Origin of the sequence: Lysinibacillus sp. RS10 (genome assembly GCF_041956855.1) — a bacterium.
Lineage (GTDB): Bacteria > Bacillota > Bacilli > Bacillales_A > Planococcaceae > Lysinibacillus > Lysinibacillus xylanilyticus_A.
Genome location: NZ_CP167122.1, coordinates 922,741 through 980,411, shown reverse-complemented (window position 1 = coordinate 980,411; position 57,671 = coordinate 922,741). Strand labels below are relative to the sequence as shown.

The 57,671-nt window shown below is 38.1% G+C and carries 61 protein-coding genes and 2 pseudogenes (2 of these 63 only partly in view); 18 read left to right on the top strand and 45 right to left on the bottom strand.

Annotated features, from left to right (window positions below; all coding sequences use genetic code 11):
* A protein-coding gene (locus ACB089_RS04995) for a DMT family transporter (RefSeq protein ID WP_374965545.1) crosses the window boundary here: on the bottom strand, nt 1-673 show its 5' portion. It extends 227 nt beyond the left edge of the window; 673 of the gene's 900 nt are visible here — the first part of the coding sequence; its start codon is at nt 671-673; its stop codon lies beyond the left edge, outside the window.
* Nucleotides 674-952: 279 nt separating this feature from the next.
* Here ACB089_RS04995 and ACB089_RS04990 point away from each other — a divergent pair, with 279 nt between their 5' ends.
* The 3 genes from ACB089_RS04990 (at nt 953) to ACB089_RS04980 (ending at nt 4,546) form a co-directional block, all read left to right on the top strand.
* A complete protein-coding gene (locus tag ACB089_RS04990) occupies nt 953-1,672 on the top strand; it encodes an MgtC/SapB family protein (protein WP_368637765.1) in 720 nt (239 codons plus the stop codon).
* A gap of 14 nt (nt 1,673-1,686) precedes the next feature.
* A complete protein-coding gene (locus ACB089_RS04985; RefSeq protein WP_374965544.1) occupies nt 1,687-2,673 on the top strand; it encodes a cation diffusion facilitator family transporter in 987 nt (328 codons plus the stop codon).
* A gap of 1,156 nt (nt 2,674-3,829) precedes the next feature.
* Nucleotides 3,830-4,546 carry a hypothetical protein gene (locus ACB089_RS04980; protein WP_374965543.1) on the top strand — a complete coding sequence of 239 codons (717 nt, stop codon included), beginning with the start codon at nt 3,830-3,832 and terminating at the stop codon, nt 4,544-4,546.
* A gap of 268 nt (nt 4,547-4,814) precedes the next feature.
* On the opposite strand, the gene ACB089_RS04975 is transcribed toward ACB089_RS04980, so the two are convergent.
* From ACB089_RS04975 to pruA, 4 genes are all read right to left on the bottom strand, one after another.
* The gene (locus ACB089_RS04975; protein WP_374965542.1) at nt 4,815-5,978 is read right to left on the bottom strand and encodes an iron-containing alcohol dehydrogenase; all 1,164 of its coding nucleotides are present in this window, start codon (nt 5,976-5,978) and stop codon (nt 4,815-4,817) included.
* A gap of 442 nt (nt 5,979-6,420) precedes the next feature.
* A complete protein-coding gene (locus tag ACB089_RS04970; protein WP_374965541.1) occupies nt 6,421-7,665 on the bottom strand; it encodes a Glu/Leu/Phe/Val dehydrogenase in 1,245 nt (414 codons plus the stop codon).
* 83 nt (nt 7,666-7,748) lie between these two features.
* Nucleotides 7,749-8,942 carry an ornithine--oxo-acid transaminase gene (locus ACB089_RS04965; RefSeq protein ID WP_374965540.1) on the bottom strand — a complete coding sequence of 398 codons (1,194 nt, stop codon included), beginning with the start codon at nt 8,940-8,942 and terminating at the stop codon, nt 7,749-7,751.
* A 236-nt stretch (nt 8,943-9,178) separates the two neighbouring features.
* Nucleotides 9,179-10,723 (bottom strand): L-glutamate gamma-semialdehyde dehydrogenase, encoded by a 1,545-nt coding sequence (gene pruA / locus ACB089_RS04960; RefSeq protein WP_374965539.1) that lies wholly within the window; start codon nt 10,721-10,723, stop codon nt 9,179-9,181.
* A 145-nt stretch (nt 10,724-10,868) separates the two neighbouring features.
* Between pruA and ACB089_RS04955 the strand changes: the two genes are divergently transcribed.
* Nucleotides 10,869-12,176 carry a sigma 54-interacting transcriptional regulator gene (locus ACB089_RS04955; protein ID WP_374965538.1) on the top strand — a complete coding sequence of 436 codons (1,308 nt, stop codon included), beginning with the start codon at nt 10,869-10,871 and terminating at the stop codon, nt 12,174-12,176.
* Nucleotides 12,177-12,333: 157 nt separating this feature from the next.
* Here the strand turns inward: ACB089_RS04955 and yugI are convergent, their stop codons facing one another.
* The 3 genes from yugI to ACB089_RS04940 form a co-directional block, all read right to left on the bottom strand.
* Nucleotides 12,334-12,711 carry a S1 domain-containing post-transcriptional regulator GSP13 gene (yugI, locus tag ACB089_RS04950; protein WP_068985283.1) on the bottom strand — a complete coding sequence of 126 codons (378 nt, stop codon included), beginning with the start codon at nt 12,709-12,711 and terminating at the stop codon, nt 12,334-12,336.
* Nucleotides 12,712-12,797: 86 nt separating this feature from the next.
* Nucleotides 12,798-14,459 (bottom strand): hypothetical protein, encoded by a 1,662-nt coding sequence (locus ACB089_RS04945; protein ID WP_374965537.1) that lies wholly within the window; start codon nt 14,457-14,459, stop codon nt 12,798-12,800.
* Nucleotides 14,449-15,000: an RNA polymerase sigma factor gene (locus ACB089_RS04940; RefSeq protein ID WP_223555781.1), complete on the bottom strand. Its 552-nt coding sequence runs from the start codon at nt 14,998-15,000 to the stop codon at nt 14,449-14,451. Before ACB089_RS04940 ends, ACB089_RS04945 begins: the two co-directional genes overlap by 11 nt.
* Before the next feature lie 382 nt (nt 15,001-15,382).
* On the opposite strand from ACB089_RS04940, the gene ACB089_RS04935 reads away from it, so the two are divergent.
* Entirely contained in the window at nt 15,383-16,723 is a 1,341-nt protein-coding gene (locus ACB089_RS04935; RefSeq protein ID WP_068985287.1) for a sodium-dependent transporter, read from the top strand.
* A gap of 74 nt (nt 16,724-16,797) precedes the next feature.
* On the opposite strand, the gene ACB089_RS04930 is transcribed toward ACB089_RS04935, so the two are convergent.
* Entirely contained in the window at nt 16,798-17,058 is a 261-nt protein-coding gene (locus ACB089_RS04930) for a DUF1871 family protein (protein WP_083227047.1), read from the bottom strand.
* A 72-nt stretch (nt 17,059-17,130) separates the two neighbouring features.
* Here ACB089_RS04930 and ACB089_RS04925 point away from each other — a divergent pair, with 72 nt between their 5' ends.
* Nucleotides 17,131-18,303: a MalY/PatB family protein gene (locus ACB089_RS04925; RefSeq protein ID WP_374965536.1), complete on the top strand. Its 1,173-nt coding sequence runs from the start codon at nt 17,131-17,133 to the stop codon at nt 18,301-18,303.
* A 244-nt stretch (nt 18,304-18,547) separates the two neighbouring features.
* Here the strand turns inward: ACB089_RS04925 and ACB089_RS04920 are convergent, their stop codons facing one another.
* Nucleotides 18,548-18,751: a hypothetical protein gene (locus ACB089_RS04920; RefSeq protein WP_374965535.1), complete on the bottom strand. Its 204-nt coding sequence runs from the start codon at nt 18,749-18,751 to the stop codon at nt 18,548-18,550.
* Nucleotides 18,752-18,773: 22 nt separating this feature from the next.
* The gene (locus ACB089_RS04915; protein ID WP_374965534.1) at nt 18,774-19,361 is read right to left on the bottom strand and encodes a peptidylprolyl isomerase; all 588 of its coding nucleotides are present in this window, start codon (nt 19,359-19,361) and stop codon (nt 18,774-18,776) included.
* 418 nt (nt 19,362-19,779) lie between these two features.
* Here ACB089_RS04915 and ACB089_RS04910 point away from each other — a divergent pair, with 418 nt between their 5' ends.
* Complete coding sequence (locus tag ACB089_RS04910) at nt 19,780-21,630, top strand: transglycosylase domain-containing protein (RefSeq protein WP_374965533.1); 1,851 nt, start codon at nt 19,780-19,782, stop codon at nt 21,628-21,630.
* Nucleotides 21,631-21,708: 78 nt separating this feature from the next.
* Here the strand turns inward: ACB089_RS04910 and ACB089_RS04905 are convergent, their stop codons facing one another.
* Nucleotides 21,709-22,272 carry a DUF5366 family protein gene (locus ACB089_RS04905; protein ID WP_068985293.1) on the bottom strand — a complete coding sequence of 188 codons (564 nt, stop codon included), beginning with the start codon at nt 22,270-22,272 and terminating at the stop codon, nt 21,709-21,711.
* Between the two features lie 153 nt (nt 22,273-22,425).
* Here ACB089_RS04905 and ACB089_RS04900 point away from each other — a divergent pair, with 153 nt between their 5' ends.
* Genes ACB089_RS04900 through mnhG form a run of 7 tightly spaced genes read left to right on the top strand, consistent with a single transcriptional unit; the run spans nt 22,426 to nt 28,184 of the window.
* Nucleotides 22,426-24,840, top strand: a complete 2,415-nt coding sequence (locus ACB089_RS04900) for a Na+/H+ antiporter subunit A (RefSeq protein WP_374965532.1) — start codon at nt 22,426-22,428, stop codon at nt 24,838-24,840.
* Complete coding sequence (locus tag ACB089_RS04895; RefSeq protein ID WP_368637783.1) at nt 24,827-25,249, top strand: Na(+)/H(+) antiporter subunit B; 423 nt, start codon at nt 24,827-24,829, stop codon at nt 25,247-25,249. The genes ACB089_RS04900 and ACB089_RS04895 overlap by 14 nt, the downstream gene beginning before the upstream one ends.
* Nucleotides 25,249-25,590, top strand: a complete 342-nt coding sequence (locus ACB089_RS04890) for a Na(+)/H(+) antiporter subunit C (protein ID WP_053593262.1) — start codon at nt 25,249-25,251, stop codon at nt 25,588-25,590. Before ACB089_RS04895 ends, ACB089_RS04890 begins: the two co-directional genes overlap by 1 nt.
* On the top strand, nt 25,583-27,070 hold the full coding sequence (locus tag ACB089_RS04885) for a Na+/H+ antiporter subunit D (protein WP_374965531.1): 1,488 nt from the start codon (nt 25,583-25,585) through the stop codon (nt 27,068-27,070). The genes ACB089_RS04890 and ACB089_RS04885 overlap by 8 nt, the downstream gene beginning before the upstream one ends.
* A gap of 4 nt (nt 27,071-27,074) precedes the next feature.
* Entirely contained in the window at nt 27,075-27,554 is a 480-nt protein-coding gene (locus ACB089_RS04880; RefSeq protein WP_374965530.1) for a Na+/H+ antiporter subunit E, read from the top strand.
* Nucleotides 27,551-27,832: a Na(+)/H(+) antiporter subunit F1 gene (locus ACB089_RS04875; RefSeq protein WP_068985297.1), complete on the top strand. Its 282-nt coding sequence runs from the start codon at nt 27,551-27,553 to the stop codon at nt 27,830-27,832. Before ACB089_RS04880 ends, ACB089_RS04875 begins: the two co-directional genes overlap by 4 nt.
* Nucleotides 27,816-28,184 carry a monovalent cation/H(+) antiporter subunit G gene (gene mnhG / locus ACB089_RS04870; RefSeq protein WP_368637787.1) on the top strand — a complete coding sequence of 123 codons (369 nt, stop codon included), beginning with the start codon at nt 27,816-27,818 and terminating at the stop codon, nt 28,182-28,184. The genes ACB089_RS04875 and mnhG overlap by 17 nt, the downstream gene beginning before the upstream one ends.
* A 52-nt stretch (nt 28,185-28,236) precedes the next feature.
* Here mnhG and ACB089_RS04865 read toward each other — a convergent pair whose 3' ends face one another.
* The 12 genes from ACB089_RS04865 to ACB089_RS04810 form a co-directional block, all read right to left on the bottom strand.
* A complete protein-coding gene (locus tag ACB089_RS04865) occupies nt 28,237-28,707 on the bottom strand; it encodes a GNAT family N-acetyltransferase (protein ID WP_374965529.1) in 471 nt (156 codons plus the stop codon).
* Nucleotides 28,708-29,061: 354 nt separating this feature from the next.
* Nucleotides 29,062-29,655 (bottom strand): adenylyl-sulfate kinase, encoded by a 594-nt coding sequence (cysC, locus tag ACB089_RS04860; RefSeq protein ID WP_374965528.1) that lies wholly within the window; start codon nt 29,653-29,655, stop codon nt 29,062-29,064.
* Nucleotides 29,652-30,791 (bottom strand): sulfate adenylyltransferase, encoded by a 1,140-nt coding sequence (sat, locus tag ACB089_RS04855; RefSeq protein WP_374965527.1) that lies wholly within the window; start codon nt 30,789-30,791, stop codon nt 29,652-29,654. The genes cysC and sat overlap by 4 nt, the downstream gene beginning before the upstream one ends.
* 272 nt (nt 30,792-31,063) lie before the next feature.
* Nucleotides 31,064-32,128, bottom strand: coding sequence for an anion permease (locus tag ACB089_RS04850; protein ID WP_374965526.1), 1,065 nt, complete (start codon nt 32,126-32,128; stop codon nt 31,064-31,066).
* Nucleotides 32,129-32,140: 12 nt separating this feature from the next.
* Nucleotides 32,141-32,842, bottom strand: coding sequence for a phosphoadenylyl-sulfate reductase (locus ACB089_RS04845; RefSeq protein WP_374965525.1), 702 nt, complete (start codon nt 32,840-32,842; stop codon nt 32,141-32,143).
* Nucleotides 32,843-33,235: 393 nt separating this feature from the next.
* Complete coding sequence (gene cysI, locus ACB089_RS04840; RefSeq protein ID WP_374965524.1) at nt 33,236-34,954, bottom strand: assimilatory sulfite reductase (NADPH) hemoprotein subunit; 1,719 nt, start codon at nt 34,952-34,954, stop codon at nt 33,236-33,238.
* Between the two features lie 86 nt (nt 34,955-35,040).
* Nucleotides 35,041-36,828 (bottom strand): assimilatory sulfite reductase (NADPH) flavoprotein subunit, encoded by a 1,788-nt coding sequence (locus tag ACB089_RS04835; protein WP_374965523.1) that lies wholly within the window; start codon nt 36,826-36,828, stop codon nt 35,041-35,043.
* A gap of 121 nt (nt 36,829-36,949) precedes the next feature.
* Entirely contained in the window at nt 36,950-37,099 is a 150-nt protein-coding gene (locus ACB089_RS04830) for a YezD family protein (RefSeq protein ID WP_083227049.1), read from the bottom strand.
* Nucleotides 37,089-37,838: a sirohydrochlorin chelatase gene (locus ACB089_RS04825; RefSeq protein WP_374965522.1), complete on the bottom strand. Its 750-nt coding sequence runs from the start codon at nt 37,836-37,838 to the stop codon at nt 37,089-37,091. The genes ACB089_RS04830 and ACB089_RS04825 overlap by 11 nt, the downstream gene beginning before the upstream one ends.
* A gap of 12 nt (nt 37,839-37,850) precedes the next feature.
* Nucleotides 37,851-38,627, bottom strand: coding sequence for a uroporphyrinogen-III C-methyltransferase (gene cobA / locus ACB089_RS04820; RefSeq protein ID WP_374965521.1), 777 nt, complete (start codon nt 38,625-38,627; stop codon nt 37,851-37,853).
* 689 nt (nt 38,628-39,316) lie between these two features.
* Entirely contained in the window at nt 39,317-39,502 is a 186-nt protein-coding gene (locus ACB089_RS04815; RefSeq protein WP_374965520.1) for a uroporphyrin-III methyltransferase, read from the bottom strand.
* A gap of 66 nt (nt 39,503-39,568) precedes the next feature.
* On the bottom strand, nt 39,569-41,077 hold the full coding sequence (locus tag ACB089_RS04810) for a leucyl aminopeptidase (protein ID WP_374965519.1): 1,509 nt from the start codon (nt 41,075-41,077) through the stop codon (nt 39,569-39,571).
* Between the two features lie 112 nt (nt 41,078-41,189).
* On the opposite strand from ACB089_RS04810, the gene ACB089_RS04805 reads away from it, so the two are divergent.
* A complete protein-coding gene (locus tag ACB089_RS04805; protein ID WP_374965518.1) occupies nt 41,190-41,672 on the top strand; it encodes a divergent PAP2 family protein in 483 nt (160 codons plus the stop codon).
* 616 nt (nt 41,673-42,288) lie between these two features.
* On the opposite strand, the gene ACB089_RS04800 is transcribed toward ACB089_RS04805, so the two are convergent.
* Together ACB089_RS04800 and ACB089_RS04795 are read right to left on the bottom strand one after the other, a co-directional pair.
* Nucleotides 42,289-42,618, bottom strand: coding sequence for a YuiB family protein (locus ACB089_RS04800; protein WP_068985312.1), 330 nt, complete (start codon nt 42,616-42,618; stop codon nt 42,289-42,291).
* 150 nt (nt 42,619-42,768) lie between these two features.
* Complete coding sequence (locus tag ACB089_RS04795) at nt 42,769-43,266, bottom strand: NUDIX domain-containing protein (protein WP_068985313.1); 498 nt, start codon at nt 43,264-43,266, stop codon at nt 42,769-42,771.
* Between the two features lie 310 nt (nt 43,267-43,576).
* Here ACB089_RS04795 and ACB089_RS04790 point away from each other — a divergent pair, with 310 nt between their 5' ends.
* The gene (locus ACB089_RS04790) at nt 43,577-44,128 is read left to right on the top strand and encodes a hypothetical protein (protein WP_374965517.1); all 552 of its coding nucleotides are present in this window, start codon (nt 43,577-43,579) and stop codon (nt 44,126-44,128) included.
* A gap of 265 nt (nt 44,129-44,393) precedes the next feature.
* Here ACB089_RS04790 and ACB089_RS04785 read toward each other — a convergent pair whose 3' ends face one another.
* Nucleotides 44,394-44,825 (bottom strand): MarR family winged helix-turn-helix transcriptional regulator, encoded by a 432-nt coding sequence (locus ACB089_RS04785; protein WP_374965516.1) that lies wholly within the window; start codon nt 44,823-44,825, stop codon nt 44,394-44,396.
* A 157-nt stretch (nt 44,826-44,982) separates the two neighbouring features.
* On the opposite strand from ACB089_RS04785, the gene ACB089_RS04780 reads away from it, so the two are divergent.
* Complete coding sequence (locus ACB089_RS04780; RefSeq protein WP_374965515.1) at nt 44,983-45,474, top strand: CarD family transcriptional regulator; 492 nt, start codon at nt 44,983-44,985, stop codon at nt 45,472-45,474.
* A gap of 79 nt (nt 45,475-45,553) precedes the next feature.
* On the opposite strand, the gene ACB089_RS04775 is transcribed toward ACB089_RS04780, so the two are convergent.
* Together ACB089_RS04775 and ACB089_RS04770 are read right to left on the bottom strand one after the other, a co-directional pair.
* Nucleotides 45,554-45,943 (bottom strand): NUDIX hydrolase, encoded by a 390-nt coding sequence (locus ACB089_RS04775; protein ID WP_374967512.1) that lies wholly within the window; start codon nt 45,941-45,943, stop codon nt 45,554-45,556.
* Nucleotides 45,944-46,132: 189 nt separating this feature from the next.
* A pseudogene (locus tag ACB089_RS04770) lies at nt 46,133-46,249 on the bottom strand (iron-sulfur cluster assembly accessory protein); the annotation flags it as partial.
* A 229-nt stretch (nt 46,250-46,478) separates the two neighbouring features.
* Here ACB089_RS04770 and ACB089_RS04765 point away from each other — a divergent pair.
* Nucleotides 46,479-46,931, top strand: coding sequence for a GNAT family N-acetyltransferase (locus ACB089_RS04765; RefSeq protein WP_374965514.1), 453 nt, complete (start codon nt 46,479-46,481; stop codon nt 46,929-46,931).
* Nucleotides 46,932-47,165: 234 nt separating this feature from the next.
* Here ACB089_RS04765 and ACB089_RS04760 read toward each other — a convergent pair.
* The 16 genes and pseudogenes from ACB089_RS04760 to ACB089_RS04685 form a co-directional block, all read right to left on the bottom strand.
* Nucleotides 47,166-47,261 (bottom strand): annotated as a pseudogene (locus tag ACB089_RS04760) (iron-sulfur cluster assembly accessory protein); the annotation flags it as partial.
* Nucleotides 47,262-47,553: 292 nt separating this feature from the next.
* Nucleotides 47,554-47,778, bottom strand: coding sequence for a helix-turn-helix transcriptional regulator (locus ACB089_RS04755; protein ID WP_374965513.1), 225 nt, complete (start codon nt 47,776-47,778; stop codon nt 47,554-47,556).
* Nucleotides 47,779-47,936: 158 nt separating this feature from the next.
* On the bottom strand, nt 47,937-48,515 hold the full coding sequence (locus tag ACB089_RS04750; RefSeq protein ID WP_374965512.1) for a tetratricopeptide repeat protein: 579 nt from the start codon (nt 48,513-48,515) through the stop codon (nt 47,937-47,939).
* Nucleotides 48,516-48,710: 195 nt separating this feature from the next.
* Entirely contained in the window at nt 48,711-49,331 is a 621-nt protein-coding gene (locus tag ACB089_RS04745; RefSeq protein ID WP_374967511.1) for a recombinase family protein, read from the bottom strand.
* A gap of 605 nt (nt 49,332-49,936) precedes the next feature.
* On the bottom strand, nt 49,937-50,281 hold the full coding sequence (locus tag ACB089_RS04740; RefSeq protein WP_374965511.1) for a DUF2577 family protein: 345 nt from the start codon (nt 50,279-50,281) through the stop codon (nt 49,937-49,939).
* The gene (locus ACB089_RS04735) at nt 50,281-52,218 is read right to left on the bottom strand and encodes a hypothetical protein (protein ID WP_374965510.1); all 1,938 of its coding nucleotides are present in this window, start codon (nt 52,216-52,218) and stop codon (nt 50,281-50,283) included. Before ACB089_RS04735 ends, ACB089_RS04740 begins: the two co-directional genes overlap by 1 nt.
* An 81-nt stretch (nt 52,219-52,299) precedes the next feature.
* The gene (locus ACB089_RS04730) at nt 52,300-52,704 is read right to left on the bottom strand and encodes a hypothetical protein (protein WP_374965509.1); all 405 of its coding nucleotides are present in this window, start codon (nt 52,702-52,704) and stop codon (nt 52,300-52,302) included.
* Nucleotides 52,704-52,991, bottom strand: coding sequence for a hypothetical protein (locus tag ACB089_RS04725; RefSeq protein WP_374965508.1), 288 nt, complete (start codon nt 52,989-52,991; stop codon nt 52,704-52,706). Before ACB089_RS04725 ends, ACB089_RS04730 begins: the two co-directional genes overlap by 1 nt.
* Nucleotides 52,992-53,061: 70 nt before the next feature.
* Nucleotides 53,062-53,304 (bottom strand): hypothetical protein, encoded by a 243-nt coding sequence (locus ACB089_RS04720; RefSeq protein ID WP_374965507.1) that lies wholly within the window; start codon nt 53,302-53,304, stop codon nt 53,062-53,064.
* Between the two features lie 2 nt (nt 53,305-53,306).
* Nucleotides 53,307-53,984, bottom strand: a complete 678-nt coding sequence (locus ACB089_RS04715) for a hypothetical protein (RefSeq protein WP_374965506.1) — start codon at nt 53,982-53,984, stop codon at nt 53,307-53,309.
* Nucleotides 53,974-54,399: a hypothetical protein gene (locus tag ACB089_RS04710; protein WP_374965505.1), complete on the bottom strand. Its 426-nt coding sequence runs from the start codon at nt 54,397-54,399 to the stop codon at nt 53,974-53,976. Before ACB089_RS04710 ends, ACB089_RS04715 begins: the two co-directional genes overlap by 11 nt.
* Before the next feature lie 328 nt (nt 54,400-54,727).
* Complete coding sequence (locus ACB089_RS04705; protein WP_374965504.1) at nt 54,728-55,321, bottom strand: HNH endonuclease; 594 nt, start codon at nt 55,319-55,321, stop codon at nt 54,728-54,730.
* Nucleotides 55,322-55,442: 121 nt separating this feature from the next.
* On the bottom strand, nt 55,443-55,748 hold the full coding sequence (locus tag ACB089_RS04700; RefSeq protein ID WP_374965503.1) for a hypothetical protein: 306 nt from the start codon (nt 55,746-55,748) through the stop codon (nt 55,443-55,445).
* Between the two features lie 2 nt (nt 55,749-55,750).
* The gene (locus ACB089_RS04695; RefSeq protein WP_374965502.1) at nt 55,751-56,704 is read right to left on the bottom strand and encodes a hypothetical protein; all 954 of its coding nucleotides are present in this window, start codon (nt 56,702-56,704) and stop codon (nt 55,751-55,753) included.
* Between the two features lie 31 nt (nt 56,705-56,735).
* The gene (locus tag ACB089_RS04690) at nt 56,736-56,975 is read right to left on the bottom strand and encodes a helix-turn-helix transcriptional regulator (RefSeq protein WP_374965501.1); all 240 of its coding nucleotides are present in this window, start codon (nt 56,973-56,975) and stop codon (nt 56,736-56,738) included.
* A 528-nt stretch (nt 56,976-57,503) separates the two neighbouring features.
* On the bottom strand, nt 57,504-57,671 hold the end of the coding sequence (locus tag ACB089_RS04685) for a hypothetical protein (RefSeq protein WP_374965500.1). Its footprint extends 804 nt past the window's final position; 168 of the gene's 972 nt are visible here — the last part of the coding sequence; the start codon falls outside the window, past its right edge; it ends in the stop codon at nt 57,504-57,506.

The following is a 57,671-nucleotide window of genomic DNA, read 5'->3' as shown; positions in this document are numbered from 1 at the left end:
AATTAGGAACTATCGCTAAGAAAATAAAACATATCCAGTCCATAATAGAATAAGGGCCGAATGATTCACCTTTAATAAGAACATAGATCAATAACGTAATTGTACTAACAACATAAACAATCATCGTGTAAGTCACAAGAGATAACCTTTTACGTACATCCTGTCCAAATAAAAAGTAGGCTGTAACAAGTACGCACGCAATCAAAGCAAGCATATCTCCATAAAATGCAGTTCCACTAACTTTAAAATCTCCCCAACTAATTAAAACACTTCCGATTATCGCAATTGCTCCTGCAATAATAGTTTTTACAGTAATCTCCTCTTTAAAGAAAAAATATGTACCTACAAATGCAAACAATGGCTGAAGAGTAACCAAAACTGTAGAACTTGCTACAGAAGTGTAATTGAGTGATTCAAACCACAATATAAAATGAAAAGCTAAAAATATGCCTGCAATTGAAGAAAATAGCCAATCACGTATTCTTAATTGTTTTACCTCGTTAGTGTATTTCCAAAAAAACAGAGGAGCCATTATTAAGACTGAAAACAACATACGGTAAAACGCAATAACTCCTGCTTCTGCATTTGCTAATTTTACTAATATGGCAGATAAGGATACAGAAACAACGCCAATAAAAATAGGGATGTATGGATGAATTTTTGGTTTCTCCATAAAATCCAACCTTCAATTAATTATGCCTCGGCATAATTGCGTCCGGAATCGCCCGAGGATTTAACTGCTTTCATTGAATGTTTGGACACCCGCTGAACACTCACTTAAACCCACATTCACCTCACTACCTATAGAGGCGAGTGACTTATGCCTAAAAGAAGTTAAAAAATACTTATACATCATTCCGATCGTGATGTACAATACAAAAAAGTAATGTACATATAATAATGACACCTTGCATATCTCTTAGCAATACGAAATATCTGTGGAGGGTTGCTTATGGAAACCTTATTTGGAAATATGATTACATATGAAGTTGGCATAAAATTAGTTATTGCAGCCACATTAAGTTTAGTAATCGGCATTGAAAGGGAATTAAAAAAGAAACCTGTAGGATTAAAAACAAGCTTAGTCATTGCTACATTTAGCTGTTTATTAACTATTATTTCGATTGAAACCGCCTATTCAACACCCCCAAGGTCTGACATCAATATTACAATGGATCCTCTTCGCTTGGCTGCCCAAGTTGTTAGTGGAATTGGATTTCTTGGAGCAGGCGTTATTTTAAGACGCGGAAATGATAGTATCTCAGGTTTAACTACCGCTGCAATGATTTGGGGAGCAGCTGGGATAGGAATTGCAGTTGGCGCAGGATTTTATATGGATGCTACATTAGCTGTTATTATCATTGTCTTCGGAATTGAGGTTTTATCGCCGTTTCTTATGAAAATAGGACCAAAACGGATTCGTATGCGAGAAATATCATTGAAAGTTCAGATTAACAATGATGAAAACAGCGAATCTTTTCTTCAATTTCTAAAGGAGAACAATATTATCATCGAAAACATTCGTATTCAAGCTGTTCCAAACAATGATAATGTTTTACATGAATTAGATTTACGTTTATCATTAATTATCTCTGATAACTTACTGTCATTTTATCGTTCATTACGAACACTATCTTATATAGAAAAAATAGAAATGGAAATTTTAAACTAGTTGGAGGATTCTTCGTGGCAGAAATATTAAAACTATTAAAAGACGGTAATAAACCCTCTCTTATGGCGGCATTTGTAAATGCCTTTTTAGGAATTATTAAAGGTGCTGCCTTCTTCTTTACAGGTAATGTTGCTATGTTTGCAGAAATGATGCACTCTTTGGGAGATGCAGCAAACCAGTTTTTCGTTTATATCGGCTCAGCTCTTTCGAAAAAAGCACCGACAAAACAATTCCCTTCAGGCTTTGGTCGAATTGTAAATTTAGTTTGTCTTTTTGCCGTAATTATCGTAGCTATCCTTTCTTATGAAACGGTAAAAGAAGGCTGGCATCATTTTATACATCCTGCAGAAGAATCTAAAGGAATGCTCATTGCACTTGGAGTATTATTGATCGGGATTGTTTTAGAAGGGGCTGTGCTTGCTAAAGCTGCGGTTGAAATTCTCCATGAAGCCGGTCAGGAAAAAGCAGGAATACTAACAGCAATTCCTAAAGCTTTTGGCTATTTGAATCGTGCAAAACCAGCAACAAAATTAGTATTTATGGAAGACTTAGTTGCTACAGGTGGTAATGTTTTGGCCTTCGCTGCTATTTTAATCGCACATTTTACAGGCTGGACAAATATAGAAGGACTTGTTTCAATGATTATTGGCTGTATGATGTTCTATGTAGTAGCAAAAGTGTTCCTTGATAATGCACGTGGCGTTATTGGTGAAACAGACGAAGAAATGCTCAACCATATTGCTCATATTGTCATGGATGACCCGAACATTCAAGATATTGTACGCTTAGAGGTTATTAAAGAAGGCGAATTTTTACATGTGGAATTAGTTGCTGAAGCTGACGCTAATCTATCACTCGCTTTTCTAGATGACGTACGCGACCATTTAACAGAGATCATTTCAAGTCAGAAGGGCGTAACAAAAGTGACCATTTTATTTGATGAGGATGATGGCACAATAGATTGGGTGCATATTGGCGAAAGACCAGAAACTAAACATTAAAACAGTAACATCAACCTTATTATCCAAAATATTTTTTCTATAATAAGATAAATAGCATAAGAAAAGTTTTTGGCAGCAGTTATTCTCAAAATAAATTCTGATTTAACATTCCCATACAACTTTAGTTAACATAACCTTAGAAAAAGACAGTAATGACAAAGGACAAACCCTTGTCATTACTGTCTTTCGCATTACCGTTACTTTTATCAAACTTTATAAAGTTTGTTTTTTTATTAAAATTTAAAAACTTGTTTACTTTTATCGTTCTAGACCCAATCGTACTATGACCTCAGATGGTTCAGCTACTTGTCGCCAAGTAGGTTATGAAGGGTACTTCACGTTTCCATCAGACCTCCCCGGGTAAGCGTATGCACTTTCACACCATCTATCCGCCTCATTTACTAGATATGACCTTCGACAGAAAGGACTTTGTTTTGTAATGTAAACTCATCCAATCATACCTAGCCTTATATGAGATTCGTGTTCCTCGGACCGGTGTTTTGCCTCCAGATTCCCTCAGATTCCGCGTCGCCACGGACACCCTTGCTCTTGGCTATCCCCTACTTCTGTCTTCGAGGTTCAGGACTTACACTCTATAGTTCATGCGCATGCCAGGCGTACACAAATTTAGCTGCTTATTTCGCAAAAATAAGTAGCTATAAATTTGTAAAGGTCGTAGGATCTCCTACCAAGTCAAAAACAACGTTTTTGGGGATTACCATGGTAATCCCCTTGCTTGCCCCTTCCAAAGAAATATAAAAACTTCGCAAATCTTTTCTAAACTTTTATTAAAGAAAAAGGAGTAACTTTTGCTACTCCCTTAAACTCTCTTTATTCATTTTTCGACTTGTTATATCTGTAAAACAAACCAGCACTATACAATATAGTCAAAGTAATTGGAAGTACTATTTTTATAGTTAAATCATCAACACAATACCAAACAACAACATACAAAAATAATAACGCTAATAAACCCGTCCATAATGAACGAATAAATTTTTCTTTGTTATCCAAATTTCGGTAAAATTTCACAGTATCACCTCTTCGCTTTAGTAAAAATGTACTTTTTTTCAGAAGAATATTCAATGAGAAAATTTGACTATGGTGTAAGTATAATAATATACTGGATAGTAATATAAAGAAGGGTGGTACATATATGTCAAAAAAAATTATATACCTTACATGTATTATGTTGTCATTCTCACTAATTTCTTCAAGTGTTTTAAGCTTCAGTATAGCAAATGCGAGCTCTATGGAAACTACAAATCTAAATTCTGACGAAAAATATGAAATCGAATATTTAGAAAACACAGATGTATACCAAAAAATTAAGTTCACAAATAAAGAAACAGGTGAAATCGAATATTTAGAAGTTGATCTTACTAATGAAAATCCTGAATACCTTGCAACTTATAATGATAAGCAAACAAAAGAACAAACAGAAGTTTCAATAACAAAAGAAGAAGATTCACTTGTTATTGAAAATCTAACGACTAACGAAAAAAAGACGGAAGAAATCTTTAATTTATCCAATGAAAATACCGTTCTACCTAGAGCACTTCCTGGAGGCAATGGTGATTATAAACTTCAAAACACATGGAAAGGTAGTAAATCATTAACTGACAATGGAACTGCTACAGTATCTTTAGCCGCTGGAATAATAGCTTCTATTTATGGAGGTCTTATAACTGGTGTTGTTACAACAATTGCATCTTATCTTGTTACAAAAGGCGCTCCAACTTTCTACTATATCCATGAGTTATACTACTATAAAGGTGCTCCAGCTAAACCTGCATCATTCGTAAGATACTATGAAAAATCTAACTACACAGGGTATATTGACGCTGTATATAATAATTTTATATGGCACTAAATGGTGTTTTGTAAAAATAAAATAAAAAAAGAGGATCCGAATTTGAATTCGGATTTCTCTATTTTTTATGTTGTCTCCAGATAGCCCTTAGCTAACAGCTGTGAATTTTCTTAAATTCACGGCCATTAATGCGAGGCCCATCTCGTTTTCAACCTTCGATTTTCAACGAAGCCACCTTGAGCCTCTCCATTACATACAAAAATATGCTTCTTACACGACAATAAAAAATATGAGACCACAATGCGTAGCCTCATATCCATTTTCAATATTAAAGTGAGTTTTGCAAAATAGTACGGACATCTTCTTCTTGTAATTTGTTGAAGTTTCCAAAAGGTCCATTTTGCATAGCATGTTCTACAATTTGATCGAATTTCGAATCATCAATATCATAATCTGCAAAGCGACTCGGAGCTCCTAATGAAGTCCAGAATGAAGATATACGATCAATCCCCTCATATGCAGCCTCTTCCGGTGACTTCCCTGTCGCATCAACGCCAAAGACACGTGTTGCAAGGCCTGCAAAACGTTCTGGATTCACCGATACACTTAGACGCATCCAATGAGGCTGTAAAATTGCTAATCCACCTGCATGCGGAATATCGTAAACTGCAGATACAGCATGCTCAATATTATGTGACGCCCAATCACCGCGAGAGCCAATTGATAAGAATCCATTTAACCCAATTGTTCCAGCTAATAAAATTGTTTCACGTAACTGGATATTCTCCAAATCGTCAAGTAATTTAGGCGCTGTAGAAATGACAGTTCGTAACACACCTTCACACATTTCATCTGTAATTGGTGTATTCGTCGTACTATGGAAATACTGTTCAAATACATGTGACATCATATCAACGATTCCATAAACTGTATGATCTTTTGGTACTGTCACTGTATACACTGGATTTAAAATTGAAAATTTCGGGAATGCAGCAGGACTACCCCAACTTAGTTTTTCTTCTGTAGCTGCGTTTGTAATAACAGAGCCAGAGTTCATTTCGGAGCCTGTTGCAGCAAGCGTTAAAACTGTTCCGAGCGGTAAAGCGTCCTGCACGAAGACTTTACGTTTCACAATATCCCACGCATCGCCATCATATTTTGCACCAGCAACGATTAATTTTGAACAGTCAATAACGGAACCTCCGCCAACGGCTAGAACAAGGTCAATTCCTTCTCTTTTACAAATATCAATACCAAGTCTTGCCGTTTCAACACGCGGATTTGGCTCGACACCACTCAATTCAAAGATCGTTTTATCCGCTTCATGTAACTTTTCGATGACGGCATTGTATACACCATTTTTCTTAATGCTACCTCCACCATATACAACTAACACCTTTTTACCGTATTGCGCGATCTCTCTTGGTAACTTTTCCAGTGCATCTTCACCAAAATGTAACTTCACCGGATTATAAAATGTAAATGAATCCATTCAATTCGCCCCTTTCTAGTTGGATTTTCTCATATTTCTATTAGGGAAAGCAAAGATTAAATTTTGACGTGTAGTCGTTATAAATCTTATGAAATGAATCTATTCGGGAACTGGGACATTTATTTCTGCTTATTTCTCCTGTATGAACTCATAGCATTTTAAACAATCCTGGTTTTTGTTTTACTCGATTAAAAATTCTAACAGTAAAAACATATACTGCTCATCAAAGTATCAGCGATTTTCTCGATGTTATCAGAGTGAAGCGGCTCATCAGACGCCCCCAAGAATGCGCCCAGCCGGAACGGAAATCACTCCCTCGTTTTGCCCAAGAGCCATACTTTATTTAATTTGACGCCTTAATTTCATTGACACAATAAGTCTTTAAAAACATGAAACGAGCCATCCCATTAAAGGAATGACTCGTTTCATATTTATATTTTGATTAAACCCATCCACGGAAGCGTGAAGCTTCTGCAGTACGGCGAACACCTACCATATAAGCTGCTAAACGCATGTTAATGTTACGTGTTGTTGCTGTTGTATAAACGTTTTCAAATGCATCAACCATTTTTTTGTATAGACGTTCTTCAACTTCTTCCTCAGTCCAGTAATAACCTTGGTTATTTTGTACCCATTCGAAGTAAGAAACTGTTACCCCACCAGCAGATGCTAATACGTCTGGTACAAGTAAAATGCCACGCTCAGTTAAAATTCTAGTTGCTTCAGCAGTTGTTGGACCATTTGCTGCTTCTACTACGATGTTTGCTTTAATGTTGTTTGCATTTTCAGCAGTAATTTGATTTTCAATAGCAGCCGGCACTAGAATATCACAATCAAGCTCTAATAATTCTTTGTTTGAAATTGTGTTTTCAAATAATGTTGTTACTGTACCAAAGCTATCGCGACGATCTAATAAGTATTCGATATCTAAACCTTCCGGATCATGAAGTGCACCATAAGCATCTGAAATACCGATTACTTTTGCACCTAAATCATGCATGAATTTCGCAAGGAAGCTACCTGCGTTACCAAAGCCTTGAATAACAACGCGTGCCCCTTTAAGATCAATGCCACGTTTTTTCGCTGCTTCTTGGATAACGATCGTTACACCTTGTGCAGTAGCACGGTCACGACCTTGAGAACCACCAAGCACTAGCGGCTTACCTGTGATGAAACCTGGTGAGTTGAATTCATCCATACGGCTGTATTCGTCCATCATCCAAGCCATAATTTGCGCATTCGTAAATACGTCTGGAGCAGGAATGTCTTTTGTTGGTCCTACGATTTGACTAACTGCACGTACATAGCCGCGGCTTAAACGTTCAATTTCACCCATAGACATTTGACGTGGGTCACAGATGACACCGCCTTTACCACCGCCATAAGGTAGATCCACAATACCACATTTCAATGTCATCCACATTGAAAGCGCTTTAACTTCTTCCTCAGAAACTGCTGGGTGGAAACGTACCCCACCTTTAGTTGGTCCTACAGCATCATTATGTTGTGCACGGTAACCAGTAAATACTTTAGTTGTACCATCATCCATTTTCACTGGGATGCGTACTTGTAACATACGAAGTGGTTCCTTTAACAATTCATACATTGCTTCGTCATAGCCAAGTTTATTTAGAGCATCTTGAATGACATCTTGTGTTGATGTGAATAGGTTTAAGTTTTCAGACATATTAAATCGCCTCTTTGTTTTATTTAATGATAGTATATCGGCATCATTGTAACATACTTCCGAATTAAAATGTGAACATTTTGTTAAAGATTAAATACTTTTTCAATTTGTTCAATTGACCAATCTAAATCTTCTTGAGAAATAACAAGTGGTGGTGCAAAACGAATTACTGTATCATGTGTTTCTTTACATAATAAGCCTAGTTCTTTAAGCTTTTCACAGTATGGACGTGCTTCCTCAGTTAATTCCATTCCGATGAATAAACCACGACCACGAACTTCTTTAATTACTGGATTATTAATGTTGCGTAATCTACCTTTGAAATATTCACCTAGCTCTTGAGAACGCTCTGCTAATTTTTCATCTAGTAATACTTTAAGTGATGCAATAGAAACCGCACATGCTAATGGATTACCACCGAAAGTAGAACCATGTGAACCTGGATTGAATACACCTAAGATGTCACGGTTTGCAGCTACACAAGAAATTGGGAATACACCGCCACCTAGAGCTTTACCTAAAATGTACATATCAGGCTCTACATCTTCCCAGTCACATGCAAACATTTTACCTGTACGTGCTAAACCAGCTTGGATTTCATCTGCAATGAATAAAACATTGTTTTCACGACATAACTCGCGAGCTGCTTTTAAGAAGCCTTCTGGTGGAATAACAATACCAGCTTCCCCTTGGATAGGTTCGATTAAAAACGCTGCAGTGTTCGGAGTAATTGCTGATTTCAATGCATCTAAATTACCGTAATCTACCAGTTTAACATTCGGTAACATTGGACCGAAACCACGACGATATTCTTCATCAGATGATAAAGATACAGCAAGCATTGTACGGCCATGGAAGTTTCCGTTACATGCAATGATTTCAGCCTTGCCATCTTCTACACCTTTTACATCATATGCCCAACGACGAGCAGCTTTAAATGCAGTTTCTACCGCTTCTGCACCTGTATTCATTGGTAATACCATTTGTTTATTCGTTAATGTACCAACAAGCTCATACCATTCACCAAGGTTTTCGCTATAAAATGCACGAGAAGTTAATGTTACCTTATCAGCTTGCTCTTTTAACGCAGCGATAATTTTTGGATGACGATGTCCCTGATTCACAGCAGAGTAAGCTGATAGCATATCTAAGTATTTGTTTCCTTCTGGATCTTTTACCCAAGCACCCTCAGCCTCTGAAATAACGATTGGCAGTGGGTGATAGTTTGCAGCACCAAAATTTTGAGTTTGTTCAATAACTTGTTGTGTTTTTGTCATATAGTATTCTCTCCTTACTTTCATCATGAAAAATCTATGGAAGACTATGTTCTTCTAAAAGCTAATTTACTAGACAGCATTTTCTGAATAAAGAAAAAATAAGAATCTGCTTGCTTCCCCTAGGTAAAGCCGCTTCGACGTTAGCTACTGCGGTTCTTACCAGGCTTACTTTCCCAGGAGGAGTTTCGCAGATTCTTTTTAATTCTAATACTTATAGAAAAGCCTTATCTTAAACATTACAGCATTTCTGAAGTTGTTTTTGCTTGCATGTGAAGTTGTAGATAGTCAGGGCCACCTGCTTTTGAGTCTGTACCTGACATATTGAAGCCACCAAATGGTTGGTAACCTACGATTGCACCTGTACAACCACGGTTGAAGTATAAGTTACCTACATGGAAATCTTCACGTGCTTTTTCTAAATTCACACGATTATTTGTAATAACCGCACCAGTTAAACCGTATTCAGTATCGTTTGCAATATCGATTGCTTCATCGAAATCTTTAGCTTTTGTAATAGCTACAACTGGTCCAAAAATTTCTTCTTTCATAACACGTGCATTACGATCTACGTCCGCAAATACTGTTGGTTGGACGAAGTAACCAACTGAATCATCAGCTGTACCACCAGCAACAAGGCGACCTTCTCCCTTACCAATTTCAATGTATTCTGTAATTTTGTTGAATGCTGCTTGGTCGATAACTGTTGCCATGAAGTTGCTGAAGTCTACTGGATCACCAACTGTTAGTGCATTCGTAAGCTCCACTACACGATTCACAACTGTGTCATATACATCTTCAACGATAACAGCACGAGAACATGCTGAACATTTTTGACCTGAGAAGCCGAATGCTGATTTTACGATAGATTGTGCAGCAAGTTCTAAATCTGCTTCTTTATCGACAACGATTGTATCTTTACCGCCCATTTCAGCGATTACACGTTTAATCCAAATTTGACCATCGTTTAATACCGATGCACGTTGGTTAATACGTAAACCTACATCACGTGAGCCAGTGAAGCTGATGAAGCGTGTTTTTGGATGATCAACTAAGTAGTCACCTACTTCTGCCCCAGAACCGGGTACAAAGTTCACTGCACCTGCTGGCAGACCTGCTTGCTCTAATACTTCGATAAATTTATAAGCAACTACTGGAGTTGTAGAAGCTGGTTTTAATAATACAGTGTTACCTGTTACTAAAGCTGCAACCGTTGTACCTGCCATAATTGCGAATGGGAAGTTCCAAGGTGAAATAACAATACCAACCCCTAATGGAATATAGTCATAACGGTTGTATTCACCTGGACGGCTTTCTACAGGTTGACCGTCTTTAATACGTAGCATTTGACGACCATAATATTCTAAAAAGTCGATTGCTTCTGCAGTATCTGCATCAGCTTCAGCCCATGGTTTACCTGCTTCTTTTGTTAAAAGTGCAGAGAATTCATGTTTACGACGGCGAATAATCGCTGCTGCTTTAAATAATACATCTGCACGAATAGCTGGATCTACTTTTTTCCAAGTTTTAAATGTTTCATCAGCCGCTTGCATCGCTTTTTCAGCTAGCTCTTTACTTGCTTTTGATACGCGACCAATTACTTCTGTTTTCTTTGCAGGGTTATATGAAATGATTTTATCTTCTGTAGTAATACGTTCGCCACCAATAATAAGTGGATAGTCTTGACCTAAATAACTCTCAACTTTATTTAAAGCCTCTACATATGCGTTGTAGTCTGCTTCTTGAGTAAAATCCGTGAATGGTTCGTGTTTGTATGAAATCATAATTTATCCTCCCTAGTGAGATGTATTTTAGTGTGCAAAAAACATTGACGCAAAATATTTTTGCGTTTAGAATATTCTTACACTTATTATAATGCAAAATTCTGTTGCATATTTCAAGTAAAAAATTTTTTGAGGTGCACATTTTATGAAAATTTCTGAACCCTTACTACCTTTTTATGAGTTTATTGCAACAAATGTAACTGTTGGTATACACGCCGTAGACCTTTCTGGCAAAACAATTATTTATAATACAAAGATGAAAGAAATTGAGGGATTTCATTTTGATGAATTAGCAGATCGTTCTGTTATTGAAATGTTTTCCTTTCGCCAGCATGAAAGTACTTTAATGCGTGTTTTACAAACTGGTCAAAAAGAAATTAATGTTAAACAAACCTATTGGAATAAAAATGGTCATGAAATTACAACGATTAATGATACTTTTCCACTTTATACTGAAAATAAACTAATTGGAGCAATTGAATTTGCTCGTGACATTACATCACTCGAAAAGCTTGTTTATCAGCCTCTTCGCCGATATGGTGAACCATTAACATTCGATGTCATTACTTCTGTTTCCGAATCGATGCAACAGGTTATCGCAAATGCCAAAAAAGCAGCAGCTGTGAAATTACCTGTTTTACTAATTGGTGAATCCGGTACAGGAAAAGATTTAATCGCAGAGGGTATTCACCATGCAGCATCTTCTGATCCTGAAGCATTTGTCACTCTAGTGAGTCGCCGTTCTGCACAATCTGTTTTAGATAAATTACAGGAGCTCTTACAGGATGACAAGGCATACACTTTTTTCTTTGAACGCATTGATTTTTTAAGCCTAGATATCCAAGAGCAATTATTAGAAGTATTGCAATCCCTTCCACAGTCAAAGTACATGCTCATTGGGAGTGTTGGTAGCGATCCAATTACATTAATTGCGGAAAAGAAGCTTTCAAAATCACTGTATTATTTCTTTGCAACAATGGCCATTACCATCCCAAATTTAACAGATCGAAAAGAAGATATTCTTCCATTCGTAGAGGATTATTTTAGCCGACATCGAGAACGCTTTGCTTCAAATGTAGCGGAACTTGCACCTGATGTACGGGATTTATTCTTGCAATATGATTGGCCAGGGAATTTAAAGGAGCTTGAGCTATTACTAGATGAAATTGTGTCGTTTATGACGACTGAGTCAACAGTTACCTCAGATTTACTCCCACTGCATTTTCGTTTCAAGGTACAACAGCAAGATGAATCCAATCGCGAGCCAGAATTCTTTATGTTCCATCAACAAAATGATGTAATGCCGCTCGATGCTTATTTACGTGAAGCCGAATCATATTATGTGCAAAATGTCTTAAATTTATATGAAGGCAATATTACAAAGGCTGCTAGCGCACTTGGCATGAGTCGCCAAAACTTACAATACCGAATTCGGAAAATAAAAAATCAGTAATTTTGAATATAAAAAACGAGGATACTTTCAATATGAAAGCATCCTCGTTTTATTATCCCGCATTAACAGGCAGTAATTTTTGCTGTACCGAAAGTGAATTCATCTCACCAACTATAGAAGTGGGAGACTTCCGCTGAAAGAAGTAAAAAGATTCACTTTAGTGTCCTGACTGCTCGATCCAGTCCTGTAATTTATCTTTTAGGGAATTAAAACCATTCGCATCCGATTCATCTACACGGTCCTGCAATGATTTACGTGGTGGTGCATCTTTTTTACGTAATGTTGCTGGGCGCTCTTGCAAAGCTCGAATCGATAAACTAATTTTTTCGGCCTCTTCATCGATTTCAAGTATCTTCACTTCTACCTCTTGCCCAACTGATAAAAACTCACTAACATCCTTTACAAAGCCGTACGTAATTTCGGAAATATGCACAAGGCCTTGTGTATCTTCATCAAGCGCAACAAATGCACCGTACGGCTGAATACCTGTAACTTTTCCGTTTAACACGTCTCCTAATTCATATTTTTTCACCATAACCTCTTGCCCACTTTCTTTTTGATTGCTACGTATATATCACCTTAAATTATAACATACGTGTAAAAGTCGGGCAAAAAATCTCCTTAATTGTTAATAGCACTAATTAGGTAACGCGTCCCACCATTTTCAGTTGCTACAGTGGTTAATTTAAAGGATAATTGCTGTCCAATTACTCCATGCGCGGCACTTTTAACAGTGGCTCTAATATTAAGTGACGAATCTCCTATTTCATGAAGAGCTGTAAAACTTCCCATCCCATCAAACTGAACAACTGTATTGATATCCACATCATCAGTTAAAAGTCTCTGAGCTATGTCACGATCACCAACCCCATGAGCATATAAAAATAAACTAACGATATTAATGGGATTTAATGTGTCGATTATGGTATCATCCCTCGTCTCAACATACGAATTGTAAAGTAATTTAGTTTGCTCAATCCAATTGTCATCTATTGCTATACTAGTTGTTCCATCTTGTGTCTGCATAAATATATCTTTTCGCAAATGTAATATGCCCATCCATATATCGTATGTTGTTAACTGTTCTAGCGTTTTGGATTGTCCAGTTACCTTTATTTCATCTAGTATTAATTGAGCTGTTTCGCGCATGGCCTCACCATATTCCCCATTCGCAATAATAGTTAATAGATCCATGTATTCCGGCTTGTATTGCCCAGTTTTCGTACGAATTGGATTGGTTTCAGTTCCTTTAAAAATGGCAAGCCACGTATTTTCAAACTCGCCCTTTAATACGTTAAAATTATCATTATACTCATAGGAGTTATCCGCTAAAAGTGTTTGTTCATAGAGACGCAAAATCGTTGCAGAGTCCTCTATTGAATAGCGTAATTCCCCACCAATAAGTAATGAACCTGTAGCTAAATATTTGAAATAACCTAATACACCTGGATGAAGACGGTCCATATATTCAGGTGCGTCTTTTCCGAAAACGGCATTTGGTTTAAATTCAAAACTTTCTCCATTATATCGTAATTCTAAATATTGGTTATTAGCCGAAGCAATTAATTGATTTAAGTCTGCAGGAAAACTTGTTGGTTTTTGAGATAAAACTTTTTCATACTGAGCAAGTTTATTGGAATAATAGAGTGCAATGTCTTCAGCTCTGTAAGAATATATACTATAAAAATAAAAAGATTCTTCAAATGTCATAAGACCGTCGTAAGTTTCGATATGCTGTATAAGCTCACGTGGCGTTTGTAGATCATCCAATATATCTGTTTCTAATCCTTTAAAAAAGTCATTATTTACGGTCTGTATCTCTAGAAACATCTCTTTTCTTTTAGGTAAAGAGTAGACTTCATTATCTGCATTTTGAATTAATGATATTTCACTAAACTCTTTCTCTGGTATGTCGAGCTCTTTACGCATTTGCTCACGCTTTTCTTGATATTTCTTTGTAAAGTTTGAAAGCCATTCGTCATATTCTTGGTCCTGTTTTTGTTCTTGTTTTTGTTCAGTTGTTTGAACAAATGTCGATGGATTAATTACATACGACGAAACTAGCACACCCACTAAAAGTACACTTGCGATACTTGCTATCCAAACAGCTGGCTTTTGCCATTTTGAGGGAGGCTTTTGAGTGGTATTGGATTCTTCTGCTTGTTGCATTGTATTTTCTGCCTCAATTTGTACGAAAACAGCTTCTGGATCTAGCTGTGGTTCTATCCGATCGTAGGATTTTTTTAGAAGCTCCATTCGTTTTTCAAACTGTTTATCGTCCATTTTTAACACTCCCCTCTTGCATTAACTCTGCTTTGAGTTTTTCCTTGGCACGTAATATACGAACTTTGACAGCTGATAACGAGATATTTAGTACCTCCGCTATCTCCTCATACTTTAATTCATGGAAGTAAAATAATATGAGTGGGTAACGATATTTTTCATCAAGTGCTTGAATGGCATTATGTAATAGCCTATCCTCCTCAAAATTAAGGACATGCTTTTCTGCTGAAGATGAGGGCGTTTGTTGTTGAGCACTTAGCCTTTCTTCTTTCGCCTGCTCTCGTTGTTCTTTGCGATAATAATCACGTGTGGCATTTAGTGTGATTTTATAGAGCCATGTTGTAAAACGATCTTGCTTAAATTGATGTAAAAAACGGTAGAGCTTCACAAATACCTCCTGTGAAACGTCTGCTAGGTCATTACTATGTACGCCGCATTGAAAGGCAAATTTTTCAACTGTTCGTTGATGTATTCGGATAAGCTCTATATAAGCGTCTTTGTCTCCTCGCTGAGCTCGTTCGATTAATTCAGTTTCTGTCACTGTCATCCCTCCTTTGTGCATGAAACGAAACATTTCTCCTAATTGTTACATATTTTACTTATTATTAAAAATCCATGTACTTTGCCGGTAAGATTTGCAAATTCGCCGGTTGAACCATAAATTTCGCCGCTAAGATTCAATACTCCACCGCTGGAACCTCGAACTCCGCCAGTAAGACCCCTAACTTCGCCGCTACCCCCCCTAACTCCGCCGCTAACTCCCCTAACTTCGCTGCTAACACCGCTAATTTCGCCGGTTGAACCAAATATTAAGTTACTTGAACAACCTTTGGCGCATGTGCTAGCTTAATTTACTGAAATTTGCTTGTGTTATGAAAATATTGCGGTAAAATAAAACTTTAGTATAAGGAGGATGTATTTTCGTGTCTTCAAGAGATCAATTTACAACTAAAATTGGGTTTATTTTAGCTGCCGCTGGAAGTGCTATAGGGTTAGGAGCTATTTGGAAGTTTCCTTACATGGCGGGTACTAATGGCGGAAGTGTCTTTATTTTATTATTCATCTTATGTACATTTCTCATCGGCTTACCGGTGTTAATTGCAGAATTTATGATTGGTCGTCGTGGGCAAAAAGATGCCGTCACGTCGTTTAAGGAACAAGCACCAGGAACTCCGTGGTACTTGATAGGATGGGGTGGCATGATTATTGCCGGTCTAATACTTTCATTCTACAGTGTTGTTGGTGGCTGGATTTTAAGTTATTTGGGCCGTGCCTTTACATTACAGCTGAATAATCCTGGTTCAAATATTAATTATGCAGATTTGTTTAATGACATCATTTCAAACCCACTTGAAGCAGTACTTGTACAAGGGTTATTTATGTTATTAACTGTAACGATTGTATCAGCAGGTATTAAAGGTGGTATTGAAAAAGCTAGCACTTGGATGATGCCTCTGTTATTCATCTTCTTCATCGTGTTAGTTATTCGCTCCTTAACATTGGATGGCGCGATGGAAGGCGTCAAATTTATGTTCGTTCCTGATTGGTCATACTTAAACGCGGAAACATTTTTAAAGGCGCTTGGACAAGCATTCTTCTCGTTAAGTGTCGGTATCGCAGTAATGATCACCTATTCTTCCTATCTATCCAAAAGCGAAAAAATTGGAAACTCGGCCATCAATGTTGCATCCATGAATATTATCATTTCTTTACTTGCAGGCCTAGTAATTTTTCCAGCAGTGTTCGCACTCGGCTATACACCTGATCAAGGTCCTGGCCTCGTATTTATTATTTTACCTGCTGTTTTTGAGCAATTACCTCTTGGTGGACTGTTCTTAACGATTTTCTTTGTTCTTCTACTATTTGCAACAGTAACTTCTTCCATTTCCATGTTAGAAATCGTCGTGGCAATCGCAATTGGAGATAAGCCTGAAAAGCGTAAAAAAATCGCTTGGATCGGTGGTATCATTATTTTCATCATTGGTATTCCAAGTGCCCTATCGTTCGGCATCCTATCCGATGTAAAAATTTTAGACCGCTCTATTTTTGATTTTGTAGACTTTTTAACCAATAGTATTGGTATGCCAATTGGAGCCTTACTAATTTCCATCTTTGCAGGCTACTATTATACAAAGGACATTTCGCGTAAGGAGCTTGCCTCCTCAAATCTGATGTTCAATATTTGGTATTATTCAATTCGTTATGTTTCTCCGATTGCCATTTTAATTATTTTCATTCAGGGGATTTTACCGTTATTTAAATAATTTGAATCTAAAAAACGAGGTTGTCACAACATTGAATGACAACCTCGTTTTCTATAGAAAAGCAAAAAGCATAGTTAAATAATACATTTTGCTTCAAATTTTATCGCAATAAGTTTGTATGAAATGGCTACACAATTTTCAAATGGAATCCATTCTTCAAACGAATGCTCATACGTTTCTTGAATAACCTTTGCAAGAACGGATGGGTCATCAATGCCTTGCAATGCTGCTACAACATCTGCCGTTTCAGTATCATAATGGTCTGGACCTAAGTTAAATGGATCCCACTCCTCTAGCAGATGTACAGCTGCTCGATTCATTTTTATATTTTCCAAAATGCTCACCTATTATCCTTTTATCATACTCGTATGATACCATAGTAAAAAAAAAAGAAAAGAGTGATTTGCTTGTCTATTTTCGATCAAACTAATAAACGTCGATGTACAAACTCTGTAAAATGGGACGCAATGGAAAACGTCTATGGATTAAAAGATGCTTCAGACATACTGCCAATGTGGATTGCCGATATGGACTTTTCCGCACCAGCAGCGGTGTCAAAGGCGCTACAAGAGCATGCTGAAAAGACTGTTTTCGGTTATAGTTTTGTAAGCGGGGAAGCCATACAGTCGATAGTAGACTGGCAATTTATTCGACATGGTTGGCACATTGAAAACCAATCTATTCTATTCTGTAACGGTGTTGTCGCTGCTTTAGCTAATAGCATCACAGCGCTGACAAATCCTGGAGATAAAGTACTTATTTCCACACCAGTCTATCCGCCATTCTTTAACATAACAAAAAGTAATGCTCGAGAGGTAGTTAGCTGTCCTTTAGTCGAAAAAGACGGAACATTTGTTTATAACTTTGAAGCTTTTGAACAGGCACTTGCTCAAAATGTGAAAGCCTACATATTGTGTAATCCGCATAATCCAGGGGGTTATGTATGGGATGAAGCAACTTTAAAGGAAATCGTGCGCCTTTGTGCAAAATATGATGTAGTCATTATATCCGATGAAATTCATTCTGATTTGATATTAGATGGCTCAAAACATACGCCACTAGCAAAAATTGCTGGGGATGAAATGGATCGTATTATTACATGCATGGCACCAACTAAAACATTTAATTTAGCTGGTATTCAGGTTGCCTATATGATTGTTACGGATAAGAAAAAGCGTATGTTGCTAGAGGCAGTGAATATGGCTAGTGGGCAAGGCTCATTAAATACCTTTGCTTCGGTTGCACTTCAGGCTGCTTATACAGAGGGGTCTCCATGGTTAGAAGAAATGCTTACTTATATTTCTAATAATATGGACTATGTCATTGCTGAATTAGAACAATTACCTGGTATTCATATTACAAAACCTCAGGGCACTTATTTGCTTTGGATTGATTATCGAGAATTAGGACTGGACGAAAAGGAAATCATGAAACGCTTGCTAGAAGATGGCAAGCTTGCATTAGAGCCAGGAACAAAATATGGCGAAGAGGGACGCGGCTTCTTGCGTATGAACATTGCTTGCTCATTTGATACAGTAAAAGACAGTGTTCAACGCTTTAAGCAAGCACTACAGGCATAACAGTAAATTGTAAAGGATATCTCGAGTTGTTCGGAGATATCCTTTTTATGTTTAGAAATATGTATTGGTTGAAAAGTTTGTTATCCCGAATAATGAGAAAGGTAGAAATATCGACGTTTCCATAGGGATATTTATCGCTTGTACTCGTTTGCTTACCACTTTCAAAACAGTTAGAAATCCTAAAAAAATTGCCTCACAGTCATTTTTGACTGCGAGGCATCTGGCTTTCTACACTTTAAATATTTTACTGATTGTTTGTATTTTTTCTCTCAGCTAGAATACGTGCTTCGATTTCCTTTGTTTTCATTTCTTGTTTTTTAGAAATTTTACGGAAAGCAATAAATACAATAATACATAAAATAAGCATTATTAAAAATTCAAAAGCTGCAGGAAGATAGCCTGATTTATCTTTTGGGAAATATAAAAATTGATACATTAAATGTTCCATGTTTTACACGTCCTTACAATTATTATTCAAAAACTGTAATTGACTCAATTTTCACATCTTCTAACGGTTTATCACGGAAGTCTTTTTCTACATCTGCAATTTTGTCTATAATGTCCATTCCTTCAACAACATGACCAAATACTGTATGTTTATGGTCTAACCAAGGTGTACCACCATTTTGAGCATAGGCTTCAATAATTTCTTCAGGGAATCCCGCACCTTGTAATTGGCGAAGCATATCACTTGGAAGGTGCTTCATTTGAACGATAAAGAATTGTGAACCATTTGTGTTTGGACCTGCATTTGCCATTGACAGGGCACCGCGAAGGTTAAATACATTATCAGAAAACTCATCCTCGAAAGAGTTACCCCAAATTGATTCGCCGCCCATACCTGTACCAGTTGGGTCACCGCCTTGAATCATAAAGTCTTGGATTACACGGTGGAAAATGATGTCGTTATAGTAACCTGATTTTGCATGACCTAAGAAGTTTTCAACAGTTTTTGGTGCATGCTCTGGGAATAATTTAATTTTGATGGCACCTAACGTTGTTTTCATTTCTACAAGTACTTCGCCTTTTTGTACTTCTGTTGTTAATTGTGGAAACATTCAAGTCTCTCCTTTAAATGTAAAATTTCAGTTTTCATGTAAATGATAGTAGTATATCATTTCTGACCTCATTTTAGTCTACCATACTTCTTAATGGTTTTCTTCACCAAAGTATTGACGATTTATGCACTTTTATTTTTTTCGTTTATCATCATAACGTTGAGTTGATTTCCGTTCCGACTGGGCCCTTTTCTGAAGTCGCCTTCTCCACTCCAATCAACACATAGTCAAATGCCATCTTCAATTTTCTATAATGAACCAATTCTATAAAAAATATTATGTACTTAAACATGTCAACAGTTCTTAATACAGCTACCTAAGATTTTCGATAAAGTGCAAATAGGTCCGAACGAGTATTTGGAAACCATCCAAATTATGTTATTCTGTAGAATGACCCATATTTAGAGTGGAGGCACATATGAAAAAGGCTTGTGGTTTTTTTATCATTTTACTATCCTTACCTACCCTTTGGTGGATTAGTACAAATATTAGGACAGAAATCAATTCAGCAAAAGCGCATGAGGAGCAAATTGTTGATGCGATTCATTTACCGGAAGTACAGTCACAGCTTCCAGTAATACTTATTGACCAAAACGGGGAAACATTTAGCGAGGAATATGTCGAATGGCGGCAACCTCTAACATTACAAGAAATTCCACAAATTGCCCAGGAAATTTTTATTGCAAGTGAGGACGCTAATTTTTATGAACATATCGGCTTTGACCTCAGTGCGATCATTCGTGCAATGGTTGCCAACTCAAACACAAATTCTACTTCACAAGGTGGTAGTACCATTACACAGCAGCTCGTTCGTATGCGTTATTTATCCGATGAAAAAACATATGAACGAAAATTAACTGAGCTTTTCTATTCCTATGAGCTTGAGAAAGAATTTGATAAAGATGCGATATTAACGATGTATTTAAATGAATCCTATTTTAGCAATCAAGTTTATGGAATCGGTGGAGCAGCTACATATTATTTTCAGAAACCACTCCAAGAATTATCTGTTGCTGAAATTGCATTTATTTCAGCCATTCCAAATAACCCCTCACTTTATAATCCTTTAAAAAATTTTGATAAAACAAAAGCGAGACAGGAGCGGCTATTAGATACTCTTGCAGCGAGTGGGGCTATAACAACAGAAGATGCTATTACATATAAAGCTGAAACAATCACGTTAAATGTAAAGAATAAAGTTCAAAACTATCCTATGTACAGCACTTACGTTCTACAAGAGCTTAGATGGTTAGTTGCAGAAAAAGAGGGCTATGCAGATCGCCTTGCAAATACACAAAGCGAGGAAGAAAAGAAAAAAATTAAAGCGCAGTTAGACAAGCGACTTAATACATTATTTCAAAATGGATTAACGATTCATACCGCACTTGATCCTAACAAACAAGCACATGATGAGAAAGAAATGACAGCAATTCTAGGTTCAGGCAAATTACAAGCAGCTGGAGCAGTTATTGATAATAAGTCCCGTGAAGTCGTTAGTCTTTATGCGGGGAAAAACTATGAAAAATTTGATTTTCATCGAGCCTTTCAAGGTACAAGGCAGCCAGGCTCTGCCTTTAAACCGCTAGCGGTATATGCGCCTTTGTTTGAAACGACAACATATACACCAGATTCGACAGTCAGTGGTGGCAGTTATTGTGTCGGTTCATTTTGTCCACAAAACTATGGAGGCTTTACGTACGGTGATGTATCAATTCGGACAGCATTTCGATATAGCTACAATACATCGGCTCTCCGTCTCTTTAACACAGTGGGGATTGAAACAGCCTTTAGTTATTTAGATCGCTTTAACTTCCGCTCCATCGTTGAAAAAGATCGTAATTATGCTGCCTCGTTAGGAGGATTAACATATGGTGTTACAGCACTTGAGCTAGCAGATGCCTATACGAGCTTTATAGACGGCTCATATGTACTAGCCCATAGCATCCGTAAAGTGACAGCAGCTGATGGAACGGAGCTTTACAGCTGGGATACAGCACGCGATCAAATTTGGTCACCGAAAACGGTAAAGTATATGCGTGCATTGCTTGCGGATGTTGTCACGAATGGTACAGGACAAGGTGTTTATAGTAGAAGTGACTATGTTGGTGCCAAAACTGGAACAACAAACAACTATCGCGACTACTGGCTTGCTGGATTAAATGATGAATATACGGCAGCAGTATGGCTCGGCTATGATAAGCCACAATCTATGGAAAACTTAGAAGCTTATAAGATTCATCATCAGCTATTTAATGTATTGATAGAATAAAGTTTCTCGATTAAAAGGAGCAGCCCTTTGTGACATTCATCACTCTAGGGCTGCTCCTTTCATTGTTTAAGTTGCTATTTAATTAGCAAACGGTAAACTCGCCAAAATGCCATTATACAATTTTAAAACGACGTAAACTAAAAGTGATAATAATATTGTCCACGTAAAAAGCTCAAAAACTAGTAGCCCAATCGTTCCACTCATAGACATAAAATGGCTCATTTTATAAATAAGATAAATAAAATAAATAAAGACAGTTAAGACAAAAATCCCTATTAAAATATAAATAAATTGAATAGCAAAGGCTGAGCATATTGCACCTACAACTAAAATTATGTAACCGCCTCGTGCTTGATGAACTGTCGCACCTTCATTGTCTTTTGAAAAAAATAACATCCCCAGCTCGTGAATAGTTTCCCCTACTAATTTTAATGCTGAAAATAGCATAAAAAAGATGACAGCAAATACAATTAGCAAAAAAACACGTAGTTCGAAATCGGATAAAAATTCACGCATGCCAGAATATACGCCAATAGCTTGAAAAATTTGCAACGATTCACTTACAGCATACATCCCAAATGTTAAACTAAATAACAAAATCGTAATTAATGGTAAATAACCATAAATATAAGGGTTCTTCATAAAAATTTTTTTCCTCTTATTCTATTGATAACTTCCTATTTATAATATAGCCAAATTTCTTCCACTATCGCAAGTTAAATCCTATTAGTGCATATGCATTCGTACAAAAAGTACGTTATAATTGACATACTACCTGCATAAAGGAGGATTTTTTTGTTACAAGTACTTTATATTTTCATTCCAATGCTTGCCGCAATATTTGTGCCATTTTTATATAAAAGCATTAAAAATATTCATACAGGCTGGTTTGTTCTTGCAGTACCTGCTACACTTGCGATTATTTACGCCTCTTATATCCCAAAAGTAGCAGATGGTGAAGTATTTCTTGAAGAGCTTCCTTGGATTCCATCGCTCGATATTTCCGTCGTTTCTTATATAGATGGACTTAGCTTGCTATTCTCATTACTAATTACTGGAATTGGCTCATTGGTCGTACTTTACTCGATTTTTTATTTAGACAAACATAAAGAAAAATTACATAATTTTTATGTTTATTTATTATTATTTATGACCGCGATGCTTGGAGTAGTGCAGTCGGATCATTTAATTACTTTGTACTTTTTCTGGGAGCTAACATCTATTTCATCATTTTTACTAATCGGTTACTGGTATAACCGTGATGCCTCTCGCTTTGGTGCACTTAAGTCTATGATGATTACGGTCGGTGGCGGCTTAATGATGTTGGGAGGATTTGTCCTTCTTTATTTAATGGGAGAAACGTATTCAATCCGTGAACTTATTGTCATGGCACCTAATTTAGTGCAGGATCCGTTATTCACTTGGTCACTCGTTTTAATACTTCTAGGTGCCTTTACGAAATCCGCACAATTCCCATTCTACATTTGGCTACCAGATGCAATGGAAGCGCCAACACCAGTTAGTGCATACCTTCACTCCGCAACAATGGTAAAAGCAGGTATTTATTTAGTTGCACGTTTTACACCGATTTTTGCTGTTTCTGAACTTTGGATCTGGCTCGTTACAGGCGTGGGTATCTTAACTTTATTCTGGGGATCTTTCTTTGCAGTGAAGCAAACAGATTTAAAAGGAATTCTTGCATTCTCTACCGTGAGCCAGCTTGGACTTATTATGTCATTGCTTGGAGCTAGTGCCGTAGCGTTTCATGGCAATGGAGCAACAGATTCTATCAAATTTGCTGCTTTTGCGGCGATTTTCCACCTTATAAACCATGCGACGTTTAAAGGTAGCTTATTTATGATTGCAGGTATTGTCGATCATGAAACAGGTACGCGTGATATTCGTAAACTGGGTGGTTTAATGAGTATTATGCCGCTTAGTTTCACAGTCGCAGCAATCGGAAGCTTATCAATGGCTGGTCTACCACCATTTAATGGCTTCTTAAGTAAGGAAATGTTTTTAACTGCAATGCTTGCACTTCAAAATTTCGAATTTTTCGGCTTTGATACGTGGGGAGCACTCTTCCCTATTATCGCTTGGGTTGCTAGTATTTTCACATTTATCTATAGTTTCTATTTTGTCTTCAGAACATTTACTGGTAAATATACACCAGAGAAATTACCTCATAAACCACATGAGGCACCAATTGGCATGCTAATTTCGCCAATGATTTTAGCTGCATTAGTCGTAACAATATTCTTTATTCCAAACTTTGTTGGTGATACTTTTGTCAAGCCAGCAGTACAAGCTATTCAACCATTCTTATATGATTCACCAAAGGATATCGATATTCATGTATCTGCTTGGCATGGTGAAATTACACCTGAATTACTCATGACAATTGGCATAGTAATTATTGGGGTTCTCTTGTTTGTAGCATTACCGAAATGGCAAAGCATCTATGAAAAATTCCCACGAGCTTTGACATTAAATAATGCATACGACAAAATTATGCTCGGACTAGATGTTGGGTTAAATCGTGTATCACGTCTTTATATGACAGGCTCTATGCGTCACTATCTGCTATATATGTTTAGTAGCATTGCAGCAATTGTTATAGGTTCTTTATTTGTGAAAGATGCTTTTACAGTCTCCTTCCAAGACACTGCACCTATTCGTCCTTATGAAATCATTTTAGTTGTAGTTTTAGTCATTGGAACGTCCATTACAATTTTGGCAAAGTCACGTTTAACAGCCATTATAGGTCTTGGTGCTGTCGGCTACACAGTGGCATTATTCTTCGTTATTTTTAATGCTCCTGATTTAGCATTAACACAGCTTGTTATTGAAACGATTTCTGTAGCACTATTTTTACTAGCGTTTTATCATCTGCCTAAGCTTGGCAAACGAGAAGAACGCATGAGATTCCAATTAAATCGCGCGATTGTTTCAATTGCAGTCGGTGTAATGGTCACTCTTGTAGCGCTGTCTGCACAATCACAAAAATTGATTCCATCTATTTCGAAGTATTACGAGGAAACAGTTTATTCAAAAGCCGGCGGTGGAAACATTGTCAATGTTATCTTAGTAGACTATCGTGGCTTTGATACATTATTTGAAATTACAGTGCTAGCTATTGCTGGGATGGCCATTTTAGCAATGATCAAGCTACGCATGAATAGAAAGGAGAAATCACATGAAAACAAATGATGTAATTATACAATTTACAGCAAAAATTGTATTCTTCATTATTTTCTTCTTCTCCATTCATATTTTTCTTGCTGGACATTATACTCCTGGGGGCGGCTTTGTAGGTGGACTGTTAACATCGAGTGCCATTGTGCTCTTAGTCCTTGCCTTTGATTTAAATACGGTTCGTAAGGTATTACCAATAAATTATACGTATTTAACAGCGATTGGCTTACTACTAGCCTTTGCAACGGCCGCTTTCCCTATGTTTTTGGGCGAACCGTTTTTTACACATTTCTTTGATTATTTCGATTTACCGCTTCTAGGCAAACAGTCTTTACACACGGCTATGCTTTTTGATAGCGGTGTCTATTTGGTTGTTGTCGGCGTTACGATGACCATTATTCAAACAATCGGGGAGGATGAATAATGGAAATAATTATGGCGTTTGTCATCGGCTTTCTGTTTATGGCAGCGGTTTATTTAATCTTATCTAAAAGCTTATTGCGCATTATTATTGGGACAGGTCTTTTAAGTCATGGTGCCCATCTTCTCATTTTAACGATGGGTGGACTTGGCGGTGAAGCACCCCCTGTTTTAAAAGAAGGGGCGAAAACATTTGCAGACCCTTTACCACAGGCGCTAATTTTAACAGCCATTGTTATTAGCTTTGGGGTAACAGCTTTCTTCCTTGTACTTGCTTACCGTTCTTATCAGGAGCTCGAGACAGATGATATAAGCTTAATGAGAGGAAGTGATGAGGATGAATAACTTCCTTCTACTACCAATTATCATTCCGTTCTTCTTCGGCATGATTTTAATGTTTGGGCAAAAGAATTTAAAATACCAGCGTTCATTCGCATTACTTGGTATAGGACTTGCACTTATATCAGCCATTTCACTGCTTATAAAGGTGAAAAATGATGGTATTCAAAAGGTGACATTCGGGGATTGGCCTGTGCCATATGGCATTACGATGGTTTCAGATATGGTGTCTGCATTACTTGTCACAACAACGCTGCTTATCACCTTCTTTGTTGTTTGGTATGGCTTTGGTTCCATCACAAAGGAACGTGAACGCTTCTTTTATTACCCTGGAATCATGTTTATTTTAACTGGGGTTAACGGGGCATTTACGACAGGCGATATTTTTAACCTTTTCGTGTTCTTCGAAGTATTGTTAATGGCCTCGTATTTACTCATCGTTCTCGGTGGCGAAAAAGGGCAGCTTAAAGGTTCCATTAAATATATTTTAATCAATGTTATTTCATCTGCATTATTCGTTATTACAGTTGCCTTCCTTTACTCTGTAGTAGGTACATTAAACATGGCAGATATTGCAGTAAAAATTGCTGAAATCGATCAACCAGGCATTATTACTGTTATAGCTGTACTATTTTTAATGGTATTTGGGTTAAAAGCAGCTATTTTCCCGTTATACTTCTGGCTTCCAACATCTTATGCGGCAGCACCTATACCCGTGTTAACGCTATTTGGTGCACTACTAACAAAGGTCGGTATTTACGCGATTACTCGAACGTATACATTGTTCTTTGTTCATGATTTATCGTATACGCATGATTTACTAATGGTATTAGCAATTGCAACAATTATTGCAGGCTGTATTGGCGCACTTGCCTATCACGATGTTAAGCTCATCATTATTTATAACATCGTCATTGCTGTAGGTGTTATTTTATTCGGTGTATCTCAAATGAATGAGGTTGCTCTAAAGGGGGCAATGTTTTATTTAATTCATGACATGCTTATTAAAGCAGCACTCTTTATGTTGATCGGTATAATCATCTACATTACCGGCACATCTGATTTACGAAAAATGGGCGGTCTTATGAAGAACTATCCTGCTCTTGGTTGGTGCTATTTAATTGCTGCATTGGGTTTAGCAGGAATTCCCCCACTTAGTGGCTTTGTCGGAAAACTCTTGATTGTCCAGGGTGGTTTTGAGGCAGGTAGTATGTGGAGTAGTATATTTATTTTAGCTTCATCACTTCTCGTTTTATTGTCTGTTATTCGTATTTTCCTTTATGCCTTCTGGGGTGAAGAAAAAGAAACAAAGGGTACTGTCGATAAAAAAGTCTATCATACACTGTTTGTACCTACTGTCCTTTTAGTGCTCATTACCGTAGCATATGGTGTTGGCTCTGAATGGATTACACCGTTCATGGACGATGCCGCAAAACTTTTAAATGATCCATCTATTTATATAGATGCTGTATTGAAGGAGGATTAGAGTTATGGCATTTCAAATTATTTTAAATTTTGTACTTGCCTTCGTCTGGATGTTCCTTTCTTCTAATTTCACAGCAACAGGCTTTATTGTTGGGTTCATTCTCGGTATTATATTGATCATTATTATGCGTAGATTTTTTACTACACGTCTTTACGTCTACCGTATCTGGGCAATTATTAAGCTAACTTTACTCTTTTTAAAGGAATTAGTGTTAGCGAATATTCAAGTTCTTCGAGTGGTCTTAAAGCCAAAGTTGGATATGCAGCCTGCATTCTTTGCCTATCCGACTGTTTTAACACAAGAATGGGAAATTACTTTATTATCGAGTCTTATTACTTTAACGCCTGGTACAGTAGTAGTGCATGTATCAGATGATGCAAAAACTTTATTTGTACACGCAATCGATATTAGCGATGTCGATGAAGCGATTGCAGCAATTCGAGATTCATTTGAGAAAGCAATTTTGGAGGTGAGTAAATCATGACAACGTTTATTATTGCTGCGATTGTAGTGATTTGCTTATCGATGATTGCAGTCGTTTATCGAATGGTTAAAGGTCCTTCTGCATCTGACCGTGTTGTAGCATTGGATTCATTAGGTGTGTCAGTAATCTCGCTAATTGGACTGTTTTCAATATTGGTTGAAACAAGCTTCTTCCTTGAAATTATATTATTGTTAGCGATATTATCGTTTATCGGTACTGTTGCATTCTCTAAATTCATAGAGAAAGGAGATATCATTAAACGTGACAATTCTCGCTAATAGTTTAGTTATCTTTTTCATTTCTATAGGGGTGCTATTTATTGTCGTGACAGCCATCGGTCTTATCCGTTTACCTGATTTATACACACGTGCTCACGCTGCTTCAAAAAGTGCAACACTCGGTGTCATGTGCGTACTCATTGGCGTATTCTTTCACTTTTGGCTGATTGAAGATCACTTCAATCCCCGCATTTTGCTAGGTATATTATTCCTGTTCATTACAGGTCCTGTTGGAGGACATATTATGACCCGCTCCTCATACATCGCTGGCGTAAAGCCTTGGAAAGGCACAGTACGTGACGATCTCGGACCTGAAATTGATCGAATGAAAAAGGAACAAGGCATTAAATAACTTATCTAAAACATATGGCCAATGAAATCATCTAGACTTCATTGGCCATTTTTTAATTACTTGATAGCATAAAAAACTCTTTTTCTAATCCGATCCCTTCCCAAAAGTTTAATGCTAAGTCATTTTCTAAATCTACATAAACATTTATTACAGACGTATCGTGCTCTTCGTCAATCCAATTCACTAAATCATCTACTAGACGTTTAGCAACCTTCTGTCTTCTATAAGTAGGTATTACATAAACTTCATCTATTTGGCCATAGTTCATATCATAAATTAAATCTTTTTTTATCGAAGCCATTCCAAAACCAATAATTTGATTGTTGTCATTAGTTGCGATATAAATAGCCCCATATTTTGATTGAATATATTGTTCTAGCTGTTCTTGAATACCTTGTCTTTCACTCTTCTCTAATTCACTATCTGCCGTTTCTTTGGCATTTTCATTCCACAGTCCCACTATTTCATTTAATAATTTCGGGTTCACATCATCTTTGGTTAGTAATTGAATATGTACGCTCATTTTTTTCATCTCCTATAACATTTGATGATTAAATCATCTCACAACAAATGGAATAACTCTATAAGAAATGGAAAAATTCGGGTTCATCACCAAAACGTGTGGTTGATTTCCGTTCCGACTGGGCGCTTTCCTGGGGGCGTCCGATGAGCCGCTTCACTCGCGTTGCTCGCTCCAGGGTCTCATCTGTGACGCTGATCCCCAAGGAGTCACCCAGCCTCCACTCCAATCAACTTATTTACATAGTATATGTTTTAACAAATGTCATCCACAACTTTTGGTGATGAGCCAAAAATTTCTCACAAAAAAAATCTGCTTCATCAAAAGCAAGCAGATTCTTTAAGAAAGCAATTTTTATTAAATATATCCTTTTGAAGTTAAAATGTCTGTGAGCCGGTCTACACATTCTTCAATGGAATAACGTTCTGTGTCTAAAATAATTTCTGGATTTGCTGGTTCTTCATAAGGCGCACTAATACCTGTAAAGTTTGGGATTTCTGCATTCCGTGCTTTTTTATAAAGTCCCTTTGGATCACGCTTTTCACACGTTTCTACAGAGCACCTCACATATACCTCTATAAATTCTCCTTCTTCTACCAGCGCACGTACAACTTGACGATCTTCCCTATAAGGAGAAATAAAAGCTGTTAATACAATTTGACCACTTTCTACAAAAAGCTTAGAAACTTCTCCGATGCGACGAATATTTTCCTTCCGGCCTGCTTCGTCAAATCCTAAATCCTTATTCAGGCCATGACGAACATTATCACCATCTAAGACAAATGCTAGATTACCACGTTCAAAGAGCCGGTGAGCGAAGGCATTCGCCACAGAAGATTTTCCTGAAGCCGATAAACCAGTGAACCATAAAATAAAGCTTTGATGTTTATTTTGTGTATGACGCTGCTCTTTCGTAATAGATGCTTCATGCCAAACGATGTTCGAACTCACTTTAAAACCTCCTTACGCATTCCTTTAATCAGTACATCAACAACCTCTTTACGACTAAATGTACTTGGTGGCACTTCACCATTACGTAACATTTCACGAACTTTAGTACCCGATAAAATGACGTGTGCTGAGCTATCATGAGAACAAGTTTTCGTCGTTGCCATGCCCTCACATTTGTTACAATAGAAGCTATGCTCAAATTTTAACGGAACAATCCCTAATTCATCTTCAGAAAATTGTTCAAAGATTTTTTGTGCATCATATGTGCCATAGTAATCACCAACACCCGCATGATCACGCCCAACGATAAAGTGCGTACAGCCATAATTTTTTCGTACAAGTGCATGGAAAATGGCTTCCCTTGGTCCTGCATAACGCATTGCGGCTGGAAATACACCTAATTGCACGCGATTTTCAGGATAATAATTTTTAAGTAGAACCTCGTAGCTTTCCATACGAATTGCAGCTGACACATCGTCTGATTTCGTTTCCCCGACAAGCGGGTTTAAAAATAATCCATCAATTGTTTCAAGTGCCGCCTTTTGAATATATTCATGTGCCCGGTGTACCGGATTACGTGTTTGGAAGCCAACAATCGTTTTCCAGCCCTTTTCTGCAAACAGATGACGTGTTTCAATCGGATCAAATGAATAGGCGGAAAACTTTTGCTCAAGACGTTTTACTAATGTAATTTTTCCGCCCACATAAATACTTGGACGTTCATGCAGCTTTTTAACACCGGGATGTTCTAAATCCTCTGTTCCATATATTAACAATTCCTCTTTCCGCTTATTCGGTTCATAAATATCAATAACTTCAATAACGCCATAAACAGCATCACCATAAACTAATTTTGCCTCATCGCCAGACTGTAATGTTGCCGCTACTTCCTTTGTTACAGGTAATGTAATCGGAATACTCCACACCACTCCTGTTGCTAAACGTGTATGCTCAACAACAGATTCATAATCTTCCTGCGTTAAAAAACCTTCAATTGGACTGTAACCGCCGATAGCAATTAACTCTAAATCACTAAGTGAAATGGCATCAAGTTCAATAACTTTTTTTATTTGTGTTACATCCTTCTCTGGATTAAAGGCTTGCACTAATCGTCCACCATGTGGTTGTAAACTCATCAAAATCTCCTCCTATTTTTATTAAATTACTATGTTTTATATTTAAGCAGATGTGTTGATTAACCATTTTTATCCACCACAATGTTTATATGCGCATTGATTGGGGTTCCCACTGTTTTGATCAGCTTCCATTTTAAAGTGATCAGGTCCCACTCTGATTTGATCCAATTCAAAAGTGATCGGCTTCCGTTCAAATGTGATCGGGGGCCCGTTGATTTGATCAGCTTCCTTTCAAATGCGATCGAGTCCCACTCTGATTTGATCGGCTCCCATTAAATACCTTCACCCGCGTCATATATTGAGCGCTCTTCTTCACGCATTGTTCGCATTAAGCTAATGACACCAAGCGTTCCGACAATAATACTGCCAGTTAATACGATGGCATAGAAATCTTTCTCTAAGAATAGCTGTACTAAAAAATAAGAAATGACTAAAGAAAAAATTGGCGAGACAATCCAAATACGAATTATTTTTTTCACGATATGCTTATGAAAAATTTGTTTACCGTTTTTGGCCATCCCCATCCCGATGATGGAAGAGGACGTTACTTGTGTTAACGGCACGGGAAGCCCAAAAATAGAGCTAATACCGACAAGGAGTGCTCCTGTACTCGATATCAATATCCCCTCTGGCTTCTCAAAGCGCATAATTTTTTTACCGTTTGTTTCAAGTACTCGTTTTCCTAGTAGCATAGCACCGAGCGCCACAAATGCCCCACCAAGCCATATCCCACTTGTTACGCCCATCACGCCTGCGCCAACAAGAGGGCCAACTGCATTTGCTACGTTATTCATCCCTGCTGAAAATGCTTCGAAAAATCCGGCAAAGACAAGAAGAATCGTTAATATCGGTCGATCCTTTAACAAGCCCTTGCCTCGTAATTTATACAGCCACTTACCAAAGACAAGTGCGATGACAAACGCAATAATCGGAATAATGATCCAAAATGAAATGATGACAAACAATGATTTTACATATAACACTTTATAGGCAATCCCAACACCTACAACTGCTCCCACCGTTACTTCACTCGTCGAGAGTGGGATGCCCAAAAGATTAGCAAGGAATAGTGAGCTTGTGGCAGAAATCAAAATAATAATGACAATCTTTACAGTAATGTACTCCTGCGGCATAATCCCAGAGCTGATCGTTTTTACTACCTCTCCACCACCAAGCACAGCTCCACTAAAAACACCCACTGAACAAATTAACAATGCTTGCCAAGCTTTTTTGATGGCACCTGCACCGTAAGCAACCCCCATTGAGGCTGCCGCTCCACTGGCCCCTATATTCATCGCAAAAAATAAACTAATCGCTATCGCAACATATTCAAGCATGACAAAACCCCTTTATTCATGTAAACCACACTCGGTTTTACCAGATTCCTGCCATCTCCCTGAACGTAAATCATCCATCGTAAATGCTGGTTTTGTACAGTGCTCACAGCCAATGCTTGGATAACCTCTGTCGTGTAAAGGATTGTAAGGCAAATTAAGTTTTGAGACATATCGCCAAACATCCTTCCATGTCCAATGAATGAGTGGGCAAATTTTAATCGACTTAAATTTATCATCACGATTGATAAAGTTTGTATTTTGTCGGGTTGATGATTGTTCACGACGTAAGCCTGAAATCCAAGCTTTTGCACCTGCTAACGCTTCATGTAACGGCACAATCTTGCGAATTTCGCAGCATTTATTTGGATTAGACTTCCATAGTTCTTCGCCATATTGTGCTGCTTGCTGTTCTAATGTAAGTGCTGATTTTTGCATAATTATGTTAAGCTGCGGATATTTTTCTTTTACTCTGTCAATCGTTTCATATGTTTCCTTAAAATGAACATCTGTATCTAAAAAGACAATCGTAGCATCAGGCTTCACCTTTGAAATAAGGTCAATCAAGACAATTCCTTCAATCCCAAAGCTACATGCATAGACGATATCCTCTCCGTATTCAGTATAGCTCCACTGTAAAACCTCCAGTGCAGCTTTATAAGTTTCATCAACATTAAAATCCATTGTTGGCTCGTGCCAAGTTGCATATGTTAACATAATAATCCCCCTCGTAACGAAAAAAGACGTCCTAACGAAAGACATCGTAATAGACATGCCTTTGTTAAAACGCCTCTAGTTTGACTAGCCAGCTTATTATGAAACGATGGTATTAGCTACCTCGTTCTACAATTTCTTCTTATCACCAAGATATACTAAGTATATCTAGCAGACAACTAGGTTTTATAAGAAAATTTATTTTTTAATGCGCGAACATCCCCACGAAATCCACATTGAAACAACCCTGGCATCGTTCTCGTTAAATAAGCCATATCTACTTGCTTGAACTTATCGTGCAGATGGAGCTATGTCGTGAATATATTGATGAATGTTTAGAATCAATTAGCTTCAGGTTAGTGATCATGGAATTGTCAGTTCACAGCGATTAACGGGTTAATTATGAAAATCTCGCCCGTCGTGAACAGCTGTTACATAACCTGCACGAATTACAAAGTCTCCGAAATGTTCACCCTCTAAACGTTCCTTTGCATAGTGCAGAAGGATCGGACGAAGCTCTGCTAAAATTTCCTCTTCCCCAATATTTTCACGATAGATTTTATTGAGACGATTACCAGTAAAGCTTGCTCCTAAATACAAATTATATTTCCCTGGGCCTTTACCAATAAAGCCAATCTCGGCCATTGCCGCACGTGAACATCCATTCGGACAGCCTGACATACGAATAACAATTTCTGTATCGTTTAAGCCTGCCTCATCAATGATTGTTTCAATTTTTGTTATTAGAGAAGGCAAGTAACGCTCCGCTTCTGCCATCGCTAAACCACATGTTGGTAATGAAACGCAAGCAATCGAATTACGACGCAATGCAGAATAGTGCGCACCATCTGTAAGCTTATATTGCTCAATAATAGCAGCGATTTTTTCCTTCTTTTGTGATGTTACATTACTAATCATTAAATTTTGGTTTGGTGTTAAGCGGAAATCACCCGTATGCACTTTAGCAATTTCACGTAATCCTGTTAGAAGCTCATAATTTTCAAAGTCTTTAATACGGCCATTTTGAATAAATAATGTATAATGCCATTTGTCGTCTGCACCTTTAATCCATCCATATTCATCACCTGTACGTTCAAAGGTAAATGGACGGGCTTGTTGGATGTCCCAGCCTAGACGACGCGTCAGTTCATCATTAAACCACTCAAATCCTCTTGCATCAATTGTATATTTAAAACGTGCATTTTTACGCACTGAGCGATTCCCATAATCGCGCTGAATCGTAATAATTTTCTCGGCTGTTTCCAGTAGTTTATCAGGTGTAATAAAGCCAATTTCACGAGCAAGCTGTGGATACGTTTCATGATCGCCATGCGTCATTCCCATCCCTCCACCAACTGCCACGTTAAAGCCTACTAACTGATCATCCTCAACAATGGCAATGAGTCCAATATCTTGCGAGAATACGTCTACATCATTACTTGGTGGAATAGCAATACCAATTTTAAATTTACGCGGCAAATATTGCGCACCGTATATAGGTTCAATTTCTTCATCCTGACTATCGACTACCTTTTCACCATCCAGCCATAGCTCATGGTATGCTCGTGTTCTAGGTAGTAAGTGCTCACTTAATTTTGCGGACCAGTTATAAATTTCCTCATGTAATGCGGATTGGTTTGGATTCACATTACACATCACATTACGATTTACATCCCCACAGGCAGCGAGAGAATCCAATAATACCTCATTAATTTCCTGCATATATTTTTTGACATTCCATTTTAATATCCCATGCACTTGGAATGCCTGACGTGTTGTTAATTTTAAGGAGCCATTGCCATACTTTCTCGCCATGTCATCCATTACTAGCCATTGTGCTGGTGTGGCTGCCCCTCCTGGTGTTCGTACACGCACCATAAATTGATAAGCTGGCTCTAGCTTTTGACGTTGGCGTTCATTCCGAAGATCACGATCATCTTGTAAGTAACTACCATGGAATTTCATCAAACGGTTATCATCCTCTGGAATACCTGAGCTTAATGGATTATTCATCGTACGTTCAAGTGTTCCACGTAAATAATTACTATCACTCTTAATACGCTCTACATCACTAGGCTTCCCCGCTTGTGGAGGTAAAATAATTTTTTCAGTCATTTTTTTCGCCCCTTTAATCAATTATGCCTCGGCAGAATTGTAGCTTACGCATTACTTTCGCTACATAAAACATTTGCCGAAAGAAGTTAATAAACGTCACGTTGATAGCGTTTCTGTTGTTTAAGTTCATTGACAAAGGCTTTTGCTTCCTCTGGCGTTTTTTGCCCTTGCTGCTCAATGACGCGATGTATTATTGCATCAACATCTGTCGCCATCGATTTCTTATCACCACAAACGTAAATGACAGCCCCTTGTTCTAGCCATTCATAAAAGTCCACAGCATTTTCCTCAATTTTATGTTGTACATATATTTTTTTATCTGTATCACGGGAGAAGGCGACATGCATTTGACTTAGTGTGCCTGAAGCAAGCCAACGCTGCCAATCGGTTTGGTAAAGAAAGTCTGTTACAAAGTGTTGATCGCCAAAAATTAGCCATGCTTTTCCTTCGATACCTAGTTCCTCACGCTCCTCTAAAAATGCACGGTACGGAGCGATACCTGTACCGGCTCCAATCATAATAATCGGTGTGTCCTCATGCTCTGGCAATCTAAAGTTCGGATTTTTATGAACAAATATTGGTAATGAATCACCCATTTGTACACGCTCTGCAACGCTACCAGAACAAACGCCAAGACGTTGTCGTCCATTTGTCTCATAGCTTACTTTCCCAATTGTTAAATGTACCTCTTCGTTATTCGCCTTTTGACTACTAGCAATTGAATAAAGTCTCGCTGGAATTTTACGCAGTAAATTAACCAATTGCTGTGCATCCCATGTAAATGGTGCAAAGTCTTCTACAACATCGAGCAAATCTCTTCCTTTTGCATAGTCTTTCCAGGCACTCGTGTCTTCAAGTAGCTTTGTAAATTCTTGATGCACCGTAAAGGCACCCATTTTTTGTAACAACGGCTTAGATAGCACTGTTATTTCTAGCTTCTTTTGTAATGCATTCTTTAATGGCTGTGTTTCTTCAAATACGTTTACTTCAGTTTGTGGATCAAACTGTAACGCTGTTATTAAAGCATCGACTAGTTTTTCATCATTTTCTGGTTGAATCCCAATACTATCCCCTGGTTCGAAATGAAAATTTGCATCCTCGATTGATAATTCAATATGATGTGTTTCTTTGTTTGAGCCGCGGCCATTTAAATTAATGTTTTCAAGTACTTCAGCATAAAACGGATTTTTACGAGAATATGTAGTGTCTCCTTGTGCTGGCTGATTTTGTGTAGTAGACGTAGTAGCTATATCCGTCTGTTGAAGCAATTCCTGCTGAACAGCTGAGAACCATTGTGCTGCCACATCATCATAATCTACATCGCAATCTGTGCGAGGGACGATTCGAGTTGCCCCTAACTTGGTAAATTGCTCATCAAAATCCTTTCCTGTTTTACAGAAAAATTCATAGGAGCTATCGCCTAAAGCTAACACTGAATAATGAAGATGCTCTAACTTTGGAGCACGCTTACTATGCAAAAATTCGTAGAACTGAATCGCTTGATCAGGTGGATCCCCTTCCCCATGTGTGCTAACAATGAGTAAAAGATTTGTTACCTTTTTTAAATTGTTTGGCTTAAACGTTGCTAACGATGAGATTGTTACGTCAACTTCATTGTCTTTTAATGCTGAGGCGTATTTTTCAGCTAACCCCTGGCTATTGCCTGTTTGTGATCCATATAAAACGGTCACTGTTTTGGTGATTGGTTTTACTGTCGGCTTTTCTTCTTCAACAATGGCATCAATAGTTGCTAGTGGAGCACTTAAATAGCCGTTTAACCAAATCCTCTGTTCTCCTGTTAGTTTAGGAAGCAACTCATTTAACAGCTTTACCTGCTCCTCATTAAATGGACTGTTTATTACTTGCAGTTTCAATCTTGCCACCTCACGTATTCGTATCATTTTCTTCTCTTAGTAATTTGTCTGAATTTGAGCTCATCACCATAATGTAGGGTTGATCATACTAGACCGACGCTATACTTTAACCAATATAAAATTATCGGAGTCGTATTTTTTCCTTCTTTTCAATTTGGACCACGTAGGAATTTTGTACAATCAATGTAATGGATCCATGATTCATCGTATTTAAAATTTGGCGGACATTATCTAATGCTAGATTTATATTTTCAGTCCTTTTATCTACCATTACAAACACCTTCCTCATTCAATTGTAGTAAGTGATAAATACGTTCCACTAAAACTTTCCTTACGTTGTCGTCATAGCCTAAACTTTCACATAAAATAATGTTCTTATTCTCATAGTTTTGTAATCGCCTTGTTATGCTTTGGCGCAAAATCCCAGTAAACAACAAATACGGTACTATAAATACTTGGTTGGTCCCATCCTTCTCTTGCTGTAACCAATCTTCAAACGTAGGACCTTTTCCATATAAAAAGCATGTGTCTACAGCTCCGTAAGCATATTTGTCACGTAATCTTGTTGCAATTTTGGCTAAATCACTCTTTACTGCAGGATCACTACTCCCGCGACCTATCAGTAAAACACTTGCATTGTTAGTAGGTAACCTTGCTTCTAAAATTCTAGTCTGTAGTGTATCGATTAATAGTTCATGGACACCAAGCGGTTCACCGTATGTAAAGCGCACTTGTGGATGCTGTTTTTTTGCTTGATCAATCTCACTTGGAATATCATGCTTTGCATGCTGAGCAGCTAATAATAAAATAGGCATGACGGCTATAGCTGTAGCCCCTCGTTTAATACAGCTATCTATCCCTTCAGCAATAGTTGGCGCCGAGAGCTCTAAAAAACAAATTTCTTGGATTGGTAACTCAATTTCCCGTTGTACGCTCTTTAGAAAGGTAACTGCTTGCTCCACTCCCGCCTTTACACGACTACCATGAGCGATATATAAAATAGCTTGCATGAACCCACATCCTTACACAGAATTTTCCGCCAATTTAGGCTGTGGAATATTTTGCTCGAACCATTGAATTTGTTCCCTTAAGGCAACAACTTTTCCCACTACAATTATGCTTGGATTTTGAATATTTTCTTGCTGCACTATATCTTCAATATTGGCTAAAGTACCTGTGACTGTTTTTTGCTGAGAAAATGTACCCCAATGGATGAGTGCTACTGGTGTTTCTTCGTCACGCCCATTCTTGAGCAGTTGCTGCCGGATATAGGGAAGGTTACCTACGCCCATATAAATAGCAATCGTCTCAATCCCTTTTGCAAGATGTTCCCATCGGATTGCATCATCCTTACCCTCTCTCATATGTCCCGTAACCATTGCAAAACTTGAGCTTAAGTTACGATGTGTAACAGGAATCCCTGCATAGGCTGGCGCTGCTATCCCTGAAGTGATGCCTGGTACAATTTCGAAAGGAATATTATGCTGCGCTAGTACCTCCGCTTCCTCAGCACCCCTGCCAAAAACGAATGGGTCACCTCCCTTTAATCTCGTGACAACCAGTCCTTGCTGCGCATAGCTGACAATTGATTGATTTATCTGCTCTTGAATCATGGCATGTTGCTGAGGTAGCTTACCGCAAAAGATGAGCTTAGCTTCTCGTTTTGCATAAGATAATAGCTCTTTATTGATGAGTCTGTCATATAGAATGACATCTGCACATTCGATACACCGTAATCCTTTTACAGTAATAAGATCAACATCGCCAGGACCAGCACCTACTATAAAAACTTTCCCCATTTGATTTCACTCCTTCTCGTCTCTTATTAGATAGAGATCCATTTCGCCTTGGCGTAATTGTAGCTGTCGCTACAGATAAACAATGCGTCCGGATTTTGGATTGTGCCTAGGCCTGCACGAGGGCCGACACGATGTCGGTCATTTCGGTAATGCCACAGGACGTGGCGTTTTTACCGATGCAGGTCAGTTAGCTGTTTTCGCAGGATGCGAAGATTTTAGGCTAACATCCTTATATTCATTCCTTTCAAAATCCGTGACATCCGCTGGAGGCTTTAGGCCAACGTGATGTTGGTCACTCAGTCGTCGCCACAGGACGTGGCGTTCTTAGACTGAGTTCTTTTATATCAGTAGGTGTTCGGACACATCCTGAAAAGGAACCACACCCGTATTCATCTCCTCACCTTAAGAGATAGTAGTCTTCTCTGAATGAAGATAAAAAAGACTCAAATTATCCATAGGCATAGCAGTACCTGTGAATAATAAGAGCCTCTAGTTTACTAGTCAGCTTCGTTTTTAATTCTTAGTAATATAATAAGAATAATATACAATTCATTATATTCTGTCAACAGTTTATTTGATACTTAGTTCATCATTCCAATGACTACTATTATTAAAGGAAAAAACCAGCTGTCGATTTTGTTACCGACAGCTGGTTTGCAATTTTTGTGATGATCTTTATTTTATTCGAATTAATACGGTCGATAACGATGCCGTCTATATGGTGGGTACGGTGGATATGGCGGATATGGTCGATAGCTAGGATAGTATGGATATTGATTAAATTGCGTTCCTAGTAAACCTCCTAAAAACCCTCCAAAAAACGGCGCACCGAATGTCCAAAAGCCTCCTCCTGGATAACCTCCGAAAAATGGCATATGCTTCCTCCCTTTTTACTCTATCGTATGAAGGAAGATACATATCTCACATGTATATCGCCTACTCTATTTTTCTTCTCCTAAACGTTGCACAAAGTTTGCTAGTGTACGTACCATTACACCTGTACCACCTATTGGGCCTAGGTCATGTACTGCAATCGCATCTGATGTTCCTGCAATATCTAAGTGAATCCATGGTGTATCACCAACAAACTCACCAACGAAGCCTCCACCAAAGATCATATGTCCATCACGACCAGGAGAGTTATTTAAATCAGCGACATCTGATTTACGAATCCGTTTTTTATCACTTTCTGTTAAAGGCATACGCCAAACAAACTCATCAGTCTCTTGTGCAGCTTCCATGAAATCCGCAAAGAATTCATCATCATTAGCAAGTGCACCCGTTTTATCCATACCAAGTGCAGTAATGACTCCACCTGTTAACGTTGCAACATCGATAAGGGAAGTAGCACCTTGTTGCTTAGCATATGTAGTAGCATCTGCTAATACTAAACGTCCCTCAGCATCGGTATTTAAAACCTCAACCGTTTTGCCACTATATGTCGTAATAACATCATCCGGCTTAAACGCTGTGCCAGATACCATATTATCGGTAGAGCCAATAACTGCTACGACATTTTTATTAGGGCGTAATTCACCGATGATTTTCATAGCACCTAGTACTGCTGCCGCACCGCCCATATCGCCCTTCATACCTACCATTGAATCTTTTGGCTTTAAGGAATAGCCACCTGTATCATACGTAACCCCTTTGCCGACAAGGCCAATTGGATCGTCGAAATCTTCAGTCGCTTTATATTTTAATGTTATTAAACGAGGTTCTTCATGGGAGCCTTGATTGACACTTAAAATACCGCCCATACCTAGTTCTTCTAGTTGTGCTTTATCTAAAATTTCAACTTCAAAACCATACTCCACTGCTAGAGATTCTGCATAGTTAGCTAAATCTGTCGCTGTAAGTAGATTTGGTGGTAAATTGATTAAGCTACGTGCTTCATTTACTGCATCTGCATAAATAGCGCCAACCTCAAAGCTTGCCACAACCTCATCTATGTCATCAGCAGTAGTCACAAGATGAACAGCATCAATACGCTTATCTACTTCATTTGAAGTTGTTTTGTAATGAGGAATTGAATAATAGCCAAGACCTGTTCCTTCACCAGCTAAAAACGCAACATCTGCCACAGTAATAGCATCTGTCGTAAACGATTCAAGCCAAATTGAATATTCTTTAACTTTTGAGGCTTTCAGTTCCTTGCCGACCAATCCAAAGGCTGCACGAATATCACCTTCTGTTAGGTTTTTACGTTCATCCAAACCAACAAATAAAATGCGTTTAAGATTTGAGTGGACTTTCAAGAATGGCAATTTCGTCATTTTTTTTAGCTCTGTCGATACATCCCCTGCACCAAGCCACGCATCAAGGGATTCTCCATAAAATGATGAAAAACTTGCCCAATCTTGCATTTGCTCACGATGTTTAGAGACTCCTACTACTAACACTTCCGTAGAAATCGTTTCAAATGTTTTTGCTTCTTTTACAATGTGCATGTAAATTCCTCCATTCAATACTTTATTATACCTAAATTTCAGAAAACGCGTAATATTTGGCTTTTAGAAAAAAATGAATGGTATAATAAAAGCATTATAAGTGAAGGTTGTGATGATTATGAGTTTACTTCAAAATACCCCTTTACTCGTTGCCCTCTTTGCAGTTCTCTTTGCACAGTTTGTAAAAATTCCTATTCATTTTTTAATGACAAGACAAATTAACTGGGGACTAATTACTTCCACTGGAGGTATGCCTAGCTCACACTCCGCTTCCGTAACAGGACTAACAACCTCTATTGCCTATGAAACAGGGTTAGATTCCCCAATTTTTGCCGTAGCCGCTATGTTTTCATTTATCGTCATGTATGATGCGAGTGGAGTACGCTATCAGGCAGGCCAACATGCAGCTGTTTTAAACCAACTACGTAAGGACTTTCAAATACTGCTTCACGATTTTAAAAAATGGCCGCAAATGGATGGGCAAGAAAAAATGGAGGAGCTAAAAACATTGCTGGGTCATAAACGAAGCGAGGTATTTTTTGGGGCACTAACCGGGATTTTTATCGCCATCATAACCTACCAGTTTATTTTGTAAAAAAATTGGACACATCCTCCTGTTTGAGGCTGTGTTTTTTTATTTATCGGAACACTTTTATGATTTATCGGAAACATCTCGAGTTTTATCGGAAACTTTTTGCTTTTTATCGGAAACTTTTCACGGTTTATCGGAAACATTCAAAAAAAAAATCAGCGGATGTTTGGACACCCGCTGAAATAAGATCAATTATGCCTCGGTATAATTGCGTCCGGAATCGGCTTTGTGCTTAGGCCTGCAGATGTTTTTTGTGCGAAAGCGCAGTGCTAACGTAGCGACAGCAACAGATGTTTTTTGTGCAAAAGCGCAGTGCTAACGTAGCGACAGCAACAGATGTTTTTTGTGCGAAAGCGCAGTGCTAACGTAGCGACAGCAACAGATGTTTTTTGTGCGAAAGCGCAGTGCTAACGTAGCGACAGCAACAGATGTTTTTTGTGCAAAAGCGTAGCGGCAGCAGCACTGATGCAGGTCAGTTAGCCGTTATCGCATGGATGCGATGATTTTAGGCTAACATCCTTTAAAGCACTCCTTTCCGATTCCGTGACATCCGCCGGAGGCTTTGGGCCAACACGACTGAGTTCCTTTCTTTCAGCGGATGTTTGCCCGCTGAAAGAAGTTAAAACATTCGATATCCACTTTTACGTAAAAAAATCATGACAATTCCAGCTACAATTGAACCTGCAAAGCCACCCGATAAGATTGCAATATCTACAAATTGCAGTGCTTGTAACTTATCTAAAAGAGCCGGAAATGCGGATCCTGGTTTGAAAATATAATCAAAAAAGCTGACCTCATCAACAATAAAGATAACAACAATTGGATACACAATCGCCATTAACCAAGTCATTCGCAGAAGCATATTCAATAAAAATCCGATACCAAAGAACATGACGAAAAATAACAAAATTGAAATGATTAACTGTACTATTGAAACTGGACCTTCCATGTATGTATAACCTCCGTTTTCCTCTCATTAGTTTACATGATTACTACAGCGCTTTCAATGAACTTATCCTTGATTTCGCTTGTTCGTCATATTTAGGAAAATCAACAAGTACATCCCTTATATGCTTTTTCTTCCACTTCCTCTGTCACTTTATTTTTTAAAGAACAATCTATAAGAGGAATATCCAAATATATCTCCTGGATTAATACCTTCAATTCCTTCTAATTGATGCTTTTCAAATTGGTTGGATGCCATTTCCTTTAACATAACTGATGTCATTTCATCTTGTGCAAGCTCCTTTGGATACATCCATTTCGCTTCTAATATTTCATTTTCCTGAATGCAAATCTGCTGCTGCTCATCTTTCATCCGGCAATAAAATATCGCCATATTATCGCTAATGTCACCACGAATCACACCCGTTCGAAAACCGATTAAGCCAGATACACAACAATCAATACCCGTTTCTTCCTTTAATTCACGTACAACCGCTTCATCCACAGTTTCACCAGCATTAACAAAACCGGCAGGCAATGACCATCTTCCCTTTAAACCGCTATATGCTTTTTTGACAACTAGCCATTGACCTAGCTCATTTACAGCAACCCCTGCAACCCCTAACCAAACTTTTCCTCTATCTTTTCTCATAACATTCACCTCTATATCGATATTATAACGGCTCATTTTCAATGTATAGAAGTATTAATTCAGAATTTTATGGTTACTTCATACTCCTAGTCATAAAATTCGTATGTAAGCTCATCACCATAACGTGTGGTTGACTTCCGTTCCGACTGGGCGTCCAGTCTCCACTCCTATCAACTTTTATTCAAGGCATACGTCTAAACAAATGTCATCCACAACTTTTGGTAATTAGCCTTATGTAATCCTTATTTATAAATATGTTACACTTAGATAAAATAACCGAATATTCAAACATCGCAAAAGGGGGAGGATTATGCTTAACGAACTATCACCTAGTGCAAAGCTTTTTATTTTAGCGATAGTGTTACTTTTAGTATCACCCATCATTGTTTTCATATTGCCATTTGCTATTTCCCAAACGTTTTATTTTAGTAGAGATAATATCGTACTAATCACTCCAACAAACAACATCACTATGCTTGTCTTGGCAATTGCATTAGTTATTTTAACGTTGATCATGCTTGGATTCAAAAGAAATAAATACACCTATTTGATTACGATTATAGTAATTGTGAGCAGTCTGGTTTTAGGCTATTTTTCTCTTGTAAATTATATCGCTATACAGAAAACACAAATTGTTTTCAAAGAATTTCATCATCAAACCACATATAAATGGCAGGATATTAAAGAAGTCATTTATGAGTATGAAATAGGAACAGTAGGCACTTATTATTTCCAAACGAAAAATAACGAAGAGTTTGTCATTGCAGAAAACGGGCAATTTGGAATAGAAGAAAAAAGTGCCATTTACCATTTAACACATGAAAATGGAGCTACATTCATAGAGCGCGAGAAAGAAGAGTAACTATTATTGTTTAAAAAAGCTGGGTTAAAATCTAAAAAAACAATTGCTTATTTTCGATTCCCCACCTAGATTCCCTTCTATATCAATATTATAACAACCCATTTTCTATGCTCGGCAGTTCATATCCTTGCCACAAAGAGCCTCTTTCGTATAGGACGAGAGAGGCTGGCTAACTTTTTTATAGCGGTATTTGGTCTAATTGCCAAAAATAGTGTATTACTTTTTTCATTCATATACTCGTTTGTATCACTAAATCCAACGAATCTTATGCTTTCAGATGCTCCATATTCCAATTAAGCTTTAATATTTTTTTTAATTTGGTCACTTGATCTTCTCCAATAGTATTGATCAGCTGTTGTACAATCACAGCTTTATAATATTCGTTCTTTTCAAAACAGTCTTGACCCAATTCAGTCATTTGAATTGCTTTATGTTTTTTACTATGTTCGACATTGATAACCTTGACTAATCCTTTTGCTTCCAAACTTTTAATAAATTTATGGGTTGCTTGTCTTGAAAAATCAACATCCTTAGCTACCTCAGAAATCATAAGTTCCTTTTTATATACTCTTCCCAAAATACACCATTCTGAGTTTGAAATATAAATATTATGATGTTTATTCCACTTCTCTTCAACAAGTCGTCGAAGTAGTTCGTGACGTTCGCTCAACAAATCAATGACATCTCGACTCTTCAATTCGTCCTTCAGCTAGATCACCCTCATTCCATATTTTTTGTTATTAATATACAAAAAAACAACAGTAATCGTCAATCAAGTTGACAAATATCTTTGAATTGCTTACAATTACTTTAGTCAACTAAGTTGACAAAAAAGTTTGTTGGAGGGAATATACATGTATAATGTTGGCGATGTAGTCATTTATTCATCACATGGACTTTGTTCTATTGAAGATATTTGTGAACAAACTTTTAACGATATTACAAAATCTTATTACGTTTTACAACCACTAAATGAACCACAATTAATCATTCGTACCCCAATTGACAATTCCAAAAAACAGCTTAGAGGCATTATTAAAAAAGAAGAAGCACTCAAAATTTTACATTCATTCACATCACCTGGCGTGGAATGGATTGAACAAAGCACTCATCGATTGAGATTTTATCTAGAAATAATTAAATCCGGTAATCGCCAAAAACAAGCAAACCTTTTAAACACATTATTACGAAAAAAGCTCGAATATAGCGTTACTGAAAAAAAATTCCCTAACCAAGAAGAGAAATTACTGCAATCTTTGCAAGACAACATTTTTTCAGAGTTTTCCATAGCTCTTGATAAATCATCAGATGAAATTTATGATTATGTATTAACAAAACTTTGCTGACTGTGAATTGTTAGTGCATTAATAAGCCACGATTAGAAAAAATAATCGTGGCTTATTTCATATTAAATGAAGTTTATATTCAAAAAGAAATATAAAAAGGTTCTACTCCACAATTTAAACAATGTAATACTTCGTGTTTAAAATCTTCATTTTCTATTAATAACAACGCTTCCTCAACATCAAAAAATCCGACCTCTAAACTTTCACAACTCGTTTGTAGCTCCCCGCCAATAGGAGTTCCTAACCACCACAGATTGCAAATACTATTTTTTATTTCATGTGAAACACCACAAAATTTAATAACTTCGACTTCAATACCAGTTTCCTCTTTTACTTCTCTAATAACCGTTTCTTTAATTGTTTCATTTGTTTCTACACAGCCACCTGGTAATTCCCATCCTCTAAAAGGATCCTTTTTCAAAAGTATTTTATTTTGTTTATTTAAAATAACAGCCCCTGACGTTACGATAAATTTGCGAATGGTGGTTCAACTCCTTTACTATTTAATTTAAAAATAATAAATAATCGACACTTACCACATTAACTATATTCCCATCAGGTCAAAAAAAAGCCTCCCTCATTCACACTGTTTTACAACATCATAAATCAAAGAAGCTGATTATTTAGAGCCAAAACTAAAGGGGGAATTTATTTATGTTTACTCACAAATCTCAGGTGTCCCTTCACGTTTCGCCATTTTGAAAGACTTGTCGCATGATACAATTGCATTTGGATTGTCGATGGTGAAGCCACCACTTGTTAGCGATTGTTTAAAAATGTTGTTATATCAACGTTTATTGATGTTTTGATGGATTATCAATCCTAACAGTGTGAATTTAGTCGGTTCATCATTTCGTTGTCTATAACGTTCAATCTCAATTGTTGCACATTTACTATATTGATACCAATTCGCAATATGCCATGTTATAATTTTCAATATAATTAATATTCTGTTATAAAAAACCAGCGGAAATTTAGGGAAATAATAGAATGGAGGGGTTACATTGATTAAATTTATTGACATTAGTAATAGAAATAACGCTAAAGAAGTATTATCTATTCAAATACCATCTTATGAAGTAGAAGCTAAAATAATCGGCTACTATGAAATACCTCCATTGAAAGACACCGTTGATACATTACAAAAATGCGAAGAAACTTTCTTTGGTTATTATGAAAATACAGAGCTTTGTGGCGCAATATCATTAAAAGTAGTAGATGGCAATATTGCTGATATACACAGATTAATTGTACACCCGAACCATTTTAGAAAAGGAATTGCCCAGCTTCTTTTAAATTTCGTAATAAGTAATTTTGATGTTAAAAAAGTAGAAGTGGCAACTGGTTCGAAAAACACTCCTGCAGTTACATTCTATCTAAAGAATGGCTTTGAAAAAACTAAAGAAGTTACAGTAAATGAACAATTATCTTTAACCTTCTTTGAAAAGAAATTATAAACTTTTATTGATGTAATGTGACCATATTATAATTTAATGAAGGACTTACCCTTCAACTTTCAATCAATTAAAGTTAAAAAAGCCTCCCTCATTTATCATGTATTGCAACATGACAAATCAAAGAAGCTCATTATTCACAACCCTTTTTAGCCTAATTTAGGGTTGTTATTATCTATTTTTGGAATTGTGTTATACCGATTCTTAATACATCCAATACTTTTAGATAAACGCTAATTAATCACAAATCTCAGGTGTACCTTCACGTTTTGCTGTTTTGAAAGACGTGCCACAGCCGCATGATGCGATTGCATTTGGATTATCGATGGTGAATTGAACGGTATACTATTCGTAAGCATGAACGCCTACTGTACGTATTTTTTATCGATATTTGAATACGACGTATTTTGCAACACTTACGTATTATTAAAACGATAGATTACTTTCTTACATTATATATGTAGACGTACTAGAACCGCAAGTAACTATTTAATAGACCTGGCTGTTAACGTTGAAAGTAACGCATGTTGCTGCCTTATCACTTCATCTTTATGAGCGATTTCACTTTCTAACATCGCACAATTTTCACAACCCACATCTTGAACGTCTATATCGTAAAACTTCTTTATAGCCTTTTAACTGCGTCTCTCATAAAAACGGTACCGGATACTCTATGTTTAGCATACGTCATAGCATCGACTTCCAATTCATTAAATAGAACACTATTTCCCATAGGTTGCGAGAATGTACCGAGAAAATATTGAAACGTTTCTCTGTACCTAGCAATAGTCGATATACTTACACCTAACATCTTCGCTAATTCTGTCTGATTAATTAATTTTTCATCCATAGATTGTGTCCCCATTCTTCCCAAACACGCGCGCAATATGGTCGGTAGTTTCTCGTTAACAATTCGAACTATACACCACCCAATTAAAATACGCAACCCTTGTAAACCCGCGTCACTACTGCGTTAATTACGTTTTCTGTAATTTATAACGTTTAAGGTTATTTCATTTTACTTGCTTTACGTTTTAGTTTCTCGATGCGACCTTCATAGCCACCTTTAGTACCGTCACGTTGTCCTAATCTTAGTGCCTTCTCCGATATATTTATTGCATCTTGTATCCGCCCTTGCTTTTCGTACATAATAGCGAGCCTACTAAATGCTACTACTCTCGCATCTTTAAACGCATTTAAGTCCAATTCGTTAATCACATCAAGGCAATATCGCTCACACTCATCGAAATCTCCGTCTTTGTACGCCGTCTCTGCGAGTTTTGTTCGAGAAAAATGCTTGTCCACAGAATTCGTAGCGCGTTTTATAGCCTCAATTAGGACTCGTTTACGAAGATCAGGCGATAAGCCCTCAGACAAGCCTTCTAAAAACTGCGAGGCACTCCCACTATAAGTGCGATTCCCTTTATCGAAATCGTCACGCACATACGGTCTGTTCGATAGTTGATACGGGTGAGCTAGCGAGTCTTTAATTTCCTCGATTTCCGGCTCGGATAACGTACTATAAAATTTCTCTAACTTTAAATGACGGATAATTCCGCCTGGTTTCTTCTTAAAAATGGATAGCATTTACATCCCTCCTACCTATTTATTCTACTTATTAATTATTTTTCCTTTTATAACCCCCAAATGAAAAAAAGTTGCTCGCAAGGTCAGAGCAGCAGAAAGCGCCATTCAGAATCGAGGGTCTTGGGGGTCACGCACTTTCAACGCAAAAAAAGAACGACCAACAAACGAGGTTTAATTCGTTCATTGATCGATTTGTTATCGTTTAATTCCTTCACGTTCAAGCAGTCGATAAATTGTTCCCGTTCCAACTTTGTAAGTCTTGCGAATGTCAGCAATTGAAACGCCGTCTTGATAATCCTTAATGATTGCGTTGCGTCTAACTTCTTCTTCTCCGCCTTCAACTAACTTCGTTTTACGTCCTTTAAACTTTCCTTTGGCTTTAGCAATTTCAATTCCTTCACGTTGACGACGCTTATTCTTCTTACGCTCCTGCTCCGCAACATATGCCAGCATCGATAGGAATTGATCCTCTAATAGCTTACCGATGTCCCCCATAGACTTAAACCGTCTACTATCGAATAGCTCCGCGTTGGAAGTTATAACGATATCCGCGCCTACCTTACGTGTAATGTATTTCCACTCGTCAATTACATCGTCATATGAGCGCCCCAATCGATCCAAGTCGTCCATATAGATTAAGTCGCCACTTTGTATCGTGCTGCGTAACTCTTGATATTGCGGACGGTTCGTATCCTTCCCCGACGCTTTATCGACGTATACATTCTTACGCTCAACTCCTAGCTCCTTCATTGTCACAAGCTGACGAGCCTCGTTCTGCTCAACTGTAGATACACGTACATAACCGTAAGTTGTCATTGTATTACCGCCTTTATCCGTTATTGTTACCAATATCGTACCAATGATTACGGTAACAGTCAAACGGTAATTTAAGAATAGCGCCATATCAACGATTGTAAGCACTCATTTTCGTTACCGTTTAAGCTTACTCTATCGGTAATAACGTTACCCCTCGAGTTTGGAACCGCCCCGTCCAATCCGACTGCCTGCCCGCTGTAATCTGCGTTAACATTACGTCATCTCACTTGTATAAATCGTAACCATTACGACTTTCTTCTATTATATGCAACTCAAAACTAACGCACTTTTATAAAGTAATGTGACGGATTATGCCGATTGTCAAACGGTGATAAGCGTCGAGAATCAAAGTGTTTTAAGGGTGCGTGCAAATCCGTCATCTGCCCGATTAAATCGCGATATGCTCCGATATGCTCTGATTAGCTAGCGTCGAGAATGCGTTAAAATCGGACATAATCGGAACTATGTATTTGGAGTTTCTTCTATTTAATGCGTCAGTTTTGCGTTACTTCCGATTGCTATCATTTGAAATCGGAGTTCTTACGCAATTAGGCATAAAAAAAGACGAGCAAGCACCGCTATAAAAGCCGATACCTGCCCGTTTGTTATTCATCTGACAACGATAATAAAAAGAGTAGCTGTTGACTTTCTACCTCATAAAGTAGCACTCGAGCTCCCACTTTTAGCTTATTGTCATGCTCGATTGTCACATGTTGACCGTTTATAGTAACGGTTTCACTGTGTTGCTTTAGTTGCGGGTTGCATATGATAATTTCGTCACCGACGTCGATGGTATCGGCATCAATACGGACTTTAAAGTTAGGGTGTTCGCTAACGACCGTCGCTTGGTGAATAGTGCCTCCAGGATTGTAGCCCATAAATTGAATGACATTTAATAAGCGACTAACCCCATCGCCTTCTCTGACTATTTCCGGTTTAAATCCACTCATCAGGACACACCTCGTTTCTGTAAAATACCCGATACTAATTGGTCAGCAATTTTACGGATGTCGGCTTCTTCGCGGATCGTTACTCCGTTCATCGAAATATTGATATCTCCGAAACCACCGTTACCACCACTGTTGCCTTGCGAATATTCCTTGTTTTCTCTCGCAGTCATAATGCGTTCACCCTTATGGAGTCTCGCATAATACCCGTCATATGGCACCGAGTCGAGTCCATGATAATTAGATTTTGCGGGCGATCCCTTACCGTCGCCAGCGCCTATTAAATTTCCAACAAACGATACTGTCGAGCTAACCCCTTTTGTAATCCAAGACGGTAATTTGACCTTGCCAATATATCCGATAAAGTCTTTTACGTATCCGTAAGCCGTGTTTATCCAGCCACTTAACGTTTCAAACCAACCTTGTACAGTCGATAATACTCCGGAAAACGTTTCAAACGCATTTTTGACGCCGGTAAAAATGAAGTCGACAAGTGGCGCTAAGATATTGTCCCACATCCATTTCATTACTGCGGATAATGCCTCGAATCCTAAAGAAAGTGCAGTAAGAATTGGCTGTGCTATCGACCATAAAGTCGAGAATAGTTGAACTAGGAACGAAATAGCTGGCGCAATTACGTTGTTAAAAACAATCATCGCTATGTCGCCTAACACTTGGATATTGTTCCACAGTCCGCTAAGAATCGGCTCTATAATTAGCCATGCGTTAGACAATATGTCAGACACTGTAGACCACGCTTGAGAGAACGCTGTTTTTAGTTGCTCAAAAATCGGTCCAAATTGCGCTATCTTTTCGGCAAAGTACGCCTTGAATTCTTCAAATTTCGTTTTAATCGATTCGAACGAACCTTTACCAAGGATTGAATCGACTAATCCCCCTGCACCATTTTGCTTAAATGCGGACCATAATTCCGATACTTTGGTTATGATTCCGTTTATGACGCCTGGAACGGAGCCCCATTTACTTAAAATGCTAGAAGCGAACTCAGTGACTGTAGGTATCAGATTGGCTAACACGCCAGTCAGCTTGCTAATTACGCTAAGTATGACGGAGCCAAGAGGAGCTAACGCCTTGACAACATCCACAACTACTGACCAAACGTTACCTAAGATGTCTAAGAGTACAGGTCCGTTCGTTTTCGCATATTCTATGAAACTTTGAAATCCTTTTGACCCGCTTAAACTTGCTGACCACTGCTTAAATTTCTGAGTCATGCCAACTAGTCCGTTTTCTATGCTGGTTCCTAGTGGCGCGAATGCTCTGAATAGATTAAAGACGCCAGTGAATGTGTTACCGGTGATAGTTAAAAAGTTCTTAAAGCTTTTTGCTGCGTAGGTGTTTAGCCAATCAAAGAACTCTTTCAATCCACCGCCATCAATCGATTTATTAAAGCCTTGCATCAGCTCAACAACTACGTCAGACACATTCTTTATTGTCGGTGCAAGTCCGTTTAATATTTTTTGTGTAATTTGTAGTCCTGAACTGAAGGCTGCAAATACAGGTTCCTCGAATTTCTTTGTAAATCCCGACCAAAATTCTTTAAACTTCTGCAAATCCTTTAACGCACCTTGTTGTGCTTTTGACATGTCAGCATATAGCGCTGATAATTCCTTTTGAGCCGCTATTCGCTCTTTGGCGCTATCTGCCTTCGCAAGTTTTTCTTCGATTTTCTCCACTTCTTTAGAAGCTTCGAATATGTCGCCGAGTGACGATACAGCAACTGCCCCAAAGGCTGCAGCACCGAGTCCTGCGGCGGCAAATGACGCTGACAGCGCTCCTACTCCAGCAATCGCCGGTCCAGTTGCGGCTCCTAATCCTGCAATTCCCGTCGTCAATAAGGACGTCTTCTTCGCAACGTTGGATATGGACGCTCCCATATCGTTTATGCTTACGCTAGTTGAGCGACTTGCACGATCCACCTGCTCCAACATCCTCGTAATCCGGCGTAACTGAGCTGTCCCGCGATCGCGAACACGAAATACGGCAGAAAGTTCCATAGACTACCATCCCACCCTTCTAAGTTCGGATTCGATTTCTCCTTCGATCCACTCCATCCACTTCTGTTGATTTTCTTGCGCTGGCTTATCGAGGAATTTCTTCTCACCGCTAACGTTTTTACCGCCTGCATTTTCTTCGTGGATGTAATAGGCGTAGTTAAATCGCCTTGATCCGCGTGTTGCGTTTGCACTAATCTCAACGCCAGATCCGTTACCTTCCGTGAATACTTCCGCAGTTATCTGCCTACGTAAATTGCTTGTATCTAACGGCGCAGCATCAACGGATTCAGCTTTCCAATCGTTTTTGACGTCTGTAAGCCCGTTTAGCAATGCCGTACCGACCGCATCTGGCGATTCCCTTAATGCTCGTTCAAGTTGAGATAAGTCGAAAGTAAATTCCGCAGACATTACGAGCCACCACCGTTCATTGCGCTAATAACAGAATCAAACTCTTTGCACACACGTTTAAATTCCTCGAGGACATCTTGTCCCTCTACTTGTTTGATCGCTAGTGTGAGCGCCTCTAATATTTTGCCTGCAGCTAATGACCATTGAGGATTTCTTACTACAACCTGTAATAATAAAGGCTTGATGTCGTTAGCATATCGAATGTAATCAGCATCAACTTTAAAATTGTGCTTGTCGATATAGTTAACGGCACCGCCAGCTTTCGCTACTATTTGCTTTCCGTCCATCTTCATATCCCCCTTTGAATAGAAAAAAGACACAACGTTTGATTAAAACGTCATGCCTTTGCATATTGCGTTATTCGGTTTGTTCTGTTTCATGCTCTTGTTGTGCAGCTCGTTTAACGTTTGCGTATAAAACACGCGAACTTAACGAACCAATTGCACTTGCGACTTGTAATGCGATCGCTACGTCCTGTTGCTGAATTGTACCATCTTGCAATTTCTGCTTTAAGCCAAATTCTAAAGCGCGGAAATTAGTACCTTTACCCTTCGCTTGTTTTGCCTGCAATGCTTCTACTTGTTCGTTATATTTGCTCATAATTATTTCGCTCCTTTAGTCTTTGTTGGTACTTCTGCGATATATTTAAAATCATCCGGTTTATGGCCGTTTGTAAATAAACTAATCTGATTGATTACTTCACGCACTCCATTTACAACTCCTTGCCTGCACATAACTTCCGCGGTACTTGTTGGATGCGCTATTGTCGGACTCTCACTCGTTTTACCTTGACTACGATTTGCTCTAGTTATTTCAGCTATTTCTTCACGTAAATATCCGTAAGCATCTTCACCATTGCGATGGTCAATAATACAGCTAATTAGCAAATCCCTCGCCATTTTTAATTTTGCATCGACAATCGGTTCATACTCCGCTCTAACTTTTGGTACAAACACATCTACGTATTCATTGACTACGTCTACAGACGAAATCTTACCTTCGGGCATAGCTGCGTGTGCTAAACGGGCATCGCGCTCCCGACGTGTGACAACCTCTTTTTGTAGTGCGATGTCATCGTCAATTTTAGTGAGTTGCGCAGTTGCATCTGTACCTTGTTTAACGCTTTCTGTAAACGTAACCTCATACTGCGTCTGCAACTCACTTAAACGTGTGCGAGCATTTGCTAAGTCTGTTTGATACTGCTGGTGTTTCTCTGCTCGTGCAGCGCCTTCTTCTCTGTAATCTTGCAATAATTTAAATTCGTGTGTCTTAATTGCCATCTGATTTTATCCCCTTTGTTTTTAGTATTTGAATAATTTTTTCTAGCTTGTCGATACACCACAATCGCCACGTCGGATTAACAGGCGTTGGCTGTTCGTCTTGCTTGTCCAATTCGAATAATTCGACTAACATTTCCTCATTTCGAGAAATCTGCTCGCGAGTCCCAACGACTTCTCTGCGGTAGATCACAGGATACTGAGCGCTCATTAAGTCGCGATACAACTCTTTGCTATCTGTCTGCAGCTCGTTTATTTCATACGCATATAAATCGTCTAGCAAGTCGATCAAATCGTCATAAGGCTTTGAGATTTCGCCAATTAAATTGGATATGCCACGTTCGTCAGTTTGGTAAATTAATAGTGAAATGAACGGAACCTCTCGCAAATTGACGATTGATAGCAAGGCAAAGCGCATTAGCGTCACTCCTTTCCGTTTGACCGTCTATGGTAATAGATTTAAGCAATTCTTTCGATATTAGCGTTTAAAAATATATACTCGACTTATTTATTAGGAAGGCTCATAATCGCCGTTTTCGAGCCGTTTTAGTACATTTTTAAGACCCCTATGTAAATTGTCTGGAATCTTGAATTGCACCGCGTGTAACTTTCCTTTACGGTCTGTGTACGTGGCCATGACCTTATAACCTTTTCGTTGCTTCAAGCGTCGAATAGCCTCGTTATGACCTGCGCCAACGTATAAAATGAAAAAGCCCGGTATTCGCCAGGCTTCGAAATCTCGGTTATTAGACAGCGGATTGCACCGCCTTTTGTTTTGCCTCATTACGTCGAACCTCTACAGCCTCGTCGCGTAAGTGACCTATCATTTGCTCGACTTCAATGTCGGTTAGTTTGCGGCCAATAAGACTGCCGATAAAACGCTGAACGAACGGACGTAGTAGTTCCGGTTTGAATCGGTCGGGATATTTATCGAATGCTTCTATCGCAAAAAGTCCATTCTTTTTATCATTACATTTTTTACATGCCGGAAGAACGTTTACAGGAATATTTGCTCCCCCATACGCCTTGCCGTCTTTCAACGGGAAAACATGGTCACACGTTGCAATAACACCTTCATCCTTGAGTGATACACCGCAAAACACACAGTCTTGTTCAAACAATTTTGCTATATATTCCCATGGCACGAGTGGTATTTTATCGCCCGCTCTTTTTGCATAAGCATTAGCTCTTACTCGATATATTTCTCCATTGACCCGACGATGTTCACTACGACAGCTTCTGCAGATATTTTGGTATCCGTTTTTATCTTTCGCATCTCTACGGAATAGCTCAATTGCTTTGGTCTCATTACAGATACGGCAAGTAAGTTTTTTATACATAGCGCTCACCTACTTCCATTGCAAGCGCAAGTCTTGTTTCGATATAAGCTAGTTTTGCGATTAATTGAAGGTATTCTAATGTCATTTCATATCTGCTCCTTTTCATTTCAAATGTTTATATTTACGCTACACACTCGATTGTGACGTCGAGATTTTGTCGCGCAATTACCATCTTCAAGTGATTCAATAAAGCCGCGTTCGGATTCTGCTGAATTGCATTGTACTCGTCAGCAAGAGGTCTGCTGTTAGTTTGGACGTGTAAAGCTACGTCCTCAAAAGGTTGCAACATACGAATGAGGGTTTTAAATGCTGGATAAATCGCATTACTACGTGAGAATGTTTTAGTATAAATGGTTCCATCTGGCATTTCGATTTGTACGTCATATTCTGCAACGTCAACCTGCGTAATTGTTTGTTTTAGTTTCATTCCTAAACTCCTCCAAATTGATTAAATTGTGTTCTTATTGCTTGTAACTGCTCACCATTTCCGCCAAATACTACGCGTGGGTTTACTGTGATCCCTTTCTGACGACGATCATTCGCGTTTTCGAAGAATCCAAACACTACTTTTCCGTCAATTTTCACGCGATTCATTGTCGATTTCAGCTTCGCAGCGTTCGCATATCCTAGTAATTCCGCCAATTGCTCTACATTCATAGGCTGTAGGCGGTCCGTGTCCGTTTCATCTGGATTGTGACAAACGATATTTGTTTCGAAATTTAAAAACGGCAATACTGAGTAGACTAGCGCAAGCTGTCCGACCGTTCTGCCGTTTGATAAATCGTATAAATCACGTACTGTTTTCTTAAACATTCGTGTATGTTGTAAATCCGCTGTGTGTGATTGAATTGACTTGATGTTTCCTCTGAAAAAGACAGTAGGATTCATGTATAGCGCTCCTTCTGACTCTGAAATGATACCTTCCTGGCAATAACGACTGAACAGTTCACGAGCACGTTTGCGACTAAGACCCGTCAACTTTTCAAAGCCTTCATGACTGATTACCTTACCGTTATCGTATTGCAATCGTCCTGTATTCCAAGCGATGTATGTCCCCAGGTACATTAGCCGAGCAATGTCAGCGTTATTTAATGAAGGGAAACGTTCAATTATTGTTCGTGACTGCTGAAAGAAGGCGAATACAAAACCTCCGTTTTCTTCTTCGTGAGAGCCTAATGCCTGAATTGATTCAATAGCACGATACTTGGTTTCTGTCATTTTTGGTACTAAGTCATGAGTGAAAAGATCGCCTAAATATTCTCCGGTTTCTAAGCTGTAAGGCTTTCCGTCTTTTACTACGTAGTTTTGTTTTTGCGCAATAGCCTTACGTCGTGTCGTTGGGTTTAATTGTACTAATTGTTTGCCTGCTGATAATGCTGTCATATCATATCTTCTCCTTTTCCTGATTCCGTTTTTATTTTTGTAAAGCGTCGGCTAGTTCGCCAAGTTCAGCGATAACCTTCGCCAAATGCTGCCTTGATTCATTGAATTTTTGAAACGCTTTATTTGCGACCATTGGTGTGAGGCGACGGTCGCCGCGTTCAATCGAGCTTAGCATCGTTGTTGAAATACCTAATTCCTTCGACAACTCGCTCTGTGTTAATCCTAATTCCTCACGATAATACTTGATTTGAGCTGCGTTCAATTTTGACATTTCCTCACCACCTCTAAAATTGTTGTGTAAATTCCTCAACTACTTTGCAAAATAAAAAAGCCGCCCGAATGGACCGCTTGAATTTATGTTATTTACTTCCTCATATAGCATAGATAACTAAACTGTATAAATGGTACTAAACGTTAGTCCTTCCCCCACCTATATAGCCAACTAAACGCCTAAAATACAACCTAGTGAACGAAAGTTTTTACTTCCTCACTATCTATGATACAAACTGCTCTAAAATATCGGTTGTTGCTTAAACTTCCCTTCATAAGGCATAGATAACTAAAGGGGTAAAATACTGGTTGCAACCGTCTAAAACATAAAACTTTTTTAAATCACGTTCACAACTTAGACACATTTAACGATTACCTTGCACTCCCTCACTATATAGACCAACTGTCGCCCTAAAGTATCACATTATTACTTCTTCATATACTAGACCGTTAAAAGTCGAATTGTATGCACTTTGGTACAGAAAACTTTTTACTTGTTTTATCCCTCTTGGCACAGAATAGTAATACGCTATTTTGTGACTCTTTTTTTTATGCGAGATAACATTTTTCTTAAATTTTCATAAGTAATATCTATTTTTTCAGCAGCATAATTGCGTGTAATTACTACACTTCCGGACCTAGTACAACTGTATTGGGTAAAGTCGCCAGCAGCACTATCTTGCTTTACTACTTCATA

Excerpts from the sequence above, each read along its gene's own strand:
- ACB089_RS04705 (WP_374965504.1), bottom strand. The coding sequence starts at position 55,321 with ATGTATAAAAAACTTACTTGCCGTATCTGTAATGAGACCAAAGCAATT.
- cobA (WP_374965521.1), bottom strand. The coding sequence starts at position 38,627 with ATGGGGAAAGTTTTTATAGTAGGTGCTGGTCCTGGCGATGTTGATCTT.
- ACB089_RS04740 (WP_374965511.1), bottom strand. The coding sequence starts at position 50,281 with ATGAGTGGATTTAAACCGGAAATAGTCAGAGAAGGCGATGGGGTTAGT.
- ACB089_RS04700 (WP_374965503.1), bottom strand. The coding sequence starts at position 55,748 with ATGAAACTAAAACAAACAATTACGCAGGTTGACGTTGCAGAATATGAC.
- pruA (WP_374965539.1), bottom strand. The coding sequence starts at position 10,723 with ATGATTTCATACAAACACGAACCATTCACGGATTTTACTCAAGAAGCA.
- ACB089_RS04990 (WP_368637765.1), top strand. The coding sequence starts at position 953 with ATGGAAACCTTATTTGGAAATATGATTACATATGAAGTTGGCATAAAA.
- ACB089_RS04715 (WP_374965506.1), bottom strand. The coding sequence starts at position 53,984 with ATGGCAATTAAGACACACGAATTTAAATTATTGCAAGATTACAGAGAA.
- ACB089_RS04790 (WP_374965517.1), top strand. The coding sequence starts at position 43,577 with ATGCTTAACGAACTATCACCTAGTGCAAAGCTTTTTATTTTAGCGATA.
- ACB089_RS04830 (WP_083227049.1), bottom strand. The coding sequence starts at position 37,099 with ATGGTAGATAAAAGGACTGAAAATATAAATCTAGCATTAGATAATGTC.
- ACB089_RS04725 (WP_374965508.1), bottom strand. The coding sequence starts at position 52,991 with ATGGACGGAAAGCAAATAGTAGCGAAAGCTGGCGGTGCCGTTAACTAT.
- ACB089_RS04865 (WP_374965529.1), bottom strand. The coding sequence starts at position 28,707 with ATGAGCGTACATATTCAATTACTAACCAAAGATGATGTGAACCCGAAA.
- ACB089_RS04965 (WP_374965540.1), bottom strand. The coding sequence starts at position 8,942 with ATGACAAAAACACAACAAGTTATTGAACAAACTCAAAATTTTGGTGCT.
- ACB089_RS04730 (WP_374965509.1), bottom strand. The coding sequence starts at position 52,704 with ATGTCTGCGGAATTTACTTTCGACTTATCTCAACTTGAACGAGCATTA.
- ACB089_RS04945 (WP_374965537.1), bottom strand. The coding sequence starts at position 14,459 with ATGGACGATAAACAGTTTGAAAAACGAATGGAGCTTCTAAAAAAATCC.
- ACB089_RS04880 (WP_374965530.1), top strand. The coding sequence starts at position 27,075 with ATGGCATTTCAAATTATTTTAAATTTTGTACTTGCCTTCGTCTGGATG.
- ACB089_RS04780 (WP_374965515.1), top strand. The coding sequence starts at position 44,983 with ATGTATAATGTTGGCGATGTAGTCATTTATTCATCACATGGACTTTGT.
- ACB089_RS04890 (WP_053593262.1), top strand. The coding sequence starts at position 25,249 with ATGGAAATAATTATGGCGTTTGTCATCGGCTTTCTGTTTATGGCAGCG.
- ACB089_RS04710 (WP_374965505.1), bottom strand. The coding sequence starts at position 54,399 with ATGCGCTTTGCCTTGCTATCAATCGTCAATTTGCGAGAGGTTCCGTTC.
- yugI (WP_068985283.1), bottom strand. The coding sequence starts at position 12,711 with ATGGTGAAAAAATATGAATTAGGAGACGTGTTAAACGGAAAAGTTACA.
- ACB089_RS04745 (WP_374967511.1), bottom strand. The coding sequence starts at position 49,331 with ATGACAACTTACGGTTATGTACGTGTATCTACAGTTGAGCAGAACGAG.
- ACB089_RS04845 (WP_374965525.1), bottom strand. The coding sequence starts at position 32,842 with ATGTTAACATATGCAACTTGGCACGAGCCAACAATGGATTTTAATGTT.
- ACB089_RS04970 (WP_374965541.1), bottom strand. The coding sequence starts at position 7,665 with ATGTCTGAAAACTTAAACCTATTCACATCAACACAAGATGTCATTCAA.
- ACB089_RS04875 (WP_068985297.1), top strand. The coding sequence starts at position 27,551 with ATGACAACGTTTATTATTGCTGCGATTGTAGTGATTTGCTTATCGATG.
- cysI (WP_374965524.1), bottom strand. The coding sequence starts at position 34,954 with ATGACTGAAAAAATTATTTTACCTCCACAAGCGGGGAAGCCTAGTGAT.
- ACB089_RS04720 (WP_374965507.1), bottom strand. The coding sequence starts at position 53,304 with ATGAGCAAATATAACGAACAAGTAGAAGCATTGCAGGCAAAACAAGCG.
- ACB089_RS04920 (WP_374965535.1), bottom strand. The coding sequence starts at position 18,751 with ATGGAACATTTAATGTATCAATTTTTATATTTCCCAAAAGATAAATCA.
- ACB089_RS04805 (WP_374965518.1), top strand. The coding sequence starts at position 41,190 with ATGATTATGAGTTTACTTCAAAATACCCCTTTACTCGTTGCCCTCTTT.
- ACB089_RS04915 (WP_374965534.1), bottom strand. The coding sequence starts at position 19,361 with ATGTTTCCACAATTAACAACAGAAGTACAAAAAGGCGAAGTACTTGTA.
- ACB089_RS04800 (WP_068985312.1), bottom strand. The coding sequence starts at position 42,618 with ATGGAAGGTCCAGTTTCAATAGTACAGTTAATCATTTCAATTTTGTTA.
- ACB089_RS04895 (WP_368637783.1), top strand. The coding sequence starts at position 24,827 with ATGAAAACAAATGATGTAATTATACAATTTACAGCAAAAATTGTATTC.
- ACB089_RS04850 (WP_374965526.1), bottom strand. The coding sequence starts at position 32,128 with ATGCTTGAATATGTTGCGATAGCGATTAGTTTATTTTTTGCGATGAAT.
- ACB089_RS04690 (WP_374965501.1), bottom strand. The coding sequence starts at position 56,975 with ATGTCAAAATTGAACGCAGCTCAAATCAAGTATTATCGTGAGGAATTA.
- ACB089_RS04750 (WP_374965512.1), bottom strand. The coding sequence starts at position 48,515 with ATGCTATCCATTTTTAAGAAGAAACCAGGCGGAATTATCCGTCATTTA.
- ACB089_RS04980 (WP_374965543.1), top strand. The coding sequence starts at position 3,830 with ATGTCAAAAAAAATTATATACCTTACATGTATTATGTTGTCATTCTCA.
- ACB089_RS04825 (WP_374965522.1), bottom strand. The coding sequence starts at position 37,838 with ATGCAAGCTATTTTATATATCGCTCATGGTAGTCGTGTAAAGGCGGGA.
- ACB089_RS04975 (WP_374965542.1), bottom strand. The coding sequence starts at position 5,978 with ATGGATTCATTTACATTTTATAATCCGGTGAAGTTACATTTTGGTGAA.
- ACB089_RS04905 (WP_068985293.1), bottom strand. The coding sequence starts at position 22,272 with ATGAAGAACCCTTATATTTATGGTTATTTACCATTAATTACGATTTTG.
- ACB089_RS04810 (WP_374965519.1), bottom strand. The coding sequence starts at position 41,077 with ATGCACATTGTAAAAGAAGCAAAAACATTTGAAACGATTTCTACGGAA.
- ACB089_RS04885 (WP_374965531.1), top strand. The coding sequence starts at position 25,583 with ATGAATAACTTCCTTCTACTACCAATTATCATTCCGTTCTTCTTCGGC.
- ACB089_RS04755 (WP_374965513.1), bottom strand. The coding sequence starts at position 47,778 with ATGGATGAAAAATTAATTAATCAGACAGAATTAGCGAAGATGTTAGGT.
- ACB089_RS04795 (WP_068985313.1), bottom strand. The coding sequence starts at position 43,266 with ATGAGAAAAGATAGAGGAAAAGTTTGGTTAGGGGTTGCAGGGGTTGCT.
- ACB089_RS04695 (WP_374965502.1), bottom strand. The coding sequence starts at position 56,704 with ATGACAGCATTATCAGCAGGCAAACAATTAGTACAATTAAACCCAACG.
- sat (WP_374965527.1), bottom strand. The coding sequence starts at position 30,791 with ATGAGTTTACAACCACATGGTGGACGATTAGTGCAAGCCTTTAATCCA.
- ACB089_RS04955 (WP_374965538.1), top strand. The coding sequence starts at position 10,869 with ATGAAAATTTCTGAACCCTTACTACCTTTTTATGAGTTTATTGCAACA.
- ACB089_RS04815 (WP_374965520.1), bottom strand. The coding sequence starts at position 39,502 with ATGCCATTTTTCGGAGGTTATCCAGGAGGAGGCTTTTGGACATTCGGT.
- ACB089_RS04910 (WP_374965533.1), top strand. The coding sequence starts at position 19,780 with ATGAAAAAGGCTTGTGGTTTTTTTATCATTTTACTATCCTTACCTACC.